Genomic DNA, 57,671 nt, shown 5'->3' on the forward strand with positions numbered 1-57,671 from the left:
TGAGAGGAATATCGTGACTTTTTTGTCTTTATTCGGACTTATTTATGCGTGTAAAAAAATGAATAGCGCTCCCCTATTACAGGGGAACGCTATGACGATTCATCTTTTTTATAGAGCCCAATAAGTATATTACGGCTACAAATGAAAAAAGTCAAGTTATACTTTCCGCGTGATTTAGCCTACACATATTTGAGATATGCTAGTATAACTCACTGGCTGCGGATTATGCTTCTTCCTCATCTTCCATATACTCATCGTTATATCCTTCATCAAATGGTTCTTCATCAATTTCAAAATCATCGTCGTCAAGCTCAAAGTCGATATCCTCTAATTCAAAGTCATCGTCTTTTACTTCGGCCCTTTTCTTTGCTTTTGGCTCGGCAACAGCTATTTCTCCTACTTGATTAATTGGGTACCATCTTTTAAGCCCCCATACATTTGAACCTAACGTTATAAAGCGCCCATCTACATTTAAATCTGTATAGAAACGTGCGATATTATCGCTTTTTGCTGACTCTGTAAATGCTTTTAAGTCGGATATTTTAGAGAATAAATCATTAAAATTCATTGCTTCCTTCGCATCCATTAATATTAAATTAGCCAGCTCAATCATGGACATTTCTTTTACATCCGCGTGGCTATAATTATCTAAGCTCACGGTCAAGCACTCCCTTTTCTCGTATTATTAAATTTTCATATGTTGCATAATTTTTTGTAGTATAAACCATCCCATACATTATAAGCAAATATCACCTTAATATGCTATAAGAAAATCGAAAAAAAGTCGATTAAAACCTACTATATTTTAAAAATCGAGAAAGAACGTGGGTTTGACCAAATTCGAGCTGCGAAAGTAAGTCGGTGCCTCATCAATAAAAACCTTCGTTTAGTTCAACTCAGAATTATTAGTTATAGATTTTTCGGTATCCTCTGCCAATGTTTGCATGAAAAATGCCGTCTGCTTTGCTATATATTGGTCGATCGTAAACTGGTGCTGCAGTGCCCATCTTCTAAAAGCCCACATTTGCCCTTGAACGAATATATTGTTTGCCAAAAGCTCAGCATCTGCTGCTCGTACTTCATGGGGCACACATGTTACAATTACCCATTTCAACATACTGACCATATCGCGCTCTTTATCTAATATATATTTTTGATCTTCTTCTTTTAGAGATTTAACTTCCTGATACATAATAATTACTTCATCTTGGATTTCATCCATTAATTTAAAATAAAGCTCAATGACTGTAGCAAGACTTTTTAAAGAGGGCTTTTTAAAATCAATTGTCTTTTCCATTCGCTCGGTAACTTGATCGTAAATAGAATCGCATACTAAAAATAAAATATCTTCCTTTGAACGAATATATTCATATAACGTACCAATACTAAATCCTGCTTCTTTAGCAATTTCTCGTGTCGTCGTTCGATGAAAACCCTTTTGTTTAAAAAGTGTAATTGCTCCCTTTATCATTTGGTTTCTGCGCTTTTCTACAAGCTCTTTATTTCTTATATTGGACATAATTTTATTTTGATCCATTTTCATTCCAGCTCCCTTCTTTATTAAAAAACGTTCCTGTACGGTTTAAAGCTTGGAGCATTCGTGCAAACTGTTCGTTTCTATATGAAGCATCCTCATGTGCTGTTCTGCTAATATGCATGGTGTTTTCTTTCTCCTTTATTATATAAACTAATCTTTGCTTTTAGCGTTCTTTCGTCAGCATTCGACCGATGACGAGTCTTTGAATTTCATTTGTTCCTTCATAGATTTGTGTAATTTTCGCATCACGCATATATCGTTCTACTGGATAATCCTTTGTATATCCATAGCCGCCAAATACTTGGACCGCTTCGACAGTAATTCGCATGGCTGCATCTCCTGCAAACAGCTTTGCCATCGAAGACGCTTTCCCATAGCTTCTATTTGTTGACTCTAGCCAGGCTGCCTTATATGTTAATAAGCGAGAGGCCTCTATTTCTGTTGCCATATCTGCTAATTTAAAAGCAATGGCTTGATTTTCAATAATTGGTTTGCCAAATTGCTCGCGGGTTTTTGCATAGTCGATTGCTGCATCTAAGGCTCCTTGCGCAATTCCTACTGCTTGTGCCGCTATTCCTGTTCTTCCTCCATCTAACGTTCTCATTGCAATCTCAAAACCTTGCCCTTCCTCACCTAAGCGATTTTCTTTCGGGATTCGACATTGTTCAAGTTGTAATTCCGTCGTTGGCGAGGAGCGGATGCCTAATTTTTTTTCCTGCTTGCCAACTGTAAAGCCTTCTGTCTCTTTTTCAACAATAAAAGCAGAAATACCTTTATGTCCAGCATCTGGATTTGTTTTTGCAAATACGATATATAAATCTGCAACGCCACCGTTTGTAATCCACGTTTTATTCCCATTTAAAATATAATCGTCGTCTACTTTTGTTGCTGTCATGCACATCGAAGCTACATCGCTTCCTGCACCTGATTCCGATAGCGCATATGCGCCTAATGCTTCTCCAGATGCTAACCGTGTTAAAAACTTCCTTTTCTGCTCTTCTGTCCCATATTTGTAAATTGGCCAGCTAGCAAGCGAGGTATGTGCGGATAATGTAACGCCCGTAGATGCACATACGCGAGATAGCTCTTCTACTGCAATTACGTAGTTTAAATAATCCGATGCAATTCCATCATACTCCTCAGGCCAAGGTATTCCAGTTAAGCCAAGTGCAGCTAGTTGATCAAAAATCCCTCTATCAAAACGTTCTTCTTCATCGCGAGCTGCTGCGGTAGGCTCGACTTCTTTTGTCGAAAAGTCACGTACCATTTTTCGAAGCATCTTATGCTCCTCGGTTAATTGGAAATCCATGGACACCTCTTCCTTTCTATATGAAAAGCGTTATGATTAACATTACGTAGTATAAAAGGTCATTTTTTTATAAATGCTTAGCGATAACGATATGTTGTATTTCATTTGTCCCTTCATAGATTTCAGTAACTTTTGCATCTCTAAAATAACGTTCTACCGGATAATCCTCTGTATATCCGTACCCTCCAAAAATTTGTACTGCTTCAATTGCCGTTTCCATTGCTGCCTTTGAGGCGTACAGCTTTGCCATCGACACTTCCTTTCTACACGGTATTCCTCGCTCAATTAGAGCTGCCGCTCGATAAGTCAGTAGCTTTGCTGCCTCTACTTTTGTAGCCATGTTTGCTAACTTGAAGGATATTGCTTGCTGTTTAGCTATTGCAACTCCGAATTGCTCACGTTCCATTGCGTACGTTCGTGCATGTGCGAGTGCTCCTTCAGCGATCCCTACCGCTTGAGCTGCGATGCCGATCCGACCGACATTTAAATTAGCCATTGCGACTTGGAAGCCTTCTCCTTCTGTACCTAACAGCTGACTTTTGGACACATAACACGAATCAAATGAAATTTCTACTGTACTTGAGCCGTGAAGACCCATCTTCTTTTCTTCTTTACCGACTGATAATCCGGGAATCGTTTTTTCAACAATGAATGCACTAATGCCTTTCGCACCTACTTCATCCCCTGTGCGGGCAAAAACGATGAAGGTATCTGCTTCTTTCCCATTTGTAATAAATGCCTTCGAACCATTCAAGATGTAGCCGTTGCCTTTCTTTGCTGCCCGCATCTTCAAGCTTGCTGCATCGGAACCGGCACCAGGCTCTGTTAACGCGAATGCACCTAAATATTGACCAGAAGCTAATTTTGGCAAGTAATACTTCTTTTGTTCTTCATTTCCATACAGAAGAATCGGATTCGTTCCAACCGACGTATGCACGGATAAAATGACACCTACTGCTGCACTTACTTTTGAAAGCTCATGAATTGCTATAATATACGATGTGTAATCCATCCCACTTCCTCCGAATTCTTCAGGGATTGGAATACCCATCAATCCAAGCGTGCCCATCTGACTTATAAGCTCCTTTGGAAAGCGTTGTTCACGCTCCATCCGCTTAACTTCTTTCGCGACCTCCTTTTTAGCAAAGGCTTGAACTGTGTCTTGCATCAATCGTTGTTCAGTCGTAAATAACAGATCCATGCGGATGCCCTCTTTTCATTAATTGATACGTACTCGATATCATGACAAAAGAATAGGTTGGATGCTACCTTTTCTAAGTTATAGGTTCAAACAATAAAATCGATCGCTACTAATGTTAGCTGCTTGCTCATACGAGCGCATTCATATGTTATCTTATTTCGTTATAGTCGTAAAAGCCTCGGCCAGATTTTTTCCCTAGCCAGCCAGCCTTTACATACTGCCTAAGTAGTGGGCAAGGACGGTATTTGCTATCACCAAATCCGTCATATAAAACTTCCATAATGTATAGACACGTATCCAGTCCGATAAAATCGGCAAGCGTTAGAGGCCCCATCGGATGATTCGCACCTAGCTTCATCACTGTATCTATATCTTCAACTGTTGCGACGCCTTCATAAACAGTGTAAATCGCCTCGTTTATCATAGGCATTAATATTCGATTAGCGACAAAACCTGGGTAGTCCTTCGATTCAACAGCTGTTTTATTTATTTTCTTTGTAATAGCTTCAATCGCTTGATGTGTCGTATCACTTGTCTGCAAGCCACGAATAATTTCTACAAGCTTCATAACTGGTACAGGATTCATAAAATGCATCCCAATAAATTGTTCTGGATGCTTTGTGACGGCCGCTATTTCTGTTATCGATAACGACGATGTGTTTGTAGCTAATATTGCATGGCTCGGTGCATAGGTAGAAAGCTCTTTAAAAATAGCCTTTTTCACTTCCAAATTTTCAACAGCCGCTTCAACTGCTAAATCACAAGAGGCGACATCCTTTATCGTATTCGTAATCGTCACGTTGTTGATCGTTGCTTGCTTATCTTGCTCTGAAATACGTTCTTTCTCGACGGATCTATCGAGAATGCGTTCCATCGAATGCAATGCTTTTGTTAATGCTTCTTCGTTTTGATCATACAAGAGGACACGAATATCTGATTGAGCAAATACTTGAGCAATCCCTGTCCCCATCTGCCCAGCACCTACGACAAATACATTTTTTATAACTGTCATAAAACCCCTCCTAATTTTTTGCGAGTATGCGAATTATAAATAAATGATTAATAAATAAAAAATTTCGGATTTTTGTATGGAAAATTAGGGAGTTTCTCCAACACGAGCGGAAATGGTAGAAAGCTTCCCATTATCCATTATTTCTCGAATACCCAAAACGAGCATCTTTCTACATCTGACTCTTAAAACAATTGAACGTTCAGTCAATTTTATATGCTAGAAACCATGGTCTAAATTGAGCGACCATCATTCTACTATTGTTACATTAGTTAGATGACTGGACGGTTAGAAGTGTTGCTTTATTAATGAACTTCAATCATTATTGCATCGCCTTGGCCACCACCGCTGCATATTGCAGCAACTCCTATTCCGCCGCCTCGACGTTTTAATTCGTGGATAAGTGTTAAAATGATGCGAGAGCCACTTGCCCCAATCGGATGTCCAAGTGCAACCGCCCCACCATTCACGTTTATTTTCCCCGGATCAATTCCAGCAATTTCTTTACTAACGAGAGAAACCGCAGCAAATGCTTCATTAATTTCATATAAATCAATTTCTTCCTTCGTTTTAGCTGTACGATCCAACAATTTATTAATAACGAGACCAGGAGTTTGTGGAAAGTCTTCGCCTTCAACAGCTACTTCTGCATGCCCAATAATTGTAGCCAATGGCTGTTTATTCAGTTCGCGAGCTTTCTCATCAGACATAACGACAAATGCACAGGCACCATCATTTACTCCCGGAGCATTTCCAGCAGTAATTGTACCTGCTGCACCAAATGCCGGTCGCAGCTTTGCTAGCTTTTCCATACTCGTATCTTTTCGGGGTGCCTCATCTGTATCTACCACGATCGCCGCCCCTTTCCGTTGTGGTACTTCTACTGCAACGATTTCTTCAGCAAATTTGCCACTTTCAATCGCACTTACTGCTCGTTGGTGGCTGCGATATGACCATTCGTCTTGTGCTTTTCTAGTTAAATTGTATTCCTCTGCCGTACTATTTCCATATGTCCCCATATGAACGCCTGTAAATGAACATGTTAACCCATCATGAATCATTAAGTCCTTCACCGTTTTATCGCCCATGCGATTGCCCCAGCGTGCGTCTGGCAAGAAATAAGGGGCATTGCTCATGCTTTCCATCCCACCTGCAATAATAGTATCTTCGTCTCCTAGTCGGATAAGCTGATCAGCTAAAGTAACACTGCGCAAGCCCGAAGCACACACTTTGTTTATTGTTTCTGTTTTTACATTCCATGAAATCCCTGCTTCTCGTGCAGCCTGTCGAGATGGTATCTGCCCTTGACCGCCTTGCAATACCGTACCCATAATAACTTCATCAATTTGACGATCATCGAGCTCAGCCCGATCAAGCGCCCCCCGAATAGCAATTCCACCTAATTGCGATGCAGTTAAATCTTTTAACGCTCCACCGAATCTCCCAAACGGCGTTCGGGCTCCCGAAACAATTACAGCTTTTCTCATCCTAACATCCTCCTACTAGTTTAATCTTTAAAACTATTTATAATGTACTCGATCGAACTGATTGATCATTCGTTCGATAATCATTAGATGAAACGGAGGCAATTGCCTCCAATCTTAATAGCGATAAATTACGAAATATGGCATTCTAGTTAGTTAGTTAAGTAACCTAAGCTGTTTCTGTTTTGTTCTGTGGAAATACGGATAAGGCTAAAATTTCTGCAACATCCATCGTACTTATATCTTCTTCTACTTCCTTCGCTTTCGTACCGTCGCTTAGCATTGTTAGGCAAAATGGACACGCACTGGAGATCATTGTCGGTTCAACAGCGAGCGCCTGCTCTGTTCGGGCTACGTTTATTCGGTTTCCAGTCGTTTCTTCCGTCCACATCAACCCACCGCCCGCACCACAGCACATACCATTCTCTCGTGTTCGGCTCATTTCTACGAGGTCGAGTCCTGGAATTGAACGTAAAATTTCACGTGGTGGATCATAAACACCATTATATCTGCCTAAATAACAGGAATCATGGTACGTCAAACGTTCATCGATGGCTTGCTTCGGCTTCAGCCGGCCTTCCATTACGAGATCATATAACAGTTGTGTATGATGATATACTTCAGCAGTAAAACCAAAATCAGGATATTCATTTTTAAAAATATTATATGCATGAGGATCAATTGTAACGATTTTTCTTACATCGTTTTTCTCAAATGCTTTAATGTTCTTCTCGGCAATTTCTTGAAATAAAAACTCATTTCCAATTCGTCTTGCCGTGTCACCGGAATTTGCTTCTCGATTGCCTAAAATCGCAAATTCAATACCAGCTTCATTCATTAGTTTGGCAAAAGCAATCGCTATCTTCTGACTGCGACTATCATACGCACCCATGGAACTAACCCAAAATAAGTATTCAAAGCTTTTATCGACCTTTTTCAATTCTTTAATTGTAGGAATCGTAACCGTTTCATCGAGCTCTCTCCATTTTATTCGGTCTTTTTTCGATAAGCCCCAAGGATTCCCTTGCCTTTCTATATTCATAACTGCTCGCTGTGCTTCGGGATCGATTTTCCCTTCCGTCATCACAAGATAGCGGCGCATATCTATAATGTGTCCAACGTGCTCATTCATCACAGGACAAGCTTCTTCACAATTACGACAAGTTGTGCAGCCGGACAGCTCCTCCTCTGTTATCACATCGCCAATCATGCTTATCGCTTCCATCGTTGCCGATGCTTCTTTATTCCCTGCTTTTGCCAATTGATTCGCACTTTTATAGGTAAACGCATAAGCTGGTACCCATGGAGATTTCCCGGTAATAGCTGCTCCTTTTTCGTTCAAATGATTGCGCAGCTTGATCATAATGTCCATTGGAGACAGCATTTTACCTGTTCCTGATGCTGGACAAACATCGGTACAACGCCCACATTCTACACAAGCATAGAAGTCTAGCATTTGTTCTTGATCAAAGTCTTCTACTTTCCCAACTCCGAAGGATATTTCATCTTCCTCTGCATCTTCATCTAATTCAAAGTCAATTGTTTTTAGCTTTCCGGGTATACGTTTGCTAATAAACACATTGATCGGTGCTGCAATTAAATGCGCATGCTTTGATTGCGGTACATATATTAAAAATACGAGAATCGTAATTGTATGAATCCACCAAGCTATAAAAAATAAAATCATCGCCGTTTCCGGGCTTAGCCAGCTAAAAGCACGAGCTATTAAACTGGCAATTGGTTCTGTCCATGTCGTGCCTGTATTGTACCAGATTTGCGCCATGCCATTTCCAATTAATACAGACAGCATCAGCGTTCCTATAAAAACAAGTACAAGACCCGCTTTAAAGCCACGCTTTAGTCGAACGAGCTTCTCCACATACCTCCGGTAAAACGCCCATACGACAGCAATAAGAATCATTACTGTTACAAGCTCTTGAAAAAATGTAAAACCTGAATAAAACGCTCCAAATGGTAAGTGCGTACCTGGAGCAAGCCCTTTCACAAACATGTCAATCGCACCGAATTGCACGAGGATAAAACCATAAAACATCATTACATGAATAATTCCTGATTTCGGATCTTTTAATAATTTTGATTGACCGAAAACAATAACGACGATTTTCCGTAACCGTTCTTTCCATGCAAGATCAAATACGGTTTTCTTTCCTAGCTTAATATATGCATAACGAGTAGCCACTGCTTTGAAAAATAAATACAGTCCATACACTGTCACCGCAATGAATGCAATGCGATTAATAAGTAGAAATAAATCCATCCGGACGCTCCTCCCTTGTAAATAGTATAACGGATAATGAAGGCGATTGCATAAAAAAATAGAACTTTTAAACATCTCTTTTAAAAAATCATTTCGTACCTATAGCGAATATAAAAAGCCAGCCCATTAAGTGAGGCGCTTTGCCTTGTACTTAATTGAACTGGCTTGCATCTAAGGCTCGCTTTACTTTTTAAGTAAAGTCTATTAGATGTGGCAGTCGAATGATTAGATTACTTATTTTATACCAATGATTTGCCACATTGTCAACTAAACTTCGATACTTTTCCCACTGACGACTCGAACGTTTTATTCCACAATGCGTAATATTATGAACCGGCTGTTGTTCTTTTATTACATTTTTTCAGGTGCAGTAACACCAATTATGTTCAACGCATTCGCAATTGTTATTCTTACGGCTTTCATCAGTGCAATCCGTGCATTTGTTAAATCTATATGATCGCCATCAAGTACTTTTTCTGCGTTATAAAAGCTGTGTAATAACGAAGCTAAATCGAATACATATTGTGTTACTCGATAAGGTGTTTTCTGCTTTGCTGCTTCTGCAATCATCTGTGGAAATTCGCCTAATTTCTTCAGTAAGTCGACTTCTTTTTCAGCAGTAAGTAAAGATGCGTCATATGCGGCATTGATGGAAAAGCCTTTTTCTTCTGCTTGCTTCAGCATAGAACAAATACGGGCATGCGCATATTGCACATAGTATACTGGATTTTCATTCGACTTCGAACGAGCTAAATCAATATCAAAATCAAGCTGTGAATCATTGGAGCGTGTAACAAAGAAATACCTCGTAGCATCTACGCCTACTTCATCCATAAGCTCTCTTAACGATACTGCTTTACCTGTCCGTTTACTCATTCGTATTTTCTCACCGTTTTCAAACAAGTTAACCATTTGAATAATTTTTACTGCAAATCTTTCTTTAGCATAGCCAAGCGCTTGAATTGCTGCGCTCATTCTGGCAATATATCCGTGATGATCGGCACCCCAAACATTTATTATCGTATGGAAGCCTCGATCTAATTTATCCTGGTGATAGGCAATGTCCGGGGTTAAGTACGTATACGTTCCGTCTTGTTTAATAAGAACACGGTCTTTGTCATCTCCAAATGCAGTTGAACGTAACCAAGTTGCTCCGTCTTTTTCATACGTATAGTTCTCTTCTTCTAGTGTTCGCAATGCTTCAATTATTTTACCGCTCTCATATAACGACGTTTCCGAAAACCAGTTGTCAAAATAAACGCGAAAATCAGCTAAATCTTTTTTTATTTTTCCTAACTCATAATCTAATCCGTACGTTCGAAAAAAATGCAACCGTTCCGATTTATCCGCCTCTACCCACTTATCGCCATGGTCGGCTGCTAGCTTTTTCCCGATTTCAATAATATCTGCACCGTGATAGCCGTCCTCGGGCATCTCGGCATCCTTTCCTAGTGCTTGCATGTAGCGGGCCTCTACAGATAGTGCTAAGTTATCAATCTGATTTCCCGCATCATTAATGTAATATTCTCGTTCTACTTCATACCCTGCAGCTGACAGCACACTGCAAAGCACGTCGCCAAAAGCTGCACCACGTGCATGCCCTAGGTGAAGTTCCCCGGTCGGATTGACGGAAACAAACTCAACCTGAACACGTTCTCCTTTACCAGCGTCCGTTTTCCCATACGTATCTCCTGCTTGTAAAATAACCGGTATGACATCGCCCAAAAAATCACTCTTCATAAAAAAATTAATAAAGCCTGGGCCAGCGATTTCTATCTTTTCGATGGATCCTTTAGATGGATCGATGCTTGCAACGATTTCTTCTGCTATATTGCGAGGCGCTTTTTTAGCAATCCGCGCTAATTGCATTGCTATATTTGTTGCAAAGTCACCGTGTGATTTATCTTTTGGCTTTTCAAGCTTAATCGGCGGTAATTCCTTTTCAGTTGCTATATTCGCTCGTACTATGCTTGCTGTAATTTCTTGCTGCAATGTATGCTCAATTGTTTCTAGCAAATTCAATGTGTTTCCTCCTCTGTAAAAATAAGCTTTAATTGATGATCGCGCTTGGCTTGACCATTTAATTTAACTTGATATGAAATAAACAGCTCTCCTTCGCTTGTTTCATCGATTGGCTTATATACAAGTGTGTGCGTGAACGTCTCCATACCCATCTTGCCATACGGGTGCTGCAATTGACTTTCTGTTTTTTTATGCAGACGAAATTGCTGGTTCATTGTGATCACGCCTGTGCGTTTTATGTTTACTTTATTTGCATGGATTGTTATTAAATTTTTTATAGTACCATTTTCCTCACTGTTTTCATCAAAGGTCAACACACTTATCGTGCCGGTTTTGTGAAAGGTTCCAGTCGCCAGCACATGATTATGTTCCTCGTTGCCTTCGTCGTTAATAATGGAATGGAGGTTTACTTTTACTTTCTTTTTTATACGCTTCATCGCTTGCACTCCTGCTAAAAAGATGCTGGCATTTTTGCTCGTTGCTATGCTGCTTTTCCTTTTATCCTTTTATATGAACGTCTACCAATAGTTTATTATAACTGTATTTCGCCTGATTTCCAATTGAAAGGAGTAGTTAGCTTGATTCGTATTTGCGGGTGGATATTTAGATTTTTGAAAAACATCCTTTTTGTATCGAGATTCTTATTATTTCCGACCCCCGTTTCACGCTCATAAACGACTCCAATTGTCCGTCACAGGGTCTTGCTTGTCTATTTTATATACACGTGTTTAATTCTTTGTTCATTTTACCATAATGAACATATATCGAACTAAAATGGAGACAGACTTATATGGTGAATAGAAAACAATCCAGTAAAAAAAGAAGCTTTCTAAAAAAAATCGTATATACGACTGTTTTGTTATTCCTTGCTCTTATTAGTGGTACGTTTATTGTAATTTTCCTTAGTGGCCCACCTAATTTAGAAAAGGAACATAACACGATATATTACAGTCATACAGGAACGGTAATTGGGAACGAACAAGGGCTGGAAAGTCGGTACGCCGTTTCACTAAATGAGATCCCTGATCAGTTGATCCAAGCTACACTCCAAGTGGAGGATCAGCATTTTTATACCCATCATGGTTTTGATTATAAACGAATTGTCCGAGCGCTTTTAAAAAACGTACAAACACGATCGCTTAAGGAAGGCGCAAGCACCCTTACACAGCAATATGCACGTAATTTATACTTAAGTCATGAGAAAACATGGGTTCGAAAGTTGAAGGAAGCTTTTTATACCCTTCGATTGGAAGCTTTTTATTCGAAGGATGAAATATTGGAAGGGTATTTGAATATCATTTATTATGGGCACGGTGCATATGGCGTTGAAGCGGCGAGTCAAACGTTTTTTGATAAGCATGTCAATGAGCTCACGTTGCCAGAAGCGGCAATGCTTGCTGGAATTCCGAAAGGTCCAACGTACTATTCGCCATTTAACGATGAAGAAAGAGCAAAGAATCGGCAAGAAAAAATATTGCGTTTATTGCGTAATAAAAAATTGATAACAGAAGCCGAGTATGTGCTCGCTAAACAGTCACCTTTGAAATATGCACCACTGAAAAACAAGCGTACATCAGAGGTTGGCCCATATTTTCAGGATATTGCATTAAACGAAGCAAGCCGGCTATTAGACATGCCGATTGATGATATAAAAACAGCAGGATTACATATATATACGACGGTAGATGTACCTATGCAAAAGCAGCTCGAAGCTCATATTGAACGTCAAATCGATTCGACGAGCGAGCTGGAGGTTGGCGCGATTGCCATGAACCCTAAGACCGGTGCAATTAAAGCTCTCGTTGGTGGCCGTTCTTATGTTAATAGCCCGTTTAATCGAGCAGTTTCAGCAAGGCGAATGACAGGATCAAGCTTTAAGCCCTTTTTATATTACACAGCATTAAATTATGGCTATACCGCTAGTACGATGTTGATTAGCAAGCCGACTGTATTTGAGATGGACAATGGAAAAGTGTATAAGCCCGCTAATTTTAATGACTATTATGCAAATAAACCAATTACACTCGCGCAAGCTTTGGCTTTATCGGACAATATTTATGCTGTGAAAACAAATGTTTTTCTTGGTCCCGATAAATTAGTTGAAACAGCAAAGCAGCTTGGAATCTCAAGCCCACTACCAGCTGTGCCTGCACTTGCGCTCGGTTCTGTTTCCGTTTCGGTCAATGAAATGGTAACCGCTTACAGTATTTTTGCCAATGGCGGGCGAACGGTTAAAAGCTATACAATTAAAGAAATAGTTGATCGCCATGGGAACACATTATACGAGCGTAAAGAATTAGTTGGAAAGCAAATGCTTGACCGTAAAAAAACGTTTATAATTACCGATTTAATGACAGGTATGTTTGACGACGGATGGAACGATTACATGCAAGTAACCGGTTCAGCCATTGCAGACCAACTCAGCCGCACCTATGCCGGAAAATCAGGTACTACAAAATTCGATAGCTGGATGATTGGTTTTAGTCCATCGCTTGCTACAGCAATATGGACAGGCTATGACGATAACCGGCCACTTACGAAGACGAGCGAAACAGCGTACGCCAAAAAGATATGGGCTGCTTTCATGGAGGCTGCCCATAAGGAAACACGACCCGAAAGCTTTCCTGTTCCAAGTGGGGTAATACGAGTTGCGATTGATCCTGCTACAGGTCACATCGCTACGCCGTACTGTCCAACGAGGCAATCTGTTTATTTCGAAGAGGAAAACAAACCAAACAGATACTGTCAGCTGCATTTTCACATAGAAGAGAGAAGTATTGAGGAACAAGAAGATGATGAACAAAGCATTATAGACCGTCTGTTAAATATACTAAGGTAACGTACTAGATGCTCAACTCAAACGAATGCAGCCAATGCCCTGAAGCAATTGTTTTTTTAACATGCTACACAATGGGTGGTGTCTAATTTGTTGTTTCTACGCAAGCAATAAAAGAAGCTGACCTATGCAGAATTCCTTCTGCTTTTTGGTCAGCTTCTTTTTTGTCCTAGCAAGCATGTGTAGCCCATGTATTTCTATATTACAAACTCCTGAACCAAAGCACAAGATTTTATTGACATATTCTTCATTTGTCACAAAGTGTTCACGATTTTGACAATGCTTGGAACAGTTCCTCGTTTGAATTGCTCCACATGTCCTCGTTAAATCCAACTAAAAAATCCCGCAACAATTGTTTCGAATGTTCATCCATATGATCGAGTATAACTTTGCCTTTCAACGACTTCTCCATATGCGTTACATGCTCAGCCATTGATTTATATGCTCGTTTATTTTGTCGATCGACTCGAAGCTCGCTCGCAGCTACTCCTGCGTAATATGGGCCGTTCTCCCCTCTCTCAACCGTAACCCAAACAATCCAGTACAATTGACCGTCTGGAACTTCTTTGCGCTCCGAGAAATATTTAACTCGTCGTTCAATATCACTGCGGGCATGCATCGCATCCATATCGACGTATGCTTTATTTTCGTTCGGATCAACGATGACCGATGACATGTTCTCTAAACTAATGGAACCAATTCCGTACCCACCATGGCCGTCGGTAGAATCATCTTTAATAATTGTAAAGCTCTTTTGTTTTTTATTTGAAGCTTGACCTTTATCCAATACCGATCCTCCTCGCATCTTTTGTATAAGCTTTCTTTTTAACTTATTACGTACTCATTTATTAAGGTATAGCATAATTAATTATCTCTGGACATATCGATACAAATTTTCAATCGTGCTTGTAATTCAATTGTAGCATCGTTTTATACTATTTTCACTTATGCTAAAGCAAACGATTGAGTCACGTATTTGTGGGTGTTATTTTAAGAAGTTAAAAAACCTCTCTTTGTATTCGTTAACTTTAGTATTGATTCCTACCGACCGCAGTAGATATACACTACGCTTTCCGAGGAGGCTGAAGCCGTGCCCGCGGAAAGCATCCACCTGCAGGGAAAATCAACGGTGTTATTCATGTGTATATCGTTCGAAGTAAAATTAATCATATATTATCTAGATTAGATTCGTGCATCTGTTCTCCCCACAAACATTTTACTCATACAAAGCAAACGATAGGTGAAACATTTATAAACAGCTATTTTAAGAAGCTTGATAGTTGTATTTGTTGTTTTCATTAACATTGGCGACTCAGCGAAACATCTCGTTATGTTCCGTTCCCTTATAAACTACGATTCGTGCGTACATCCATTCTCATAGAGTAGCGACCAGATCGCTTGCTTTAAATGTGTGTCCTCCAATTGATCAATAAAGTCCTTCGGGAAGTAGAGCTTATCATCTGTTCGAGTTTTTCCAGTGATTGCGTCAACGATGGTTGAATGCTCTGACAGCTCTTTTAATTTTTTGTCCGGCATTTGTAAATAAATAGGTACACGTTCTTCCTTCCCTTTTCTGTACACGTCGTAAGGAAGATCAGAAGATGAGTCGCTCACCAAATAATACGCTGGGTCAATGCCCGCCTTTCTAAATAAATGCTCCAATTGCGCTCTTTTTTCAATATGTTCCTCTGGTGAAAATTCAATATATTTAAATAAGCGACGATTCATAAAACGCTCGCATAAATCACGTAAAATTACGTCCTCTTCTTCCTGCCATTGTTGAAAGTAGGAATATACACTAGCCTCATCCAACTTTAGATAGTCTTTAAGACAAACGTTCCCTTTAAAAAACGAAATAAGTTGAACTGGCTTTAGGTTAAAGCGATATCCATTTAAATATAAATACTTAGCACGGTGAAATATTTTCGTTAAAATTACATCCGCACTTCGTGTAACCGGATGAAAATACACTTGCCAATACATTTGATAGCGAGACATGATGTAATCTTCGACTGCGTGCATACCTGTCGATTTAATAACTACTTGATCCTCCACAGGGCGCATTACTCGAAGGATTCTTTCCATATCAAAATGACCATAGCTTACTCCCGTGTAGTAAGCGTCTCGTTGCAAATAATCCATCCGATCAGCATCCATTTGACTAGAAATCAAACTAATGACTAGCTTATCCTTGTACGTCTTTTCAATTACAGCCGCAACTGCTTTGGGAAAGTCGTCCCCTACCTTACGTAGTACTTTGTTAACCGCTGTATCCCCTAAAATGATCTTCCGTGTATACGACTCATGGTCCAGTTGAAATACTTTTTCAAATGAGTGTGAAAAAGGGCCGTGGCCAAGGTCATGAAGTAATGCCGCGCATAAAGCGAGCAATCGTTCTTCTTTATTCCAGTTTGGATTGTTTTCAATTTTATTAACCATACGGCGGACAATTTCATATACACCGAGCGAGTGATTAAATCGACTATGCTCTGCACCATGAAACGTTAAGTACGTCGTACCAAGCTGTTTAATTCTACGTAGCCGTTGAAACTCGGGTGTTGCAATTAAATCCCAAACTACACGGTCTTTCACTCGAACGTATCGGTGAACCGGATCTTTAAATACTTTCACTTCATTCAATTGCTCATTTTTATATACCATCGTATTCAGCCCGTTTCTTTTATCCCTTTTAATTTTATTATATAATAGATACGCTCTGTAACAAAGAATTGCATGTTTAAAGGAGATAAAACGTGGGAAACTTGGAAGAAATTATATATAATAAAAAATTTCGCTATATAAATCACACAAACCTTCATACATTCTACAACAAGCCATATACAGCATTAACATCTTTCGCTATAGACGACGCATTGGCATTATCTGTTGGTGCAGGCGAGTCGGCACCTGTTATTCGGCTCTGGTCGCATCCGAAAACGGTTGTGCTCGGTATCCCTGACACCCGCCTTCCGTATATTGAAGAAGGGCTAGATTACTTAAGTGCTGCCGGCTTTCACATCGTTGTACGTAATTCTGGCGGTCTAGCTGTTCCCTTAGATGAAGGCGTATTAAACTTGTCACTCATTTTGCCAGATGTACAAAACGTATCAATCCATGATGGATATGAAGCGATGTATCGGTTCATCCAATCACTATTTATTGATTTAACCGCTCACATAAAAGCATATGAAATCGTTGGCTCTTACTGTCCAGGAGATTTTGACTTAAGTATTGATGGGATAAAATTCGCAGGAATATCTCAGCGTAGAGTAAAGCAAGGTGCTGCCATTCAAATTTACTTAGATGTTGAAGGAGATAGCTTTCAACGAGCGCACCATATTCAGTCGTTTTACACGATTAGCAAAAAGACGGCTCATACAAAATTTGCATATCCAACGGTCGATCCGACTAAAATGGGTTCTTTGTCAACACTGCTTGGAATACCAATTACCGTACAAGATGTTCAATCACGTGTTTACTCTACGATGAAAGCGTTCGGCACTCCGTTTACATCTAACACGCTCTCACTTGATGAAGAGGCGCAATTTTATAAACGGTATGACCAAATGATAAAGCGAAATAATAAAATTAGTAAACGTTAAAATAGCGAGCGCTTTTAACTAATCTGAAATGCGCTGATTACAAATTGTGATTAGCGGACATTCGTGACAGCGTGGAACAGCCGTACATATTGTTTTTGCATGTTCAACTAATAAAGCATGAAATTCATTGTACACTGTATAACTATCGGGCAGCTGGCTTTCAACCTCTGCCCGAAAAGCATCATACGATTGCGGCATATCCCAACCTAGTCGATAAAATATTTTGCGCGCATATGCGTCCACAACAAAAGCGGAATGTTGAAATACATATACGAGCATAACATCTGCCGTTTCTCTACCAATCCCAGTAATGGAGAGAAGCTCCTCTCTCAGTCGAAGGAAATTTAGTTTTTTTATCTCCGTCACGCTAAAATTATACGTTTTAAACCATGACATAAACGCTTTTATCCGCTGTGCTTTGACGTTATAAAACCCTGTTGAGCGAATTAATTGCGAAAGCTTCTCCTCTGATAGCTGATCTATTTTAGTAGGCGACATATACGGCGTCAATTGAATAAGTGCCTTTTCCACTTGCGTCCACCTTGTATTTTGTACAAGAATTGCTCCGATCATCACTTCAAAGTCCGTTTTTGCTGGCCACCAGCTTTGCGGACCATATGTAGAATACAATGTTTTATACAACGAATAAAAAGTTTTTTTCATTGCCTTGCTCCATTCGCTTTATAAAAAGTAACGCACTCTAATTAGTTAACTATTACGTTACGTGCTTTTCTACACCTGTACAAGAAACTATTTTGCTTGTGCTGCCGTTATTATTGCCAATTTATAAACATCTGCTTCATTGCAGCCACGCGATAAATCATTGACCGGCTGATTCAACCCTTGTAAAATAGGACCCACTGCTTCAAAGCCTCCTAGGCGTTGTGCAATTTTATAGCCTATATTCCCTGCATCCAAATTTGGGAAAATAAATACGTTTGCATCCCCTTTAATCGGAGAATCGGGTGCCTTCTTCGCTGCGACACTTGGTACGAAAGCCGCATCAAATTGAAATTCTCCATCTATTTTCAATTCTGGAGCAGCACCTTTCGCCAACTTTAATGCGTTTGTCACCTTTTCTGTTTCTTCCGATGAAGCTGAGCCTTTTGTTGAGAAGCTTAACATGGCAACACGAGGTTCGATTCCAAACAAACGAGCCGTTTCTGCACTAGCGATTGCGATTTCCGCCAAGTCTGCACTAGTTGGTGCAATATTTATAGCACAATCTGCAAAAATGTATTTTTCTTCTCCTCTTACCATAATAAACAAACCAGATGTTTTATTTATATGTGCTTGTGTTTTAATGATTTGCAGCGCTGGGCGCACCGTATCGGTCGTCGAGTGAACAGCACCGCTTACTAAGCCATCTGCTTCATTTAAGTACACGAGCATCGTTCCAAAATAATTTGCGTCTAACAACATACTTTCCGCTTGTTCTTTCGTTACTTTCCCTTTTCTTCGTTCTACAAAAGAGTCAATCATCCGATCCATCGCTTCGTATTTTTTTGGATCCACAATTTTACATGCTTGAATATTAATACGTAATTCTTTTGCCCTTTCGTTAATCTTATCTGCCGCTCCGATTAACATTGGCGTTAAAAGACCTTCAGAACTAAGCTTACTAGCTGCCTGTAAAATTCGTTCGTCTAATGCTTCAGGGAATACAATCCTTTTCTTTTGCTTTTGTAAAGATACCTTCAAGTTTGTGAATACGTCTGCCATGAATATACCTCCAATTCCGTACAGAGAACCTATCCTGCTGCACATCTATAATAGTCCTCATTATAGCAACATGTAGCATAGTTGTTAAGCGATGCACGTTTTTTACTACACCGTTGAAAACAACTCTTGCTTCGAGCGATACTGCTCTAGCGGCTACTAAATGCAAACAATCTTTAACTACTTTATGACATCGTCCGTATGAAAGGTTATCCTTACTCCTTTTGTGTTATATTAAGAAAAGAGCCTATTTACATTTGTTGAAGGAGAGATCGTAATGGTTGAAGCAGTAGAAACTTTTGATGGCTGGTATTGTTTACATGATATGCGAACAATAGATTGGACATCGTGGAAGCTAGCGTCTGAAGCAGAGCGTCATGCTGCACGAGTAGAATTTGAACAGCTTATTGAAAAATGGGAGAATACGGAAAAGCAAAAAGAAGGAAGCCATGCGCATTATAAGGTAGTCGGTCAAAAGGCAGATATACTATTTATGTTCCTTCGTCCAACAGTAGAAGAGCTGGTTGATTTAGAAACCGAGTTAAATAAAACGTTGTTAGCTGACTATATGGTCAAGGCACATTCATACGTATCCGTCGTAGAAATATCAAGATACCAGCCTGAAAAAGAAGGTATCGATTATGGGGCATTGCCTGAAATTCAAGAGCGTCTTTATCCAACACTGCCAAAGTGGGAGTATATTTCTTTCTATCCGATGAACCGTCGTCGAGAAGGCGAAGAGAATTGGTATACATTAGAAAAACGTGTACGCGGCAAATTATTATACGAGCATAGTAAAACAGGCCGTAAATATGCTGGGAAAATAAAACAAATCATTACAGGCTCAATTGGCTTTGATGATTGGGAATGGGGCGTCACTCTATTTGCCCATGATGTGTTGGAGTTGAAAAAAATCGTATATGAAATGCGCTTCGATGAAGTAAGCTCTCGTTACGGTGAATTTGGATACTTTTTCATCGGTAACAAGCTTGAAAAGTCAGAGCTAGCGGCATATTTATACGTTTAACGTAAACCGTAAATTTGTATTGAATTGTAAACAAACTGCACCCTATTTGCTAAAAGCAAACATAGGGTGCTTTTTTCGTTCGGTTAAAGGTCGTACCGTTCGTATCGTACCAATGTGTTATAAGCCTGCATGGTCATTTTTTCCGATTCCGCCTGCATAGCTGATCATTGACAAAAGATTTTATATTTTCCCCTTACTTTATTCGTGCTTATGCACATTCCTTCATGACATATCCGTTTGATATCCTTAGTCATATTTCACTATTTCTGTGCATATATTTGAGTAGTTAAGCCAATCCAGAAGATGGTGGATTTTCTACCAATCGCTATGTTTATCCACCTACAAAGAAAAGAGGTGTATGTATGGCTGTTGTAGCCCACACTGAAGAAGATGTAGCATTGCTAGCTCGATTAATCCGTGCGGAAGCAGAGGGGGATGGCGAGCTTGGGATGCTTATGGTCGGAAACGTTGGAGTAAATCGAATCGTCTCCAATTGTCTTGATTTTACACAACTGCGCTCCATTCCTGACATGGTATATCAAAGTCCAGGAGGGTATGAAGCAACCCAAAAAGGCTACTTTTATCAAAGAGCAAGAGAAGCGGATAAACGCTTAGCACGTCGCGTCCTTAAGGGAGAGCGTTTTCATCCGGCTACAAATTCGCTCTGGTTTTTCATGCCTGAAGGTGGTTGTCCAGCACAATGGTTCGGACAATGGAACACGGGAAGATATAAGGCCCATTGCTTTTTCTCCCCTGCACAAAGTGAGTGTCCTGCAGTTTACTAGGAAGGAAATACATATAACTATTTAGGAGGTATTACGATGAGTGAAAATCAAAATCAGCCTTATTCCGCTTCATTCCAGCAAACATATCCGTACTATTATTACCCGCAATCATCCCCAGCTTATTATCCAATGTACACTAGGCAACAGCCAATGTCCCCGACGCAAACGAGTTTTAACGTGCAAGGTATGCTGCCACCACAACAATCATATATTGAGAATATTTTACGGTTAAATAAAGGGAAACAAGCTACTGTTTACATGACATTTGCCGAAAGCAGCGAATGGAACAATCGAATTTTTAAGGGGATTATTGAAGCAGCAGGTAGAGACCACCTTATACTAAGTGATCCTGAAACAAATAAGCGGTATTTGTTGTTAATGGTTTATTTGGATTACGTCACATTTGATGAGGAAATCAATTACACGTATCCATATGGAGCCTCTGCTGATTTAGCAAATTACCCACCAAGATAGTACGCATTCATACAGAAAAAGTAATTAGAGGATGATGACTACAAAAAATTCCAATTTAGAAGGAATGTTTTGTTTCGTCATCCTCTCTCTGCTCCAAGGAGGATAACAAATGAACCATCCATATGAAAAGCTCATTCGTATTGTTATTATTTCTATTGTTTTTGCTCTTATTTCTGGCGTTATTGGTGTAATTAAAGGATACACGATCCTTATTTTTTTATCTTTGTACTTTTTAGCAATAAGTTTATTGTTTGAAGCAGTGCTGTTATTTACTACGTTTCGTCAAGCAGAGGGTGGCCTGCAATTTTTACGTGCGATTTTACTTTTGCTATTTACGTCATTTCTTTTTTTTCAATTATAAATATTTAACGATCGCATAGCCGAACAAAATCCAGCCAATTAAAAAGAAAATGCCTCCAAATGGAGTTATCATCGCCAAGCTTTTAATGCCTGTTGTGGAATACATGTACAAGCTCCCTGAAAACAGAATGATTCCGATTAAAAACATCCAACCAGCCCAATATAGATTAATTGCATCAATCTTTGAAATAACAATTCCTGTAGCAATTAATGCCATCGTATGAAACATTTGATAATGCACCGCTTTTTCCCATGTATTTAATGCCTTCTCTGTAATTTTCCCCTCAAGCCCATGTGCACCAAAGGCTCCTAAAGCAACAGCAATAAATCCATTTATAGCTCCTGCTAATAAAAATAGTTTCATCTTCTCCGATCACCTCGTAACGAACTATTTGTAGTGTTAATTTTAAGATCGCTCTGTTTTCCTTCATAAGCTCATACCTATAAAATTATTAACCCTTTTTTATACAACAACGGATGCATCACCTTCTAAACTGTCCGCAAGCTTACCGACTACTGTGAACCTCTACGTACACTCAATTTCCTATGATTCGTCCTTAAATAAGTGAGAAACATACTAGCACAAGACGTTAAAAGTCAAAGATAGAGTCTTTAGGCTCAGTATGTGCTTGCTTTACTTCACGGCTATTTTCTAACGTCCGAACGAAATGCGGTTCGTTTTGTTGGTGCTTTTGCTCAATTTTTTCATTTTTTGTTGTTGAATGAGAAGTATCGTTATCTAAGATCAATTCACACAAAACGTGTATATTTGAAACATGCCTTCGTAATTCGTTTGAATTGTCTTGTGCCTGCTTTGCTTGTGTTATTTCCTTTTGTATTTTATTCAAAATAACATTTACTGAAATAGAAATAATAATCCTCTCCTGTCGTATGACCGATCTCGATAGTAGTATAACGGTTTATTTCATTCGAGCAAAGAAATATGATAAGCTTGATTGAGTCAAGTATTTGTGGGTGTTATTTTAAGAAGTTAAAAAACTCTCTTTGTATTCGTTAATTTTAGTATTGATTCCTACCGACCGCAGTAGATATACACTACGCTTTCCGTGGGCAGTGAAAGTCAACGGTGTTATTCATGTGTATATCGTTCGAAGTAAAATTGATCACATATTATCTAGTTAGATTCGTGCCTCTGTTCCCCCACAAACATTTTACTCAAACGATAAGCTTTCCACACGTTCGTAACCAGTATAAAATAGGACGAATAAAGGTTCTTTGTCAAATGAAGGTTGTCAAATAGTTTAAGAAGATTTACGCTATATATTTATGCTAATTTTTTACGACAAAGACTTGTGTTATCGCTCCTTACTTCCACCAATACAGAAGCTTGCTTTCCGTTGGGCTGGCTCTGGCCTTGCCAACACTATTTGTTATAAACCTAAATATAGCGATACTAAAATTCTTGAAGCGAATTTTAGTATCGCTATTATTACAATCGTGCTTCCTTAACACTATGAGAAAAAAGTGCGTACCCTTGACAAAAAAACTGCATGTATAATGCTCGCAATTTTTTTAGTAAACTATCTTATAATCTAGTAATTTATACGAATTGTCGTCATACAGTTAGCCATAGCACAAGCTCATGTACAACTCTAGATTGCAAATTGTAAAGCGCAGTTATGTACTGTTCCGGTGCTTTTTAGCTAACACTCTGGCTATCCGTCTCTTGCATATGACGTATGTATACCCATTGAAGAAACTTTTTTTCCTTTTCTTCCAACGTTCTCCCCAATTTGCCTTCAAGCTCCTTATAAACTAGAAAAAGATCGTCCATACACCAATACTCCTTTAAATAAGGGTCACAACTTATTTGCTATTTTTATAGTAGTATCTATTATAACGGTAAAATTGAAAAGATTCAATTGTTAATTTATTGAATTTACAGATAATTTACGCTAATTAATGACACAAACTTGGGTTGTAAGACAAATACGGAACAATGCTGAAATTAGGGGCGCTATTCTCTTAACTATTCCTTTTTTTCATTCATATGGAAAGCGAGTCGCTGCAGTGGAAGCAACATATTAAAACGCACATTTCGGAACTCGACTTACAGTATTCGCTATATTTATGCGAAGCTCTAAAAAATCATGTTTAGCGAAAAAATTCGGGTTCTTTGTCAAATGACGCTGGTGAAGTTCCTTCACATTTCCCTACCAAAAAGTAATGTGATGCTTCTCCAACAACGTCATATATTGTACAAGCAAAATTCGACAAGATAGTCTTTCCCATCCTGTCGAATTATTTTTCTGCTTATTTTACTGCTTTAATGGATTCGTTCACGATATTAATCATATCATCCATTTGTTCTTTTGTAATTGGGAACGGTGGTGCAAAAGCTAAAGTGTCCTGTCCTTCATAAACTACTGAACGACAAATCAAGCCTTTTTTCAGTGCTTCTGCAACGATCTTAGGTCCAATTGGATCTGCGTCTGTTGCTCTTTCAATACTAATACCGCCAAGGAGACCGATACCACGTACATCAATAACATTATCGTTTTGTTCCTTAATCCACTCAAAACCTTCTAGCATTTGCTTTCCAACTGTTTGAACATGCTCAATTAGGTTTTCATTCTTAATAATTTCAAGGTTTTTCATCGCTACAGCTGCTGCCATTGGATGACCACTATACGTGTAACCGTGCCAGAAGTTTCCGTCTGTTTTCTCTGTTAACTCTTTATGCAATCTTTCAGAGATAATCATTCCACCTAGTGGGGCATAACCGCTCGTAACACCTTTTGCCATTGTGATGATGTCAGGAGTAACGCCGAAATGCTCAATACCAAAATTCTTTCCAGTACGTCCAAAACCACAAATTACTTCGTCAGAAATGAATAGAATATCGTTTTCATCACAAATCTTACGAATTTCTTGGAAATACCCTTCTGGTGGTAAGTTTACTCCACCAGAGCCTTGAATCGGCTCAGAAATGAATGCTGCAATTGTGTCCGCGCCTTCTTTTTCAATCATTTCTTTTAGTGCTTCAGGTGTACTGTCAACGTAATGAAAGTCTGGTGCAAGTGATGTCGTGAATGTACGGAATTGTTCAATTCCAGTTGCACTTGTTGCACCCATTGCTACACCATGATAAGAAAGCTTTCTTGAAATAATTTTCTTTTTCTCAGGCATTCCTTTAACTTTCCAGTAGTGACGTACTGTTTTAAATGCTGTATCGTTCGCTTCAGAACCACCGGAAGTAAAGAATGTTGCATTTAAATCACCTGGAGTCCACTTAGCAATTTCAGCAGCTAGACGAATGATCGGCTCATGACTCCATGTGTTAAATGTAGAAGTAAAAGCAAGCTTGTTAATTTGCTCCTTTGCTACTTCACCGATTTCTGTACGTCCGTGCCCGATGTTCACATTCCATAATGAAGAAAGGCTGTCAATAAGCTTTCTGCCTTCAACATCTTTTAAATAAATCCCTTCACCTTCCGTGAAAATAAACCCTGGGCCTTGTTCCTCTATTTGTTTCATGGAAGAACTTGGATGAATAAAGTGCTTCTTATCCAGCTCCACCAATTCTTCTTTTAAGCTTTTGTTTGTTACAGTTGCCATATTTTTCTCCTCCTTGAGTATTGCACAATTTATTTTGCGCAAATTTATTGTCGATTGTCGGCTAAATAGCCACTCATTTAAACAAGCATTAGCCTTCTTTGTTTTCTATGCTGCAAAACAGTACGGTTAATTGAAGGCTATGCACGTTTAGTTAAAGTACTGTTCTAGAACAATTGTACCGCTTGTTATTCGTAATTTCAATGGATTTTGACTTTTTTCACAAAATACTTTTCTCTATTTTTTTATTCCCTTTCGCACACTTTTAAATAATTCTACGCGATTTAGGAATAGCTTCGAACGTGCATTGACCCCTTTAATTAAATCGAATTTTTCTTTTTCTTCTTTAGCTATTTGATTTTAAACTTCGCATATCCGGCACACTGTTGCTGATCAATAGCATTTATTTAAGCTTAAATTGTACTACTTTTGGCTCCGTCATATCTTGAATTGCAAATTTTATTCCTTCTCGGCCAAGTCCAGATCCTTTTACGCCACCAAATGGCATGCCATCTATCCGGTAATCACTACTATCATTAACCATAATGCCACCAACATCTAAATGCTGGATTGCTGCAAAGGCATGATCTATATTTTTAGTGAAAATACCTGCTTGTAGCCCATAGTTTACATCATTTGAAAGTTCGATTGCCTCTTCTAATTCTTTTACAGTATACAACAGTACTACTGGACCAAAAATTTCTTCATGAGCAATTTGGCAATTAGACGGGACATTCGTTAAAACGGTTGGATGATAGAATGCGCCGTCGCGCTTTCCGCCAGCTAGAAGTTCAGCGCCTTTATCAATCGCTTCTTGCACCCATTCTTCGATGCGGATTGCTTCTTTTTCACTTATAAGCGGTCCAATGTCCGTTGCTTCGTCCTTTTTATCGCCAACTTTATATTGCTTTGTTTTTGCTACAAAGTTTTCCTTAAACTGTTCATATGCTGACTCTTCAATATAGACTCTTTGTACGCCTAGACAATTTTGACCTACTGCACCGAAAGCTCCAGATACACACGATTCAACCGCTTCCTCTAAATCTGCATCCTCAAGTACAATAACTGGTGAGTTTGATCCGAGCTCCATACTTATCTTCTTTAATCCCGCTTTACGAGCAATACTTTCACCGGTTTCCAGTCCACCTGTGAAAGAAACCATGCGGATTGCCGGATGTGTAACAAGCGTGTCACCTATTTCCCCTCCACTGCCTGTAATCACAGAGAGCACTTTGTCAGGTAAGCCTGCTTCTTCAAATGCTTCCGCGAGTAATAACGCACTTAGTGGTGTCATTGTTGCGGGCTTCACTATAATCGCATTTCCTGACGCAATCGCCGGTCCGACCTTATGAGCAACTAAATTCAATGGATCGTTAAACGGTGTAATTGCAGCAACAATTCCTATTGGGAATCGATAATAGTAACCGACGCGTTTTTCATGTCCTTGCATTTGATCAAATGGGATTGTTTCCCCATTAATTCTTCTTGCTTCCTCAGCCGATATTCGTAAAGTTTGCACACAACGGGAAGCTTCTCCGCGTGCTTCATTAATTGTTTTACTTCCTTCACTCGCAATCGTCTGAGCAAACTTCTCTCGATGATTTTGTACGTAGTCTGCCGCTTTATTAAGAATGTCAATTCGTTCATGAACCGGCATTTTTGCAGCAATAGCTGCTCCTTCTTTCGCCTGTTCAATCGTATAAAGCGCATCCTCGACACTCGCGCGCGGTACAGTTGTAATACGCGTACCGTCTTGTGGGTCGAAAACGTCCATCGTTTTGTCACGCTCCACCCATTTTCCTCCGATAAGCATTTTCTTACCTGTTACTTTCGTCATCAATATCATCACACGCCTTTCGTAATCATGCTTTTACCTTGTTGCGCTTGCGTATCTATCATTCCCCTTTGGTCGATGTTACTTAGCTAGTTCCACCTTGCTGTTAAAAAATAAATTTTCTTGCGTGCAGCACCATTTGTTTCCTATAAATTTTGCTTACCTTCACGACTAGCTATGAGTTTTTCAAATGCATATAAAGCGATCGCAGTATCTTGAGCACCAGTCCCTGTCAAATCAGCGATTGTAACTTCATCTTCGTTCGTTCTACCTTCATGCTTTCCAGCTGTTAGCTGACCTAGTTCTATCACAGGTTCATCGGCTGTGGCAAATCCTTGTTCTACTGCCGAGCGGAGTTCCCCAAGTGCAATACATTGTGATTTCACATCACAAACGTACAAATCTGCCTTCTTCAAAACCTCTGCCTCTAGCTCTTGCTTTTGTTTTGCATCAGAGCCCATCGCCGTTATATGAAGACCGGGATGAAGCCATTCTGTTTTAACGATCGGCTCTTTAGATGGAGTAGTTGTTATTACTAAGTCACTGTTACGAACAACACGCTCCGTATTTGCAGCGATTTCCACCGATACATCAAGCACTTCTTCCATTTCTCGCTTAAAGTCGAACACTCGCTGTTCGGTAGGACCGAATACGATAACGTGGTTGAAAAACCTCACTTTGTGCAGTGCTTTTAATTGATATCTTGCCTGTGCGCCAGCGCCGATTACACCTACTGTTTTCACGGTTTTCTTTGCCATATATTTAGCTGCAACCGCACCAGCTGCAGCAGTACGTACGTCGGTTAAATACCCATTATCCTGAAGCAGCGCTTTCGGCTGCCCTGTTTTCGCGCTAATTAAAAGCATTAGTCCACTTGCACTTGGAAGTCCTAGCTCATAATTGTTAAAGAATCCGGAAGAAACCTTTAAAGCAAACATGTCATGACCTGGTATATATGCTGTTTTGACATCTACTTCGCCGTTATTTTCAGGTATATTAACGTGTATGATCGGTGGCATTTCAACAGCTTTCGTCTCTAAGTCGGTAAATGCTCCTTCGACCACTTCGATTGCTTCTCTATTAATTGTTACATGCTTCCTTATTTCTTCTTCAGTAAATATAAGCACGTGACCGATTCACCCTTTCTACCAAATTTGTTGAGCGATATCCTGGTCTTCTTTTACGATTAACTCCCTTGGGAAATTCGTTAACACTTCAACACCTGTTTCCGTTACGCGAAACGATTCGCTAATTTCAATTCCATAATCTTCAAACCATAAACCTGGTATTAAATGAAAGGTCATATTTGGCTGAAGCACTGTTTTGTCGCCATGGCGAATGCTTGCTGTATGCTCTCCCCAATCTGGTGGGTAATTCAAGCCCATCGAATACCCGAGCCTCGACTCTTTCACAATGCCATGCTTAGCAATTACATTTCGCCAAGCTTCCTCAATATCTTCACATAACGCTCCTGGCTTCACTACATCGAGGGCAGCATTTAAACCTTCAACAACTATTTTTGATACTTCGTACGCTTTTTCACTCGGTTTACCTAACGAAACCGTTCGAGCGAGCGGCGAATGGTAACGGTTATAGCATCCTGCGATTTCAATAATCGTCATTTCACCATTCTTAAACGGCTTATCTGTCCACGTTAAATGAGGTGTGGAAGTGTTTTCTCCTGTTGGAAGCAGTGGAACAATCGAAGGATAATCTCCTCCATATTCCTTTGTACCTGCAATTAAATCGTGATATATGATTGCAGCAGCGTCGCATTGTCGTGTTCCCGCTTGAATGGCATTAGTTGCAGTAGTCATTCCCTTTTCAACAATTTTAGCTGCCTTTTTAATAAATTCGATCTCTTTATCTGACTTAATAATTCGTACGTAGTTAACTAGTAAACTAGCATCTATAAAATTCGCATTAGGCAAGCTCGATCTAAGCTTTTCATAAGCTAATGCTGTAAAATAATAAGATTCCATTTCTATCCCTATGTTTCGCTTGGTTTGTCCGATTTGGGTTAAAATATCACCAACAAACTCCATTGGATGCTTTACTTCGGATTGTACATAATCGTCTGGATAAGGGATTATATTTGTATGATCCAACCAAGTTGTTGCTTTAGCGCCATTTGCATCCTGGAATCGTCCAATCCAAAGAGGTTGCTCTTCATCTATAATTACCGCGAGCATTTGATCTACATAAAATGACCAGCCATCGTATCCTGATAAATAGTTCATGTTTGCCGGATTTGTTATGAGCAGTACATCAATACCTGCTTGCTCCATTCTTTCTTTCGTTTTTGCAAGTCTTACCTTATACTCATTTTGGCTAAATAACATGGCCATTCCTCCTCTTCCTCCTAGGGTAGAACCCTTTTTGCTTATTTCTAGATTGCGTATATTTACTTTAATGTCCTTGTTCGATGTCATTAAAATTGTCCCTATAAAGAATCAGCTTTTCTAGGAACCAACCCTTTTGCATAAGTATCCAAAGTATAAATACGCTGTCTATTAATTATAACGATCAAACTCCGCATAAAACAATTGCAACTCTGTATGAATTTTGTCTTCATTTTTTTATACAAATTGTACGAAAGCGCTTCCTTCCATTTACAAAACGTATACATTTTTATTTAGCTGGACGTTTTGTTCCTTGTAGATCAACGATTTTTCTTATAAATATAAAAAAACCAGTACGGAATGATCCATTCTGGTTATCTTATTTTGTCCCCTTATTCTTTTAATACCCCAGTAAGCCATACCTTTACACTTATATTTAACAAAAAAACATCATCCGGGTTCATTAATGATAAATTCGTTAGACTCTCAATCTTCCTTAATCGGTAGAGAAGGGACTGTCTGTGCAAATTTAACACACGTGCCGCTTGACTAACATTCCCATTCTGATTATCGTATGCAATAAATGTTTCAATCAAATCCATTTCTCGTTTTTTGTCGTATTCAATTAAAGGTGCAATCGTAGCTAACGTAATGTCGCGCACCTCGGGATTATTTGCAAGATTTAAAAGCAATCGATTTAATTGTGTATCTTCAAAATTCACTCGCAGCCCTGGACCCTTTTGCTGGCGTCCCATGTCTAGTGCAGACTTTGCCTTTTTATAGCTTTCATGAAACTGCAGGATACCATCGCCATGCTTCCCAATTCCCCAAGAAAAGCTTGCTCCCGGAATGAGTGCATTTAATCGTTTTTCCACGAGATCTAAAAAATGGTTCGCTGTTATTTGGTCCTCGTCCTTTGACTCTAAGAAAATAATTAATTGATCCTCATCAAATGTAAAAGCCGCTTGTTTTTGTACTACTCGCGCTGCATAGCGGATTTCCTCTTCAATATAATAGACGATGCTTTTTAAACCAAAATCGCTATTTTCATAACGGTCCTCCGATAACGCATCGATATTTTCAGAAAAACCGATAATGCAGACGTATGGTAAGTTTAAATCGTAGCCGAATAATTTAGCCCGTGAATAAATACTATCATCTATTGTTACATTACCATTTTTTGCCAAACTCCAAATAAACTCGTTTCGGAGTCGAATCTCCGTTTTAACGATGGCGTCCTCTCGTGATATCCATAAAGCTACTGCTGCTGAAAGATTTTCCAACGTATGGAGGACACCTTTTGTTAAACGCGCACGTTCAGGAAATAAAACAATAAAGCTCCCTTGCGCCATTTTTCCATCGCCGGCGGATATTTCCTTTTTCAGTAAATAACGTCCTTTATACTTTACTTTCTGAATATGTCGAGATAGCGACTCGTCCATATGAACTTCTTTATTTCGCTCCAATTCATTCCAAAGTGCGATCATTTCTTCTGGATTTGAATGGCCTGACTTAATTCTTCCTTTACTATCTGTAAATACAATCGTCCAACTCAACTTGTTTTCTGCATATTTTATAATGTCGGATAAATCTTCCCCTTGAATAACAAAATCAATAAGTTGCTTTTGAATCGTTCGTGACCGTTCGGAAACATCCTCTTGCCACTCATTAATCTTGTTCATTGCTTCACGCTGTATATCCGCAAAACGAAGCTCCCAAGGCAACTCAATCAAAATAAAGCCTTTTTCTTCAGCGAATGTAATTATTTCCTTCGGGAAATCAAAAATGTAGCGCCCAGTAGCAATGCCTAAAGCCGAAGCACCGGACTCATACACATCCTGTACAAAACTCAGTAGCAGGTCTGGGTTCTGGGCACATTCCATTCCTGTCGTTAAAATAAATTCGTCTTCACGTACAAAGTTTTCTACCGGACCTTCGATCGACGAAACCCATTCTACTGAAAATTGATCCAATACGTTTTTTCCTGCTTTAATCTTCGCAGTCTTAAAAATAGGAAGTTTCATTATTTCTTGGACTGTTATAGCCATTTCTTTCCCTCCCTTATTTTTTCATTTTGCTTCAGCTTTACCAGCGAATAACCGGGTTATTCAATTGTTTAGAAAGTATATCCGAAACAACGGAAGTGTTTACATTATTGCCAGTTACAATTGTCACGATATGCTTTCCTTGAAAATTACATTTATTACTTAACATAGCTGCGACACCTGTTGCTGCAGCTCCTTCAACTACGAGACGATGTTGGTCTAGAATAAAGGACATTCCTGCTGCAATTTCTTCCTCTGTGACGTAAATCATATCATCTATCAATTCCTGCACCATAGGAAAGGTATACGCATTTTGCAGACCAATGCCGCCGAGTAAACTGTCGGCTAACGTATCTGACTCCGGCATCGTTATCGGCTTTCCTGCCTTTAAGCTCTCTGCCATAACTGCCGATTCTTCCATTGAGACGCCAATTAGGCGGATTTTTGGATTGTACGCCTTTAATGCACGTCCTATACCTGCAAACAAACCGCCTCCAGACAAAGGAATAATCGCTGCATCTATTGCAGGGATATCTTCGATTAATTCAATTCCGATCGTTCCTTGCCCAGCGATGATATCGGGATCGTCAAATGGTTTAATAACGGTTAACTTTTCTGTTTTCTCTAGCTTATGACAATGCTTTTCAGCATCGTCTTGACTATCGCCTACTTTGACTACTTCTGCATCGAGTCGTTGAATGGCGTGTACTTTTGCATTTGGTACACGGTTTGATATGCAAATAACTGCACGAATACCGAGCTGTTTTGCTACATAGGCAACAGCAAGTCCATGATTTCCGGTAGAAAAAGTTGTAACACCGTGTGCTTTTTCTTCGTTCGAGAGCGTCATCATTTTATTCGCAGCTCCTCTAACTTTAAAAGCACCAATTTCATGCATATTTTCTAATTTTAAATAGATGGATGCGTTCATTTTCTCGCTTAGCAATGGAGATTGGATAAGAGGTGTTTTATTCACAATTGATTTAATTCGACCTTTTGCTTCCCATACATCTTGCATTGTAACTCGATGGTTTTCCGTTCCCGTATTCATGGACACAGCTCCTTTTTATAGTATATTTTTCAAGAAATAGATGATACGCACTACGATCAATAATCCTATTGTTACGTGCTTATACGATCTGTTTCAAAAAGAAGGAAACGCTACTCTTTGAAGTCCATTGTAATCATCTTTCGTTCACATTGAGTAGCGTGCTGTTTTTTCCCATCCTTATAGATACTTGCTCATTTATATTTTATTTTTATGCGTACAACGAATTAATTAACTCTATTTTAGCAATGATGAACCGTTGTTAAAAGGATATTCACGATTTATTTTAATACAAGCTCTCCGGCAATCCCTGGATGGGTCATTTCAAACGGATCAAGAATTCGTTGTAATTCTGCTTCCGATAATACATTTTTGCTCAGACAAATTTCTCGTACAGATTTTCCTGTTTCAACTGCTTCTTTGGCTATTTGTGTCGCTGCTTCATAGCCAATATGAGGGTTCAATGCTGTAATAATACCGATGCTATTTTCGACTTTGTTTTTACAAACTTCCACATTTGCAGTAATTCCTTCAATACAAAATGTACGAAACGATGTTAATACACGATCCATCATTCGTAACGATTGCAGCAAGTTATATATAAGTACAGGCTCCATCACATTCAATTCAAATTGTCCGGCCTCCGAAGCCATAGCAATCGTTTGGTCATTACCAACCACTTGGAAGGCAACCTGGTTTACAACTTCACACATGACTGGATTTACTTTACCTGGCATTATCGAAGAACCAGGCTGGCGAGCTGGTAAGCTAATTTCTGAAAAGCCTGCTCGTGGCCCAGATGCCATTAATCGCAAATCGTTTGCTACTTTTGACATATTAATCATACATATTTTAAGCGCGGCAGACACTTCCGTATATGCGTCTGTATTTTGTGTCGCATCTACAAGATGACTTGCATTACGTAACGGTATACCCGTTACATCACGCAGCTTTTCTACTACTTTTTCCATATAAACAGGATCGGCATTTAATCCTGTTCCGACTGCTGTTGCACCTAAATTAATATCATAAAGATTTTCGTGTACATGACTGATTCTTTTACGATCTCTCGCCAAGACACGTGCATACGCTTCGAATTCTTGTCCAAGACGAATCGGTACGGCATCCTGTAAGTGCGTACGTCCCATTTTAATAACTGCGTCAAACTCTTCCGCTTTTTCATGAAAAGCGTTTTCTAATTTTTCCAACGTTTTGTCTAGCTGCTCTAACAAGACAATGGTCGCAATATGTATCGCTGTCGGGAACGCGTCATTCGTCGATTGAGCCATATTTACATGATTGTTCGGACTTAGTAGATGATAATCACCCTTTTCATGCCCTAGAATTTCAAGTGCTCGGTTCGCAATTACTTCATTTGCATTCATGTTTATGGAGGTTCCCGCTCCCCCTTGAATAGGGTCGACAATGAATTGATCGTGTAGCTTTCCTTCTATTATTTCAGTCGCAGCTGCAACAATGGCATTCCCTAACGATTGATCCAGTCGATCAATTGCCATATTAGCAAATGCCGCCGCTTTCTTTACAAAGGCAATTCCAACAATTAACTCTTTATCAATTGTATTTCCAGTTATTGAAAAGTTTTCCTTCGCTCTCGAAGTTTGTATCCCATAGTACGCGTCTTTTGGTACATACTTGATGCCAAGTAAATCGGTTTCTACCCTATTGTTAAAATTCGCCATCGCCAACGCTTCCTCCTAATTTTTCGCACAACATAAGAGTCCTTCAATAAGGACTCCATTGGTTCAGTTGTGTCAATATCATTTTGCATGCTCCACAAACCGTCGTATTTACTTTCTTCATTACGCTAGAAAGGCTACTACACTATTAGTGTATCATTTCTCAATTATAAATCGGGACTAAAAGATTATTTTTTGAAAAGTCAATTTAAATTATATATTTTTTATACTAAAAGTCAACGGATCGCTTTCTCTAGATTGCGTCACGTATTTGTGGGTGTTATTTTAAGAAATTAAAAAACCTCTCTTTGTATTCGTTAATTTTAGTATTGATTCCTACCGACCGCAGTACATATACACTACGCTTTCCGTGCCCGCGGAAAGCATCCACCTGCAGTGAAAATCAACGGTGTTATTCATGTATATATCGTTCGAAGTAAAATTGATCACATATTATCTAGTTAGATTCGTGCATCTGTTCCCCAACAAACATTTTACTCATACCTTTCTCTCGTCATTAGCAGACCGGTTGTTGCCCTTTAGTTTCGTTTCATTTTATCAATGGTAATTAAATCAGAGTAAAAAGGGTACAACATATCATGTGTAACGCTTGGTTTATTAGCTGCCGTCTGACTCATTAAATGAGACATATCGTATTTGCATATTAAAAAGACGTAGAAGAATAATAAATGAACATTCCTTTTTTGTACTAACAATAATTGGTATTCGGAGAATATGTAGAGCGAATCGCTTTCTAACATTACCTCTCATGGAGAAAACACGCTTTCCACGGGCGAGTGGAGGTCTAATCGTGCTGGAGACTGGCATCCTCCATTTGCTCGGAGCGGCTTCCGGACTTTCCACAAGCCAATCCGAAAACAAGGAGCGTATTTCATGTATTGTCTTATGGGTCGATTGGATTAGAAAATATTAGAAATTAAGCGATACGAATAGGTTAAAGCTAGTTCTAGAGCTGGATTGTACGATATAATATGATTAGCATCCGGTTTTTTTTACCAAATGCGGAATACTTTTCATTAGACAAATGGCTGTTTTTCTAAAATAATAATAAATGTACAAATTATACACCAAGGAGGCGCACATGAGAAAGAATGACATGAAGCACTATTCATTTAAAGATCAATTCACTTTTATTATTCCGTCGCTAATCGGAGTATTCTTCTTTATGATGCCGATACGAACGGACGAAGGCTTTACTATCCCGATTGCCGTAATGGCGAATTGGGTGCAAGATAAGTTAGCAAATCAACTTTCTCTTATTATGATGTTGATCATTATTGTAACCGCTGTCGTTACTGTTCTTTTCCGTATCCGAGGGCGAGATGCATTTTCTCACACGCCTTTCCTTCAAAATTTATTTCATGTTAGTATATTTTGGACGTGCACTAGAGTGCTTGCAGCAATATTTGCTGTAATGGTTTACTTTCAGCTCGGTCCTGAAGCAATTTACGGCGAAAACACAGGACAATTACTTTTAGATGGATTGTTACACACGTTGTTTGCGGTATTTTTGTTTGCTGGTCTACTACTTCCCTTATTAATGGATTTTGGCTTACTGGAGTTCTTTGGTACATTAATGACAAAGATTATGCGTCCATTATTCCGATTACCTGGTCGCTCGTCCATCGACTCCTTAGCGTCGTGGGTCGGAGATGGGACGATCGGTGTTTTGCTAACGAGTAAGCAATATGAAGAAGGGTTTTATACAAAGAGAGAAGCTGTTGTAATTGGAACGACCTTTTCCGTTGTTTCGATAACTTTTACGATCGTTGTTATTTCGGAAGTTGGATTGGGTCATTTATTCGTACCTTTTTATTTCACTGTAATTACTTCAGGTATTATTGCGGCCCTTATTATGCCGAGAATTCCACCGCTATCTCGGATTGAAAATACGTACTTTCACGGCTCTGCCAAAGAAGAAGAATCAATCCCTAATACCGAAAATGTGTTCACTTTTGGATACAAAAAAGCTTTAGAGCGTGCAAAAGGAGTTAAAAATGGGAGTAGCATCATTAAGTCAAGTGTTCAAAATGTACTTGACATGTGGATGGGTGTTGCCCCAGTAGTCATGAGCTTTGGCTTGATCGCTTTAATTCTAGCTGAATATACACCTTTATTCCAAATTCTTGGCTTACCTTTTGTGCCATTACTTGAACTGATGCAAGTGCCTAACGCAAAAGAAGCCTCTGAAACTGTCTTAATTGGATTTGCAGATATGTTTTTACCAGCAATTATTGGCGCATCCATTGAAGCTGAGATTACGCGCTTCATTATTGCTGCCTTATCCGTTACCCAATTAATCTATATGTCTGAAGTTGGTGGTGTTTTATTAGGCTCCAAAGTGCCTGTAACCTTTAAAGACTTATTAGTTATCTTTTTGTTACGTACAATCATTACGCTACCGATTATTACACTTATAGCGCATATCATTTTTTAGATTCACTACTTTACAATCGTTTATCCAATCCATTTACTCGCCCGTCGCATTTGTCCGGCGAGTAATATATTGATTTCTCGGAAAAAGAACACTTCCTGCAGAGTCTCAAGACTCATGCTTTTCCCGCAGGAGTCTTTGTAGGTTTCTTCCGCTAATAGTAGGGCCTATCACAACTTTGTATCGCTCTCAGGTTCGAGTTCAATTGCTCCGATACAGTTGTAGTAGATTTTAATTCGTTGCTCTTGCAGTATAGAAACGAATTACTTTAGCTTGTGTAGCTGACGCGTCAGATTTGCATCCAGCGAAAAAGCAGCTATATGCGATTTTATTAAAGAACGATTAATAAAAAGTCACGTGGAAATTACTTCGTAATCCTCCCGTGACTTTTCCCGCTCAAAGCGTGCATTCCGCTATTTTATTTTTATCCCTACGAGCAGCAATGTAAAGCCCCATTACGACCGTCCTTTTATTTTCCTTGTTCAATGGGTATTTTTAATGAAATGTTCTTTGGCAACTTATGATCTGGTTCCTCCTGTTCCGATGCTTTTATAATTTGACCAGGCTCGTAACCGAGCATTATCGCCATCGCTCTCATAAAGTCATAAAAGCTCTTGCCTTCCTTTTCGCCGACATGGAAAAGTCCCGTTTTCTTATTTTCTACGAGATCAATAATAGTATCTGTAAGAGTTTCTATCGGAGTAAATGTGCGAATTAAATCATCCCGATAAGATACGGTTTTCCCTTCATTTCCATCTGTTATAAAAGCGTTAAGCAAATGATCCCAATTCCCAGCCTTATTTCTTCCATAGACGGGTCCTGTTCGAATAATGGCATAATTGGTTAATTCATTCCGAATGATTCGCTCTGCTTTAACCTTCGCGTTAGCATATTTACCTAAAAAGTGATCATCTGGAAAAGTTGAAGTTGGATCTTCCGGTTTATAAGGCCCTTTTCCTTCTGCAAAAACAAGATCTGTTGAAATATAAATTAACTTTGTTTCCGGTGTTAAATGAGTGATTACGTGCATTAAACCCTGATCCGTTAATTGATGTTCCTCTGGTCCACTCATTACAGACCAAATAACGACATCTGGATTTTCTTTTTTATAAAAGTCGGAAAACGATTCTGGTTCATTTATATCTAGCAATGTCAGGTGTTCACTTTTCATTTCACCTTCTCTTTCCAAGAAGGTTCCTACTGTTTCAATAGATGACGCATCCTTTAAACGCTCAAATACAGACTCTCCGATATATCCACTTGCACCAAAAATACATACTTTCATTTATTGTCCTCTCCTTTCACCGAACGAAAATGTTCGATTAAACAGCTTTCTTATCTTGTGTCCACGTTTTTCTTATCATGGATGCTTTGCCCTCAATAACAGGCTGCCAAATCCCGATAATGAACTTACTTGATAAGATGAGCAAGATGACTGCCGAAATGATAGATAACCCTACGAGATCAATAAAGCGACTCACTTCGAAAAATTCATTTTGACGAAAGTACTGGATAAAAAAACCATGAAGCAAATAGACATAGAGCGTCCGCTTACCAAGCTTAGTAAAAGCTAACTTCCTTCTTGGTATCCAAGATAGAATGCACATTGTCATTAAAGCAGAAGTAGTATATACGAGCATTCGAGCCGGTGCACCGAGCGTCTGTAATCCTAAGTCTATATAAGATTTTGATCCGAGCAACCAGTTTGTATTAATTTCTGGTGCAAAGTAAATTAAGGTAAAAACTCCAACTAGAAAGAATGCTGCTATTAATTGAAAAACCTTTCTTTTCAATTTCATTAGCTCCTTTTGGTTTAACCAATATCCGAGTAGAAAAAATGGGAAAAACACAAACGTTCGCGATAAACTAAACGTATGTCCTACTTCTCCTATATATCCAATTAAAAGCCCGATTGCTACAGCGATAGACATACCTACTGCTGCAGGTATCTTTTTAAATATAATGAGTAGTATGTGCCAGCAAAACAGGCTCATTAAAAACCATAATGACCAATGTGGGTAAAACATACTCGCAAACCAAGATTCCTTACCAATATAAAAGTAATAAACGGTATATACGAGTTGGAAAATCGCATATGGAATGAGCAACTTTTTAGCAAGTTTCCATATATATTGCCCATTCCCGATTCCCTTTGCAAAAAAACCTGAAATCAAAATGAAAGCCGGCATATGAAATGTATAAACCCAAATATAGAGCGTATGAATTGCTCGTGAGCCGTCAATAAACGGCTGGATAATATGACCAAAAACAACTAAAAAAATTAAAATCACTTTTGCATTATCAAAATACGCTTCCCTTTCCACGAAAAGCCCACCTTTTTCATATTTTCATCGAACAGTTGTGCAATACATGCTCGGTTTCCCACTTAATCGTATGCTCCATATACCCGCTTTTAAACATTATTTACCTTGTTTTAAATCAATTTAATCGAAACGTAAATGAACTGTAAATGACGTAAAAAAATTGAGATGCTCTAGAAAAAAAGACAATAAATAATACCCCTTCGGAGAAGAACCGAAAAGGTACATGTCAAAACAAGCATTAATTCTAGAGAATTTACAAAAGAATAAATGATACTTACGATCCGTAAAATCGCTTATTATTTAGCTATACGTTTCCGTTTCGTTGTACTGGCCGTTGCATTTCCTTTCGCTTTCGGTTTATCTTTCTTTGCTTTATCTAAAGAGGCTTGTAACGCATCCATTAAGTTTGTTACATTATCCGGCTTTGCTGTCGATTTATTAGATATAGTCTGCTCCTTGCTTTTCTTTTCTTCGATTAATTCAAGTAATGCCGTTCGATAGTCGTCTGTATATTTATCCGGCTCAAAAGCTGTTGTCAACTGATCAATTAAGAGCTTAGCTGTATCCAGTTCTTTTTTTACGATATCCACTTGCTTCGGGATATTTGGCACGTCTTGAACAGCTCGAACCTCATCTGGATAGTGAATCGTTTCTACGACTAGTACATTTTTATAAATTCGGATAACAGCAAGCTGTTCCTTTGATCGAATCATCATTTTTGCAATACCAATTTTCCCCGTTTCACTTAAAGCAGCATGTAGTAAGCTGTATGCTTTCCCGCCACCTTCATTTGGAGATAAATAATAACTTTTTTCAAAAAATATTGGATCAATCTCCTCTAATTGAACAAAATCGATGATTTCGACAGCCTTATCTTCCTGCTCTTTCTTCAATGCAGCAATTTCTTCTTCGTCCAATACAACAAATTTGTTTTTTGCATACTCGTACGCTTTAACGATTTCTTCCTCTTTGATATCGCGATCACAGACAGGACATGTCTTCTCATATTTAATAGGAGATTGACACTCTTTGTGCAGCTGACGTAGACGCACATCTTTACTTTCAGTAGCAGCATGCATCTTAACTGGTATATTTACGAGCCCAAAGCTGATCGTCCCTTTCCACATCGTGTGCATGTATAACACTCCTTAGTACTAATTTCACTGTTATTATTCCGGCTATTGTTCAAACGCATTCAAATGATACTATTTAGTTTGACTCATTGGAAAACTTTTATCCGTTCGGTGTATTTTTTCTTGTTTGTGCCACTTTAATAAGTGGGAGGATGAAAAATGTGAAGACAATGCAGCCGATTCGCCTAACGAAACTACCAGACAGTGTCGATTTTTTTTATGAAATTAAGTATGATGGTTTTCGGGCAATCTTATACATTAATCAATCAAACGTTCAATTAATTAGTAGAAATGCCATTGATTTATCGAAGCAATTCCCTGAAATTATTACCGCTGGAGAAACGTTACGAAAGGAAATTCGATCTATATGCCCAGTTCAATTAGATGGAGAAATCGTCATTTTAAACAGTTCTTATCAAAGCAACTTTTCCCTTTTGCAAAAGCGCGGACGATCAAAAAATAACACTACTATTTTAAATGCAGCGAAAAAAAGACCGGCATCTTTTATGGCTTTTGATCTTCTCCTTTACAATGGAGAAAGCATAAGAAACCAACCTTATATTGATCGAAAGCAAAAACTAGCAAGTCTTTTAATGCCGACGGAGCTTCATAATAATCCAATAAAATATGTAAAACCTTATAAAGATTTAGCTCCTGTATGGAGAGTTATTTCAGACGAAAAGGGGGAAGGGATCGTTGCAAAGCGCACCGATAGTACTTATACGCCGGGGAAGTCCCACAATGCTTGGTTTAAACAAAAAAATTGGCGAACTGTATACTGCTTTCTAGTTGCATACGACACGTACAGCAACTATTTTACCGTAGCGATTTATAACGAAGGGAAAGTTTCCCGTATAGGAAAATGTAAGCACGGGCTTGATAATGAAAATGCTCACATTTTAAAACAACTGTTTAAAACAGAAGGAACAAAATCTGGGAATATATATACACTCCCACCAGCAATTTGTGCAGAATTACATACGCTCGGGTTGTATTCAGGGGAACTGCGAGAACCAGAGTTCTCTCAATTGCTTCCGAATGAAAATCCTGAAAACTGCACGCTAAAAAGGCTTCTATGGAACGTAGCAATGCTTCCGAAATCCGTCACAATTTCAAATAAAGAAAAAGTATTTTGGCCAAAAACAGGAACGACAAAAGGGGAGCTGCTCGTTTATATGCGAAACATTGCTTGTTACATGTTGCCCTTTCTTAAAAATCGCGTCTTAACCGTAATTCGCGCTCCTGATGGCATTACGGGACCATCTTTTTATCAAAAAAGCTTGCCGTCTTATGCTCCAAATTATATACATAGCATATCGGAAAATAAAAAGCGTCTCATTGTATGTGATTCATTGGAAGCACTCATTTGGCTTGCGAATCACGGGGCAATTGAATATCATGTTCCATTTCAGAGTGCACATCTTGTTCATCCGAATGAGATTGTCTTTGATCTTGATCCACCAGACCGAGACCACTTTCAGCTTGCTGTGGAAGCCGGTTTATTAATCAAACGTTTGCTTGATGATTTAGCGCTCGTTTCTTTTGTAAAAACGTCTGGGAATAAAGGGTTGCAAATACATATTCCGATTCGTAACGGAAGTATGACGTATAACGAAACTGCCTTACTAACTGAAGCAATTGCAAAAACTATTGAGGCGGAGAATCCATTGCATTTTACGACAGAACGGCTAAAGAAAAACAGAGGCGGTCGATTATATATCGACTACGTTCAGCATGGAAAGGATAAAACAATTATTGCTCCTTATTCTCCTCGATTAACCGAATCAGCGACGATTGCAACACCGTTGTTTTGGGATGAATTAAATTCTGACTTGTCCCCTACGATGTTTTCGGTTAATAATATAACTCATCGTATCCAAACCGTAGGCTGTCCATTTGCCAACTATTTCGCTTCTGGAGAAAAGCAACAAATGGAAAATATATTACGTCTCGTTTAATCGTTTCATAAACAAAAAAATGTAGAAATACCCAAGCAACTAAAAATTAAAAACTTATTCGTGACTCGTACGCACACGAAGCATCATAGCCCTTCAAAAGAAAAAAAGCAGCGGTGACACCTCGGAAGAGCATTCGCTCTAATGAGGATCACCAGCCGCCTGAGGCTAAGCAGACATTGTAAATGCAACGCATAAACGGATGAAAACGTAGTATATTTTCTTCTACAGCAGAAAAACCTGTTCTAAATATATAATTGTTCGGTTTTTATTCGACGTAATACTTCTGTTTCAGCCCCAATAGATTCAAAACATACATCTAAGTGAAAACTTTTTCTAAAGGCCGCTACTTTTTTCAATTGCAGCTTGATCGTTAAATGTTTTTAAGTTTAACTTCTTCATTATTCGTGCAGTTAACGTTCCAGATAACATACTGTCGTTTACGTTAAGTGCTGTGCGCCCCATATCTATTAATGCTTCTACCGAGATAAGAACACCTGCTAAAGCAACCGGTAGCCCCATCGATGATAGAACAATTAAGGCTGCAAACGTAGCACCGCCACCTACTCCTGCTACACCAAATGAGCTAATTCCAATAATTAGAACGAGCTGAATAATAAAGCCTGGCGATAACGGATCAATCCCAACCGATGGTGCAATCATAACCGCAAGCATCGCAGGGTAAATTCCCGCACATCCGTTTTGGCCAATTGTCGCTCCAAAGGAAGCAGACATGTTGGCAATGCCTGAATCGACGCCTAATGCGTTTTTTTGCGCTTGGATATTTAATGGAATTGTTCCTGCACTCGAACGCGAAGTAAAGGCAAATCCAAGCACCGGCAATACTTTTTTCAAATATGTGAACGGATTTAAGCCGAATAAGCCGATCAATATTAAGTGAATGATAAACATAACAAATAATGCGACGTAAGATGCTACTACGAATTTTCCTAGTTCTACTATTCCAGACCATTCAGTATTTGCAACGGTTACTGCAATAAGTGCAAGTATTCCAAACGGTGTAAGACGAAGCACCAATGTTACAATTCGCATGACAACCGCATATACAGCATTTACAATTTTAGTAAACATATCTGCTTGCTCTGGATTTTTCCTCCGTAAACCAAGTACAGCAATTCCAACGATTATTGAAAAAATTACAACCGCTATAACGGACGTTGGCCGCTCACCAGTCATATCCAAAAATATATTTGAAGGAATAAAATTAAGAATTTTAGCTGGAGTTGATAAGCCGTCAATCTCCCCAAGTCTGGTTTCTAAAATATCGCCTCGCTCGGCTTCAGCTTCACCGATGTCAATATGCTCAGCATTTAAATCAAAAATTGCCGCACTCCCAATTCCAATTAGAGCGGCGACCATTGCCGTTGAAACTAAAAAGCCAATGATCCATCCAGACATTTTACCTAGCTCTGAAGTTTTTTCTAAGTTAATGATGGACTGGATAATAGATACCATTACAAGCGGTATAACAATCATCATAAGCAGGCGAATATATCCTCTACCAACTATATTGTACCACTCTGTTGTTTCATTCAATACATCGGATCCTGCCCCATATACTATTTGTAATACAGAACCTAACAATATACCTAGTCCTAAGCCTGTAAATACGCGCTTGCTAAAAGATATATGCTTCGTTTGCATATACACTAACAATCCAATAATTAAAAGTAAAACAACAACATTTATAAATACATACATTGGACGTATCCCTTTCCTTTCTCCCTATTCTTAAAGTTAATTTATATAATTCATATAAATTTACTATGAATTATAATATTAGCTTGAAGACCAAAAGGTGTCAAGAGGAAAAACCTCTCAAGATTGCGTCACGTATTTGTGGATGTTATTTTAAGAAGTTAAAAAACCGCTCTTTGTATTCGTTAATTTTAGTATTGATTCCTACCGACCGCAGTAGATATACACTACGCTTTCCGAGGAGGCTGAAGCCGTGCCCGCGGAAAGCATCCACCTGCAGTGAAAATCAACGGTGTTATTCATGTGTATATCGTTCGAAGTAAAATTGATCACATATTATCTACTTAGATTCGTGCATCTGTTCCCCCACAAACATTTTACTCATACACCTCTCAATTGTTCCTTTCTAAAAAAATGGTTCATTATCGGCAGCACAAAAATAGGGCTGTCCATATTATTGCCGGAGAACCCTAATATAATTTAATTTATTCAGTTGCTAAAATCAGTATATATACATGCGTAATAGATTAATTATGTTCATATAAACGTTTTGTATATTTTCACAAATATAAAGCGTATAAAAAGTATTCTTTCCACTTTACCGATTCTGTCTATTCAAGCATTACGTACCAACTTTTTCATCATTAAACGTACGTAAAAAGAGTTTCGTCCTATCTTTTTTAGGATACTTAAAAATTTCCTCAGATGAGCCTTTCTCCACTACAACACCTTGATCCATAAAAACAACTTTATCAGCTACTTCCTTAGCAAAGGACATTTCATGCGTTACAACAACCATTGTCATCCCTTCTTTTGCTAAGTCTTTCATTACTTGAAGTACTTCTCGAACGAGTTCAGGATCTAAAGCGGAGGTCGGTTCATCATAGAGCATTACAATAGGTTCCATTGAAAGCGCACGAGCAATCGCAACTCTTTGTTGCTGACCTCCAGATAATTGATTGGGATAGTGATCCATTCTATCTTCCAACCCTACCTTTTTAAGCAATGAGATTGCATTTTTCTTTGCTTTTTCGCGCTCCATTTTTTTAATAACAATGGGCCCTTCCATCACATTTTCAATTGCTGTTTTATGAGGGAACAAATTGAATTGTTGAAACACAAACCCTGTGTTTTGTCTGAGACATTTAATTAAATTCGCCCTTTTTTTATTTTTTGGCAGTGTAGTATTTACTGTTAAGTCGCCTAACTGCACCTCGCCTCCATCCGGTTCTTCTAAAAAAGTGATACAACGAAGAAGGGTAGACTTGCCCGAACCACTTGGCCCCATTATAACTACGACTTCGCTTTTTTTTACAGATAAAGTAATATCTTTAAGAACCTCATTTTCTCCAAAGTGCTTTTTTATATTTTGCAAACGAATTACTTCCATTTGTTAGCTCCTTTCCCAGAATTGCTTATAATTTAGCCATTACGCTACATGTCTTGAAGCCCTCTTCTCTACCCTGTCCAAAATAATCGTAAAAAAAGTAATTGCTAACCAGTAAAAAACTGCTGCCAATAAATATATGGTTAACGGTTCAAAGGTTTTGGCTATTATTAAGGTGGACATTTGAAGCAATTCTGTAACCGTAATAACGGAGACTAATGACGTATCTTTAATTAATATAATGTATGTATTCGACAGGGTAGGTATAGCTATTCGGATACTTTGTGGTAAGATGATTCTTCGCATTGCCTGACCATATGTCATGCCCATTGAGACCGCGGCCTCCATTTGTCCTTTATCAACAGCTAAGATGGAAGCGCGAAATGATTCTGATAGATACGATCCAGCATTTAAGCTAAATGCTAGAATGCCTGACGGTATAGGATCTAATTCAATACCAACTTGTGGTAATCCATAATAAATCACAAAAATTTGGACTAATAACGGCGTACCACGAAACATCGATACATATATAGTTGCTATTATACGTAGCGGCTTCACCTTGGAAATTCGAGCCAATGCTGTGAAAAATCCAAGCACTAAAGCAATTATAATAGAAACAACCGCTAACATAACTGTCATCAATGTTGCATTTAATAGCGGAGGAATTGCATCCATTATTATAGAAAAATTCATATGTCCTCCCCCTCGTATAGTTTGTTTAAGTGTTATTTTTTCGCCTATTGTTCCTTCCCTGTTTTCCAATAGAACAAGCATCTATTTCGCAAAAACAACACTGTGTTACATGCGTTGCTTTGCACTATGAGCGGACGCTGCGGGCTTGGATTAGCGTATCTTTACTCTTAGAAAACGCTCGCTGTGGAGTCTCAAGACACATGCTTTTCCCGCAGGATGCCGCCTTTCATTTCAAGCAAACTGCTACCTGCTTATTTTATTAATTGATATGTCAAATGTTGTAGACGTTCCGTAATGTTCCTAGATAATGTTCTTAGGATCATTTGGGACAATTCTTATCCCCTTTTCATCTTCTTTATTCATTTATGAATTTATTAAGCTAAAAGAGGACTAATGAACAATACCGTCTATTACTCCAATTATTTACAAAGGTAGATTTTACAGCGTACTATTTACTACTTATTCATTTACATAACACGTAATAGTGTTCCACATCCGCTGTCGTGCGATGTTAGCAATCAAATAATTAGTGCCTTTACTTTAAAATAGGATTAGCATCAAACCATTTTCGATAAATTTCCTCGTACGTGCCGTCTTCAATAATATTATTTAATTCTTCGTTTAGCTTCTTAATAAGTCCCCCGTTCCCTTTTTTAACAGCCATAGCAATTTCATCTTCATTAAGCACATCGCTCACAATTTTTACTGGTATTTTCTCTTCCTTGATGTTATAACTCATGAGCAATTGATCATTAATGATTACATCTAGCCTTTCATTCAATAAATCCTGAAGATATTCATTTACCGTTTTATATAAAGTGACATTAGCTCCTTCAACACTTTCAGCTACTTCAGCAAATGTTGTACCAGTACCTGTCCCAACCTTTTTCCCACTAATATCCTCTAATTTATTAATCCCTTCCGTATCTTCACGAGTGATCAATACAGAACCCGTTACAACATACGGATCTGTAAAATCTACACTTTGCTTCCTTTCCTCCGTCACTGTCATCTGAGCTATAATGACATCAAATTTGTCAGCTTTAACTCCGCCGATAAGACTATCCCATGATGTTGCAATAAACTCAGCTTTCACACCCATTCTTTCAGCAATTTCATTCGCAATATCAACATCGAAACCCGTATACTCGTTTTCATCATTCAAAAAGTTAAATGGACGATATGTTCCCTCAAACCCTACACGAATAACCTCTGAATCGATTATTTTTTGCAACGCTTCATCTTCTGCACTTTCTTCTGAATCATTACTCTGACTAGTATTTACATCCTGTCCGCATCCAAATAATAATAAAGCAAATAATAGCAACATACCAAACAGTGACTTTTTTACCTTTTTCATTTCGAAAAGCCTCCTAATTTAGTATTTATGAGTATGTGATAAGTAGTTGTAATTACAGCCCATTTATCGTTCATTTGCTTTTTGAGCTCCTCCACTTATTCAGATTCCCATAATTAAACCGCTTACATTTTTTCATTGTTCAACCAAAATGTAGTACAATTAAGTACAGTTTACATCTAAATATTATGAATTGTCAATATTTTGTTAATTTATTCATTAGAAACTTAAAAAGGCCACAACTAACCAACAAAATAACTCGTATTTAAAAGCGTGGCAACAAAGCTTCCACCAATGCAAATAGCGCATTATACAAAATACACCTCGGTAAAAAGGGCATTTACTATAATGCGCTAAAAATATACTGTAACTAAAATAGTATTTAAAAAGAATTGTTAACATTACTTTTTATGCGTGGAAGGTTTGCTTGGACCTCCACTTCCACATTCCCCCGAATCGCCCGGGAGATCATACAGCTTTTGTCTGCTGCCTTCACAAGCTTTTCCAAAGTTACGAACTGCTCGTCTGTAGCTTCTTCTTTCAAAATAACAGTTGGCTGATGTATGATTCTTTCATAAGTGAATACGCCGTTATGAACTTCAACAATCCCTACCGATTCAAGGAGCATTTCCTCTAAAGGTAAATTTCTTCGCTCTATCATTGCTGCTAATGTAATAAGATAACAGGTCGATGCGGCACCTAGTAACATTTCATCCGGGTTAGTCCCTACGCCTGGACCGTCCATCGCATCTGGAATTGAAATAACCGACTGTAAATTACCTGCTTCAATATACCCTTCACTATTTCTCCCACCTGGCCATTGCGCTTTTAAATGAAAATGGTGCTTTGCCATCTATACGCCTCCTCTACTCGATTTAACTAACTTGCAGCGGACACCTTCACAATACTTCTATTCAAATTAGGACAATCAATTGTCCTAACGTAACACCTATTACAACAATAAGCCACGCAGGAAGCTTCCATATTTGAAGCAATACGAATAATAGAGTGGCGTGCGCGAAATCTAGATTGCTATGAATCGAGCTTGTAAAAACAGGATCATATAAAGCTGCAAACAAAATGCCTACAACACTCGCATTCACACTATTAAGCATTCCTTGAAATCGCATATTCTGTCGCAGCTCCTGTAAATAAGGTAATGTACCAACGACAAGCAAAAAAGCAGGGAGAAAGATTGCGACTGTAGCAATTACTGCCCCTGTCATTCCATTAACCAACGTTCCTAAATAACTAGCGAATGTAAACAAAGGACCCGGAACTGCTTGAGCCATACCGTAACCAGCTAAAAAATCACCTGACGTTACTAATCCTGTCGGCACCATTTCTCTTTCAAGCAATGGTAATACGACGTGTCCGCCTCCAAACACAAGTGCACCTACTCGAAAAAAAACATTAAATAATTGCAAATGAATTAGCGAGAACATTTGGGCTAAAAAAGGGATTCCAATTAAGAGTAAAGCGAGCAAAGCTAACGAAAAAGCCCCTTGTTTTTTTGTAATGGGAATAGAAAAGGATTGAATTGTTGGCTCATGTTGCTTCGTAAACATAAAAAAGCCAAATAATGCAGCAATAACTATAATTGCTAGTTGAGCAAATGCAGTCGGAAAGGCGAGCACTGCTGCTGCACTAAATAAAGCAATTGCTATCCGAATCCGATCAGGTGCAAGTTTATTTCGAAGATTAAATACTGCATGCGCCACTACTGCAACTGCGACAATCTTTAAGCTAGAAATCCAGACAGCGTCCTCCCACGTATACGATTGATATAGATTAGCAAACAATACGAGTATGATTACTGAAGGTATCGTAAAGCCAAACCAAGATACCATTCCTCCCAACAAGCCACCTCTGATCATACCAATTGCCATTCCTACCTGACTGCTAGCAGGACCTGGTAAAAATTGCGTTAAGGCAATAATATCGGCATAAGATTTATCATCAAGCCACTTGCGTTTGTCTACATACTCATTTTTAAAATATCCGAGATGTGCAACCGGACCACCAAAGGACGTCAATCCTAATTTTAGTGATGTTCGTAATATTTCAAACAGAGAATTTTTTTGCATTTTGTCCTCCTAAACCATCAATACAACTATACCATACGGTCAACAGAGGACATTTTCTACCTTTCGTCGTAAAAGTTTACAATAAATTTACATAACGCATTATTTTAACTTACAGTTGGCGTTTTATTTTAAACATTCACATGATCAATAATTTCTTTTAATACTTTCGCCTGATTATTTTTTTCGTCCTTTGCAGCAAACAGCAACGTTACATTTTTTTTGTGTTTTTTAGTAATCGATTTTAATTCGTCTAATGCTTCTTTCTGTCCACCCGTTTTTAGTTCCTCCTTATATTTCCTTTTAAACGTATCGTATTTATCCGGATCATGGTCAAACCATTTACGAAGCTCATTTGTAGGCCCGATTTCTTTTAACCAGTAATCCAATTTTGCCTCGTCTTTAGCTACTCCTCGTGGCCAAACGCGATCGACCAATACACGAACACCATCCTTTTTATCGTAGGATTCATAAATACGTTTTGTTTGTACTGGCATTGGAAAGCCTCCTTTTGAAATATATTATTATATGCATACCCGTTGTCCTTTTTATACAAACTGATTTGCTTTCATCGCACGGATAACAAAAAAAACAGCTGAAGCGCCTGCAGGCAGTTATCAGCTGTGTTCGGACGTTCAGCTTGTCCGAAGCTATGGTACGTATACGTACGAATTGTTTATTCAAAAATTTTGGCTTTGAGCAATTAGATTCGGTCAGATCGCTACTCTTGAATTGAATGTTGATTTGTCTCTTTTTGACCCGATAAAAACCAACCACCTGCCGCTATACCAACTAATACAGTATAGAAAATTACCTTCCATGTCGTTGAGTGCGGAAATGCATGGGGGATAAGTAAAATATCTTGATGCGCTAGTACAAGAATGGATAGTTTTATCCCTACCCAACCAACGATCATAAAGGCGGCCACTTCAAGCCCTGGACGTTGGTATAATAGCTTAACAAATACATTGGCAGCAAAACGCATTAAAATTACACCAATCATCCCACCAGCGAATATTACGAGAAACTGTCCTCCATCAAGGCTACCGACTGTAAACAAACCAGTTGGTGTAAGTGCTACAGCAAGGGCAACGGCTGCTAAAATTGAATCAATTGCAAAAGCAAGGTCAGCAATTTCTACCTTTAATACGGTCATCCAAAAACCGCTTTCCTTTGCTTTAGGCTTTTTCTTCGACTCTTTATGTCTAAAATGATCATACAAATGTTTAATTGAAATATACAATAAATATAAAGCGCCTAGTGCTTGTACTTGCCAAATATCAACGAGAAAAGAAATAACAAACAAAGAGCCGAAACGTAAAACAAACGCTCCTGCCAATCCATAAAACAGAGCCTTGCGTCGTTGCTTTTCGGGTAAATGCTTCACCATAATCGCTAAAACTAAAGCATTATCCGCTGCAAGCAGGCCTTCCAGTCCAATTAAGATAACGAGAACCCATAAATATTCCAATAGTAATTGTGCGTCCATACTGTCTCTCCTTTAAATAAAAAATGATCCCCACCAGTAGGCAGGAATCATACAAATTCGACAGAAAAGACCCTTACCTACGATGGTAAAGGTCTCGCTAACAACGTTTGTTGCCAATTAAGCCGGAGGACGAATCCTCGTGTAATGACGACTTCAATTGTGCAGCTACTCCCCTTTAGGAATATGCAATTTACTTAATTAAACCATGCTGCTTAGCTGAATGTCAATTATTTTGTCGAAGGGCCTCTACCATAGTCATAGAGTACCCGATTCCCTAAGCATTAAACGAGCTTTTCTATCTTTTCATCTTACCTTCTATTTTATCGCCTGCTGCATTACTTGCTCAATTGCTTCTTCCAAAGCAGCGAGTTGAACACGACTCGCTTCCTTGCTCGACGTACAAACACCGTAATAGCATTTAATTTTAGGCTCTGTACCAGAAGGCCTTAAACAAACCCAGCTTTTGTTTTCCAGCACATATTTAACTACGTTTTCCTTTGGAAGGTCAAGCATTTCCGTCTTATTGCCTTCTATCATAACACGTTTGCTTGCCGCATAATCCTCAATAGCTATCGTTTGCAGCCCGGCAATTTCATCAAGTGGATTTTTTCGTACATAATCCATAATATTGTTGATTTTTTCTGTACCTTCTTTCCCTTTTAACGTTAATGAAACTATGCCTTCTAGATAATATCCGTGCTGTTCATATAACGCTTCAAGAGCATCTAATAACGATTTTCCTTTATTTCTCCAATATTGAGCCATTTCTGCAGCCATAACAGCAGCCTGTACTGCGTCTTTATCACGTGCAAACGTACTAATTAAATAGCCATAGCTTTCTTCAAAGCCAAAAACAAACGTTTCGCCTGTCGCATCGTATTCATTTATTTTTTCACCAATATATTTAAAACCTGTTAACGTGTCGATCGTCTTCACTCCATAAGCAAGCGCAATAGATCGTCCTAACTCTGTCGTCACAATCGTCTTCAGCATGCGTGCATTGCTTCGTAAAACCGCATCGTCACTATGTCTTAATAAATAGTCGAGCAAAAGCGAACCAAGCTGATTACCAGTTAACACTTGATAGTGCCCATTATCATCTCTTACAGCTACACCTAACCGATCGGCATCAGGATCTGTACCCAACAAGATATCAGCATCCTTCTCTTTACCTAACTCCATTGCGAGCGTAAATGCTTGGTGTTCCTCAGGATTAGGTGATTCAACAGTAGAAAACTCAGGATCTGGAATCGTCTGCTCCTGAACAAGATAAACGTTTTCAAAATGTAATTGTTTTAACCCATCATGTACAAGCTTCTCTGCGGTTCCGTGCAATGGAGTAAAGACGATTTTCAAGTCCTTCGGTTCGTTTAACATCGTTTCATTCATTTTTGTAATTTGCAGTAACTGCTCCAAGTAAGCATGATCGACTTCACCATTCACCCAATGGATGAGTTTATTTTCCTCTAGTTCTCTTTCTGCCATTATTGGAACTGTTAATTCATTCTCCACTTGTTTAATATGAGAAATAATCGCATTTGCTTCTTCTTGCGTTATTTGACTGCCTTCTTCGTTGTACACCTTAAACCCGTTATATTCGGGTGGATTATGGCTTGCAGTAATCATAATTCCGGACACTGCACCAAAATAACGAACAGCAAATGAGAGCAGAGGTGTTGGACGCAACGATTCAAACACATACGCCTTTATTCCGAAGGTGCCTAGAACTTTTGCAGCCTCTAATGCAAACGATTGCGACAAATATCTTGAATCATAAGCAATTACAACTCCACGATCTCTAACATTCACCCGATGCTCAAGCAAGTAACAGGAAAGGCCATGTACGGCCTTGCGTACTGTATATATGTTCATTCGATTTGAACCGGGCCCAATAATTCCGCGTATGCCACCCGTTCCAAATGTCAATTCTTTATAAAATGCATCTTCCAATGCCGCATCATCATTTGATATGTCATTCAATTGTTTACGGAGCGTTGCTGCTAGTGATTCATAATTGCTCCATTTCTCGTATACTCTCTTCCACTTATTCACTAACTTGTTCCCCCTGAACCGTTGTTTGTTCAAATAGTAGCATACTTTGCTAAATTATTCTATTACTCTTTTCATTCTCATTCTAGAATGCATCACGTATTTGTAGGTGAATATATAAATTCTAGAAAAACACCCTTTTTGTATTATCAATTATTCTGTTCTTTTGGCAATACCGACACTGCTATCATATCCTTCGCTTGCAGTGCTTGCTGATTTTACCATCCATTAAGCGATGATACGATTAAATTTAGTACTACCTTCTTTTTCTTAATCGAACGCAATCACTCAATCACAATAAATAACTCGTAAGATCTCACATAGTCATTTTATGCATACTTTCATTCTATTGTTTAAAGCACGGCGCTTTCGGTCAAACTACTCGTAAGGATTGGATTTCACTTTCTTATCCGAATTGAAAAAGGTATGATAGATACAAATTAGTAAATCTACTAAAGGAAGTTGTGATGTGATGCTGAAAAATCGCTGGTTTCAATCGTTAATCATATTTATTCTCATCTTTCTATTAATCTTTTTAATGTCAAAAACGAGTTTTGTTTTTACCCCTGTACTGCAATACGTCGGTGCAGTGGCCGTACCAATAATAGGCGCAGGCATTTTATATTACATTACAAAACCGATTATGCATTTATTTGAAAAACTGAAAATAAATCGGATTGTTTCTATCCTGCTCGTGTTTTTGTTGTTATTATTAATTGGCTTTCTATTCGTCATTTATATCTTTCCAATCGCACAACAACAATTTTACAATTTAATGGATAATGTTCCTAAGATGGTAAATTCGGCACAACGTTTTATTGCGTCTTTTCAGTCTGGACAAATCGTTATACCAGAACAGGTAAATGATGCAATTAATAATTTCACAGATAACATTCAAACATACTTAGAAGATATTATGAGCAGTTTATTCGGGTTTATCGGCTATATTATTACATTTGTAGCTTCTCTCGTCCTCATTCCATTTTTCTTATTTTTCATGCTGAAGGACGGAGACAAACTCATTCCATTTATTACGCAAATTTTTGAAAAGAAAAAGGCAGAAAACATCCGAAATTTGTTAAGTAAAATTGACGAAGCACTGACTGCATTTATCCAAGGCCAGCTAATCGTTAGCTTTTGTGTAGGCGTTTTACTATTTATCGGTTACGTTATTTTAGGTTTGAAATATTCCTTAACACTCGCTTTATTTGCGATGATTATGAACGTAATTCCATTTCTCGGGCCTTTTATTGCTGTAATTCCAGCCGTTATCGTCGGTGCTTTCCAATCACCCATGATGATCGTCTGGGTTATTATCGTAACAATTATTGCCCAGCAAATTGAAAGTAATTTAATTTCACCGAATGTAATGGGGCGTGTCCTTGATTTACATCCACTTACGGTCATTACGGTAATTTTAGCGGCTGGCAGTATTGCTGGTTTTCTAGGAATATTGTTTGCAGTTCCATTTTATGCCGTTATTAAAACGATCGTAACGCACTTTTATCGAACGTATGAGCAATCAAAGGATTCAAAGGAAGATGCATTACTCTAGTCGATTCTCCGCTATAAAGCTTGATCGACTCTAGTAAACTACTATAAAGAGGGGTTTTTATGTTGAATGAAAAACAGTTAAAAGAAAAACTAGCAGAGCTCAAATCCGATTATGTCCGGATACAAGGCGATATGGATAAACTTGAATTTGTCGGAGGACGAGTATCGTCTGCAGAGGAGCAGCTCATTCGACTTGAGGACGAAATTGCTGCAATTAACAAACGAATAGAAGCAATCGAAAATAAGTAAATAAACGAAAAAGCTTGCATTTGCTCCTACAAAGCAAATAGCAAGCTTTTTTCAGTTTGTGCAATACATGACGTTGGTGAGGAAAATCACATTACTTTTTTGGTAGGGAAATGCGAAGTCACGAACGTCATTTTTATTTTCTTATAGAAAATATTATCTCCATCAAGCGAAAGCCTGTAGAAACAAAATACAATACAAAACATAAAGAAACACACGCCAATTTAAATGAAACAGCATTAAAGTGTGTGCACTAAGGCTGTTAGCCCTTTTTAAGCTGACTGGAGCGGAAGTCGACGGACACCTGGGGAAATAGCACGCGTCCGAAGATTACTGTAGCGACTCCGATAGAGGAGCTACAGAAGCTGAGGCAGTAACCGCGGAAAGCCTATCGGCTGTAGTGCAAGTCAGCGAAATCAGAGCGCAAGCTTCCATAATTTTCGTTCTACTACATTAGTACGTATTCCTCAACTTAACATACATCGCCAACGTCATTTGCAAAGAACCTTTTTTATATTGACCGAGTCTCAACTTTTATACGATCTGTAACATAGTTGCAGCATTCCCTAGAGGATAATTCGTATACTCTATTTATTTACATCGTCCCGTAAACTGCATTTCAACTACGAAAGCAAAACGATTATTAATTATTATTTCGCTGACTCTCCAATTTTTCTTTAATCTTTTTTATTTCTTTATTAGGAGGTGTGAGACTTACGATAATGTCCCCAGCACTTGGTGTTGTTCGCATGTCCTCTGTATAAAAATTAACTTGTCCGGAGGATTTAAGCGCGTATAAAAACACAGTAGAGTCCGCCTTATCCTTTCGATATTGCTCATAGCTATATTGAGGTGTTAATGTCGTTTGTCTGAAAATATAGCCTTGCATAATTTTATTAATTAAATCTTCCATCGATATTTCATTTGTAAAGAGAACACGGCCACCAACTTTATCGACAATGTTTTCAGAGCTATTGTGCTCTTCCAAATACGGATTTACTTTAAAAACGTTTGTGCGCCCGTATTCTGGCATAAATGTCGTACAAACGAGTGCATTATACGAGTCAAAATCAGTAGCGGCGATTAAATAATCGTAAGGAATCGTATCTAAGTTATACTCGGTTTGTTCCGACAAAATCTCTCCATGATAGAAAGGTACGCCTTCATTACGAGCATATCGTAAATTTTCCCAAGATGTGTCAAGAATTATGACTGGAACCCGAGCCTTTTCAAGTGATTTTGCCAAACCGACGGTGAAACGATTACAACCGACAATAATTGTTCCGGGCTTTCCTTCTAAGGAAAGGTGTAGCTTCTTCGCAAGCCAGCCAATTGAAAAGCCATGTGCAACAACGGTAAAAAACACAAGTCCGAACGTAAGTGTCGTTAAGATCGATGCGTCTTCATAGCCGTACTCTGTTAAAACAGAAGCGAAATAACTTGATACTGTCAATGCTACAATACCACGCGGTGCAATCCATCCAACAAGTGCCTTCTCGTTCACTGTCAGGCCGGAACCGATTGTAGAAAGAAAGATAGACAATGGACGAACTAAAAACATCATTAATAAAACGTACCCAATAATATGCGGATTAAAAATGTGCAAAATTGTCTCCATTTTTAATGATGCAGCAAGCATAATAAAAATTCCCGAAATTAATAAAATAGATACATTTTCCTTAAAGTGACGCATATCGCTTATTGAGCTAATACCCATATTCGCTAACGTCATCCCCATTGCCGTAACAGCAAGTAAGCCAGGTCCATGCATCAATTCATCTGATATCGTAAAGCACAAAATAACAGAAGCAAAGATTGAAGGCGATTTTAGAAATTCTGGTATATGCCCTGTCTCAAACATCCATCCGATAAACCGACCACAAATGATCCCGAACACCGCAGCAAAGATTGAAACGAGAAAAAACAGGAGCAGCGTTGTTCCATTTGTACCGCTAGCAGTAAGAAATGCGATAATTTCAAAAGCAAAAACAGCAAGCAATACACCAATTGGATCAACGATAATCCCTTCCCACTTTAAAATTTTAGCTGGGCGAGGTTTTAATTTTGATTGTCGAAGCAATGGCAAAATAACCGTAGGTCCAGTAACAATAAATAGACCACCAATTACAAATGCAACTGCCCATGATAAACCTGCAACGTAATGAGCCGTAAGCGATCCAAGTATCCACGCAATAAATGCTCCAACCGTCGAAATGCGAAATACTGGCTTTCCTAGTCCGCGAAGCTCTTTCACATTCAAGTTTAAACTTCCTTCAAATAAAATAATAGCAACTGCGGCCGATATGATAGGACTGTATAAATCTCCAAAGCTTTCCTCCGGGTTCATCAAGCCAAGCACAGGCCCAGCCATTAATCCTGCAATAGACATAACAACAATTGCCGGCAAGCTATATCGCCATGCTAACCATTGAGACCCTATTCCCAATAAGCCAATTAGCATGATTTCAAATAAAAGGGATAGTTCCATACAAGTCCTCCTATGCCACGCGTATATTTAAATATAAAGAACATTGTAATGCTGAATTCATAGAAAGTAAACTGTTATTGCGATTATTTTTATTTTTAAAAGGTTAGGGGGATCGCATTCGCTTGTGTGAACTTTCAACGTTAAATAGTCGCCTTAATTAATCGATGCTATAAAACGAAGCATATGATAGCAGCTGAATTTTTATCCGAATTCACAATTTCATGTTACGATATGAGTTGTAAAGGGGGAGCACACGAATGAAAATAGAAGAAGTCTTGCAAACATACTTTGGTTATAGCGAATTCCGAGCCGGACAAAAAGAAACGATCACACAAATTTTACATAAAAGCAACACACTTGCAGTAATGCCGACTGGAAGTGGAAAATCACTGTGCTATCAAATCCCTGGCCTAACAATGAGCGGAACAGCAATTATTATTTCTCCATTAATTTCCCTAATGAAAGATCAGGTCGATGCATTACAAGCAAATGGGATTAAAGCAACCTATATTAACAGCTCACTTTCTTCCTCTGAGCAACAAGATAGACT

The 57,671-nt window shown here is 38.7% G+C and carries 48 protein-coding genes (1 of these 48 only partly in view); 11 read left to right on the plus strand and 37 right to left on the minus strand.

Annotated features, from left to right (window positions below; translation table 11 throughout):
- Window positions 1–223 precede the first annotated feature (223 nt).
- The 10 genes from rpoE to ACLIBH_RS01490 all read right to left on the minus strand — a co-directional run bounded on the left by rpoE (window position 224) and on the right by ACLIBH_RS01490 (window position 11,277).
- Complete coding sequence (rpoE, locus tag ACLIBH_RS01445; protein ID WP_439314895.1) at window positions 224–658, minus strand: DNA-directed RNA polymerase subunit delta; 435 nt, start codon at window positions 656–658, stop codon at window positions 224–226.
- 228 nt (window positions 659–886) lie between these two features.
- Window positions 887–1,537: a TetR/AcrR family transcriptional regulator gene (locus ACLIBH_RS01450; RefSeq protein ID WP_439315022.1), complete on the minus strand. Its 651-nt coding sequence runs from the start codon at window positions 1,535–1,537 to the stop codon at window positions 887–889.
- Window positions 1,524–1,658 (minus strand): hypothetical protein, encoded by a 135-nt coding sequence (locus ACLIBH_RS01455; protein ID WP_439314896.1) that lies wholly within the window; start codon window positions 1,656–1,658, stop codon window positions 1,524–1,526. Before ACLIBH_RS01455 ends, ACLIBH_RS01450 begins: the two co-directional genes overlap by 14 nt.
- A 42-nt stretch (window positions 1,659–1,700) precedes the next feature.
- Window positions 1,701–2,846 carry an acyl-CoA dehydrogenase gene (locus ACLIBH_RS01460; RefSeq protein ID WP_439314897.1) on the minus strand — a complete coding sequence of 382 codons (1,146 nt, stop codon included), beginning with the start codon at window positions 2,844–2,846 and terminating at the stop codon, window positions 1,701–1,703.
- A gap of 67 nt (window positions 2,847–2,913) precedes the next feature.
- Window positions 2,914–4,047 carry an acyl-CoA dehydrogenase gene (locus ACLIBH_RS01465; protein WP_439314898.1) on the minus strand — a complete coding sequence of 378 codons (1,134 nt, stop codon included), beginning with the start codon at window positions 4,045–4,047 and terminating at the stop codon, window positions 2,914–2,916.
- Window positions 4,048–4,195: 148 nt separating this feature from the next.
- Window positions 4,196–5,059 (minus strand): 3-hydroxybutyryl-CoA dehydrogenase, encoded by an 864-nt coding sequence (locus ACLIBH_RS01470; RefSeq protein ID WP_439314899.1) that lies wholly within the window; start codon window positions 5,057–5,059, stop codon window positions 4,196–4,198.
- Between the two features lie 302 nt (window positions 5,060–5,361).
- A complete protein-coding gene (locus ACLIBH_RS01475; RefSeq protein ID WP_439314900.1) occupies window positions 5,362–6,543 on the minus strand; it encodes an acetyl-CoA C-acetyltransferase in 1,182 nt (393 codons plus the stop codon).
- A gap of 166 nt (window positions 6,544–6,709) precedes the next feature.
- Complete coding sequence (locus ACLIBH_RS01480; protein ID WP_439315023.1) at window positions 6,710–7,996, minus strand: (Fe-S)-binding protein; 1,287 nt, start codon at window positions 7,994–7,996, stop codon at window positions 6,710–6,712.
- A gap of 1,173 nt (window positions 7,997–9,169) precedes the next feature.
- Entirely contained in the window at window positions 9,170–10,840 is a 1,671-nt protein-coding gene (gene argS, locus ACLIBH_RS01485; protein ID WP_439314901.1) for an arginine--tRNA ligase, read from the minus strand.
- Window positions 10,837–11,277, minus strand: coding sequence for a DUF1934 domain-containing protein (locus ACLIBH_RS01490; protein WP_439314902.1), 441 nt, complete (start codon window positions 11,275–11,277; stop codon window positions 10,837–10,839). The genes argS and ACLIBH_RS01490 overlap by 4 nt, the downstream gene beginning before the upstream one ends.
- A gap of 353 nt (window positions 11,278–11,630) precedes the next feature.
- On the opposite strand from ACLIBH_RS01490, the gene ACLIBH_RS01495 reads away from it, so the two are divergent.
- Window positions 11,631–13,679: a transglycosylase domain-containing protein gene (locus tag ACLIBH_RS01495; RefSeq protein ID WP_439314903.1), complete on the plus strand. Its 2,049-nt coding sequence runs from the start codon at window positions 11,631–11,633 to the stop codon at window positions 13,677–13,679.
- 262 nt (window positions 13,680–13,941) lie between these two features.
- Here ACLIBH_RS01495 and ACLIBH_RS01500 read toward each other — a convergent pair whose 3' ends face one another.
- Window positions 13,942–14,463 (minus strand): YwhD family protein, encoded by a 522-nt coding sequence (locus ACLIBH_RS01500; RefSeq protein WP_439314904.1) that lies wholly within the window; start codon window positions 14,461–14,463, stop codon window positions 13,942–13,944.
- 563 nt (window positions 14,464–15,026) lie between these two features.
- Window positions 15,027–16,337 (minus strand): HD domain-containing protein, encoded by a 1,311-nt coding sequence (locus ACLIBH_RS01505; protein WP_439314905.1) that lies wholly within the window; start codon window positions 16,335–16,337, stop codon window positions 15,027–15,029.
- A gap of 92 nt (window positions 16,338–16,429) precedes the next feature.
- Here ACLIBH_RS01505 and ACLIBH_RS01510 point away from each other — a divergent pair, with 92 nt between their 5' ends.
- Window positions 16,430–17,278 carry a lipoate--protein ligase family protein gene (locus tag ACLIBH_RS01510; protein WP_439314906.1) on the plus strand — a complete coding sequence of 283 codons (849 nt, stop codon included), beginning with the start codon at window positions 16,430–16,432 and terminating at the stop codon, window positions 17,276–17,278.
- Between the two features lie 18 nt (window positions 17,279–17,296).
- Here ACLIBH_RS01510 and ACLIBH_RS01515 read toward each other — a convergent pair whose 3' ends face one another.
- Window positions 17,297–17,941 carry an endonuclease III domain-containing protein gene (locus ACLIBH_RS01515; protein ID WP_439314907.1) on the minus strand — a complete coding sequence of 215 codons (645 nt, stop codon included), beginning with the start codon at window positions 17,939–17,941 and terminating at the stop codon, window positions 17,297–17,299.
- 87 nt (window positions 17,942–18,028) lie between these two features.
- Window positions 18,029–19,000, minus strand: coding sequence for a phosphate acetyltransferase (gene pta / locus ACLIBH_RS01520; RefSeq protein WP_439314908.1), 972 nt, complete (start codon window positions 18,998–19,000; stop codon window positions 18,029–18,031).
- 274 nt (window positions 19,001–19,274) lie between these two features.
- On the opposite strand from pta, the gene hemQ reads away from it, so the two are divergent.
- From hemQ to ACLIBH_RS01540, 4 genes are all read left to right on the plus strand, one after another.
- Complete coding sequence (hemQ, locus tag ACLIBH_RS01525) at window positions 19,275–20,024, plus strand: hydrogen peroxide-dependent heme synthase (RefSeq protein WP_439314909.1); 750 nt, start codon at window positions 19,275–19,277, stop codon at window positions 20,022–20,024.
- Window positions 20,025–20,386: 362 nt separating this feature from the next.
- The gene (locus ACLIBH_RS01530; RefSeq protein WP_439314910.1) at window positions 20,387–20,809 is read left to right on the plus strand and encodes a cell wall hydrolase; all 423 of its coding nucleotides are present in this window, start codon (window positions 20,387–20,389) and stop codon (window positions 20,807–20,809) included.
- A 36-nt stretch (window positions 20,810–20,845) separates the two neighbouring features.
- Window positions 20,846–21,283, plus strand: a complete 438-nt coding sequence (gene gerQ / locus ACLIBH_RS01535; protein ID WP_439314911.1) for a spore coat protein GerQ — start codon at window positions 20,846–20,848, stop codon at window positions 21,281–21,283.
- A 109-nt stretch (window positions 21,284–21,392) separates the two neighbouring features.
- Complete coding sequence (locus tag ACLIBH_RS01540; protein WP_439314912.1) at window positions 21,393–21,644, plus strand: hypothetical protein; 252 nt, start codon at window positions 21,393–21,395, stop codon at window positions 21,642–21,644.
- Here ACLIBH_RS01540 and ACLIBH_RS01545 read toward each other — a convergent pair.
- From ACLIBH_RS01545 to aspA, 10 genes are all read right to left on the minus strand, one after another.
- Window positions 21,639–22,007, minus strand: a complete 369-nt coding sequence (locus ACLIBH_RS01545) for a DUF423 domain-containing protein (RefSeq protein ID WP_439314913.1) — start codon at window positions 22,005–22,007, stop codon at window positions 21,639–21,641. The two genes, ACLIBH_RS01540 and ACLIBH_RS01545, sit on opposite strands and share 6 nt — an antisense overlap.
- Before the next feature lie 226 nt (window positions 22,008–22,233).
- Window positions 22,234–22,557 (minus strand): DUF5327 family protein, encoded by a 324-nt coding sequence (locus tag ACLIBH_RS01550; protein ID WP_439315024.1) that lies wholly within the window; start codon window positions 22,555–22,557, stop codon window positions 22,234–22,236.
- Window positions 22,558–23,303: 746 nt separating this feature from the next.
- Window positions 23,304–23,438 carry a hypothetical protein gene (locus tag ACLIBH_RS01555; protein WP_439314914.1) on the minus strand — a complete coding sequence of 45 codons (135 nt, stop codon included), beginning with the start codon at window positions 23,436–23,438 and terminating at the stop codon, window positions 23,304–23,306.
- Between the two features lie 479 nt (window positions 23,439–23,917).
- Window positions 23,918–25,222, minus strand: a complete 1,305-nt coding sequence (locus ACLIBH_RS01560) for an aminotransferase family protein (RefSeq protein ID WP_439314915.1) — start codon at window positions 25,220–25,222, stop codon at window positions 23,918–23,920.
- Between the two features lie 400 nt (window positions 25,223–25,622).
- A complete protein-coding gene (locus ACLIBH_RS01565; RefSeq protein WP_439314916.1) occupies window positions 25,623–27,065 on the minus strand; it encodes an aldehyde dehydrogenase family protein in 1,443 nt (480 codons plus the stop codon).
- A 134-nt stretch (window positions 27,066–27,199) separates the two neighbouring features.
- Entirely contained in the window at window positions 27,200–28,180 is a 981-nt protein-coding gene (locus ACLIBH_RS01570) for a cyclodeaminase (protein WP_439314917.1), read from the minus strand.
- An 18-nt stretch (window positions 28,181–28,198) separates the two neighbouring features.
- Entirely contained in the window at window positions 28,199–29,395 is a 1,197-nt protein-coding gene (locus ACLIBH_RS01575; RefSeq protein WP_439315025.1) for a M24 family metallopeptidase, read from the minus strand.
- Between the two features lie 392 nt (window positions 29,396–29,787).
- The gene (locus ACLIBH_RS01580; RefSeq protein WP_439314918.1) at window positions 29,788–31,443 is read right to left on the minus strand and encodes a PucR family transcriptional regulator; all 1,656 of its coding nucleotides are present in this window, start codon (window positions 31,441–31,443) and stop codon (window positions 29,788–29,790) included.
- 37 nt (window positions 31,444–31,480) lie between these two features.
- A complete protein-coding gene (gene eutB / locus ACLIBH_RS01585; RefSeq protein WP_439314919.1) occupies window positions 31,481–32,491 on the minus strand; it encodes a hydroxyectoine utilization dehydratase EutB in 1,011 nt (336 codons plus the stop codon).
- A 278-nt stretch (window positions 32,492–32,769) separates the two neighbouring features.
- Window positions 32,770–34,188, minus strand: a complete 1,419-nt coding sequence (gene aspA, locus ACLIBH_RS01590; protein WP_439314920.1) for an aspartate ammonia-lyase — start codon at window positions 34,186–34,188, stop codon at window positions 32,770–32,772.
- Between the two features lie 1,114 nt (window positions 34,189–35,302).
- Here aspA and ACLIBH_RS01595 point away from each other — a divergent pair.
- Entirely contained in the window at window positions 35,303–36,643 is a 1,341-nt protein-coding gene (locus tag ACLIBH_RS01595; RefSeq protein WP_439315026.1) for a YjiH family protein, read from the plus strand.
- A gap of 466 nt (window positions 36,644–37,109) precedes the next feature.
- On the opposite strand, the gene ACLIBH_RS01600 is transcribed toward ACLIBH_RS01595, so the two are convergent.
- The 3 genes from ACLIBH_RS01600 to ACLIBH_RS01610 form a co-directional block, all read right to left on the minus strand.
- Complete coding sequence (locus ACLIBH_RS01600) at window positions 37,110–37,925, minus strand: sugar nucleotide-binding protein (RefSeq protein ID WP_439314921.1); 816 nt, start codon at window positions 37,923–37,925, stop codon at window positions 37,110–37,112.
- A 37-nt stretch (window positions 37,926–37,962) separates the two neighbouring features.
- Window positions 37,963–38,964: an acyltransferase family protein gene (locus tag ACLIBH_RS01605; RefSeq protein ID WP_439314922.1), complete on the minus strand. Its 1,002-nt coding sequence runs from the start codon at window positions 38,962–38,964 to the stop codon at window positions 37,963–37,965.
- A 296-nt stretch (window positions 38,965–39,260) separates the two neighbouring features.
- Complete coding sequence (locus tag ACLIBH_RS01610) at window positions 39,261–40,100, minus strand: non-homologous end joining protein Ku (RefSeq protein WP_439314923.1); 840 nt, start codon at window positions 40,098–40,100, stop codon at window positions 39,261–39,263.
- Between the two features lie 167 nt (window positions 40,101–40,267).
- On the opposite strand from ACLIBH_RS01610, the gene ligD reads away from it, so the two are divergent.
- Entirely contained in the window at window positions 40,268–42,055 is a 1,788-nt protein-coding gene (gene ligD, locus ACLIBH_RS01615) for a DNA ligase D (RefSeq protein ID WP_439315027.1), read from the plus strand.
- 333 nt (window positions 42,056–42,388) lie between these two features.
- Here the strand turns inward: ligD and ACLIBH_RS01620 are convergent, their stop codons facing one another.
- From ACLIBH_RS01620 to ACLIBH_RS01660, 9 genes are all read right to left on the minus strand, one after another.
- Entirely contained in the window at window positions 42,389–43,774 is a 1,386-nt protein-coding gene (locus ACLIBH_RS01620; protein ID WP_439314924.1) for an L-cystine transporter, read from the minus strand.
- 619 nt (window positions 43,775–44,393) lie between these two features.
- Window positions 44,394–45,161 (minus strand): amino acid ABC transporter ATP-binding protein, encoded by a 768-nt coding sequence (locus tag ACLIBH_RS01625; RefSeq protein ID WP_439314925.1) that lies wholly within the window; start codon window positions 45,159–45,161, stop codon window positions 44,394–44,396.
- A gap of 39 nt (window positions 45,162–45,200) precedes the next feature.
- Window positions 45,201–45,854: an amino acid ABC transporter permease gene (locus ACLIBH_RS01630; protein ID WP_439314926.1), complete on the minus strand. Its 654-nt coding sequence runs from the start codon at window positions 45,852–45,854 to the stop codon at window positions 45,201–45,203.
- A 535-nt stretch (window positions 45,855–46,389) separates the two neighbouring features.
- On the minus strand, window positions 46,390–47,214 hold the full coding sequence (locus ACLIBH_RS01635; protein WP_439314927.1) for a transporter substrate-binding domain-containing protein: 825 nt from the start codon (window positions 47,212–47,214) through the stop codon (window positions 46,390–46,392).
- A 379-nt stretch (window positions 47,215–47,593) separates the two neighbouring features.
- Window positions 47,594–48,064 (minus strand): OsmC family protein, encoded by a 471-nt coding sequence (locus ACLIBH_RS01640; RefSeq protein WP_439314928.1) that lies wholly within the window; start codon window positions 48,062–48,064, stop codon window positions 47,594–47,596.
- A gap of 61 nt (window positions 48,065–48,125) precedes the next feature.
- Complete coding sequence (gene chrA, locus ACLIBH_RS01645) at window positions 48,126–49,298, minus strand: chromate efflux transporter (RefSeq protein ID WP_439314929.1); 1,173 nt, start codon at window positions 49,296–49,298, stop codon at window positions 48,126–48,128.
- A 128-nt stretch (window positions 49,299–49,426) separates the two neighbouring features.
- Window positions 49,427–49,792, minus strand: a complete 366-nt coding sequence (locus tag ACLIBH_RS01650) for a DUF488 domain-containing protein (protein WP_439314930.1) — start codon at window positions 49,790–49,792, stop codon at window positions 49,427–49,429.
- A gap of 224 nt (window positions 49,793–50,016) precedes the next feature.
- Window positions 50,017–50,784 carry a TerC family protein gene (locus tag ACLIBH_RS01655; RefSeq protein ID WP_439314931.1) on the minus strand — a complete coding sequence of 256 codons (768 nt, stop codon included), beginning with the start codon at window positions 50,782–50,784 and terminating at the stop codon, window positions 50,017–50,019.
- Window positions 50,785–51,099: 315 nt separating this feature from the next.
- Complete coding sequence (locus tag ACLIBH_RS01660; RefSeq protein WP_439314932.1) at window positions 51,100–52,836, minus strand: phospho-sugar mutase; 1,737 nt, start codon at window positions 52,834–52,836, stop codon at window positions 51,100–51,102.
- A gap of 469 nt (window positions 52,837–53,305) precedes the next feature.
- Between ACLIBH_RS01660 and ACLIBH_RS01665 the strand changes: the two genes are divergently transcribed.
- Together ACLIBH_RS01665 and ACLIBH_RS01670 are read left to right on the plus strand one after the other, a co-directional pair.
- Window positions 53,306–54,388, plus strand: a complete 1,083-nt coding sequence (locus tag ACLIBH_RS01665; protein WP_439315028.1) for an AI-2E family transporter — start codon at window positions 53,306–53,308, stop codon at window positions 54,386–54,388.
- A gap of 59 nt (window positions 54,389–54,447) precedes the next feature.
- A complete protein-coding gene (locus tag ACLIBH_RS01670) occupies window positions 54,448–54,636 on the plus strand; it encodes an SE1832 family protein (protein WP_439314933.1) in 189 nt (62 codons plus the stop codon).
- A gap of 640 nt (window positions 54,637–55,276) precedes the next feature.
- On the opposite strand, the gene ACLIBH_RS01675 is transcribed toward ACLIBH_RS01670, so the two are convergent.
- Window positions 55,277–57,121 (minus strand): cation:proton antiporter, encoded by a 1,845-nt coding sequence (locus ACLIBH_RS01675; RefSeq protein WP_439314934.1) that lies wholly within the window; start codon window positions 57,119–57,121, stop codon window positions 55,277–55,279.
- A 257-nt stretch (window positions 57,122–57,378) separates the two neighbouring features.
- On the opposite strand from ACLIBH_RS01675, the gene recQ reads away from it, so the two are divergent.
- Window positions 57,379–57,671 carry the beginning of a DNA helicase RecQ gene (recQ, locus tag ACLIBH_RS01680; RefSeq protein ID WP_439314935.1) on the plus strand. The gene runs 1,843 nt beyond the window's last position, so only the first 293 of its 2,136 coding nucleotides appear in the window; it begins with the start codon at window positions 57,379–57,381; its stop codon lies off the right edge, out of view.

The organism is Virgibacillus sp. W0430 (assembly GCF_051846935.1).
Lineage (GTDB): Bacteria > Bacillota > Bacilli > Bacillales > Amphibacillaceae > JBPYCR01.

Bases quoted from the DNA above. Each gene is read 5' to 3' on its own strand.
- ACLIBH_RS01495 (WP_439314903.1), top strand. From the start codon at position 11,631: ATGGTGAATAGAAAACAATCCAGTAAAAAAAGAAGCTTTCTAAAAAAA.
- ACLIBH_RS01490 (WP_439314902.1), bottom strand. From the start codon at position 11,277: ATGAAGCGTATAAAAAAGAAAGTAAAAGTAAACCTCCATTCCATTATT.
- ACLIBH_RS01675 (WP_439314934.1), bottom strand. From the start codon at position 57,121: ATGGAACTATCCCTTTTATTTGAAATCATGCTAATTGGCTTATTGGGA.
- ACLIBH_RS01515 (WP_439314907.1), bottom strand. From the start codon at position 17,941: ATGAAAAAAACTTTTTATTCGTTGTATAAAACATTGTATTCTACATAT.
- eutB (WP_439314919.1), bottom strand. From the start codon at position 32,491: ATGAATACGGGAACGGAAAACCATCGAGTTACAATGCAAGATGTATGG.
- ACLIBH_RS01595 (WP_439315026.1), top strand. From the start codon at position 35,303: ATGAAGCACTATTCATTTAAAGATCAATTCACTTTTATTATTCCGTCG.
- ACLIBH_RS01580 (WP_439314918.1), bottom strand. From the start codon at position 31,443: ATGGCTATAACAGTCCAAGAAATAATGAAACTTCCTATTTTTAAGACT.
- chrA (WP_439314929.1), bottom strand. From the start codon at position 49,298: ATGCAAAAAAATTCTCTGTTTGAAATATTACGAACATCACTAAAATTA.
- hemQ (WP_439314909.1), top strand. From the start codon at position 19,275: ATGGTTGAAGCAGTAGAAACTTTTGATGGCTGGTATTGTTTACATGAT.
- ACLIBH_RS01455 (WP_439314896.1), bottom strand. From the start codon at position 1,658: ATGCATATTAGCAGAACAGCACATGAGGATGCTTCATATAGAAACGAA.
- ACLIBH_RS01630 (WP_439314926.1), bottom strand. From the start codon at position 45,854: ATGAATTTTTCTATAATAATGGATGCAATTCCTCCGCTATTAAATGCA.
- ACLIBH_RS01540 (WP_439314912.1), top strand. From the start codon at position 21,393: ATGAACCATCCATATGAAAAGCTCATTCGTATTGTTATTATTTCTATT.
- ACLIBH_RS01610 (WP_439314923.1), bottom strand. From the start codon at position 40,100: ATGCACACGATGTGGAAAGGGACGATCAGCTTTGGGCTCGTAAATATA.
- ACLIBH_RS01465 (WP_439314898.1), bottom strand. From the start codon at position 4,047: ATGGATCTGTTATTTACGACTGAACAACGATTGATGCAAGACACAGTT.
- ACLIBH_RS01620 (WP_439314924.1), bottom strand. From the start codon at position 43,774: ATGTATGTATTTATAAATGTTGTTGTTTTACTTTTAATTATTGGATTG.
- gerQ (WP_439314911.1), top strand. From the start codon at position 20,846: ATGAGTGAAAATCAAAATCAGCCTTATTCCGCTTCATTCCAGCAAACA.
- ACLIBH_RS01460 (WP_439314897.1), bottom strand. From the start codon at position 2,846: ATGGATTTCCAATTAACCGAGGAGCATAAGATGCTTCGAAAAATGGTA.
- ACLIBH_RS01470 (WP_439314899.1), bottom strand. From the start codon at position 5,059: ATGACAGTTATAAAAAATGTATTTGTCGTAGGTGCTGGGCAGATGGGG.
- ACLIBH_RS01640 (WP_439314928.1), bottom strand. From the start codon at position 48,064: ATGGCAAAGCACCATTTTCATTTAAAAGCGCAATGGCCAGGTGGGAGA.
- aspA (WP_439314920.1), bottom strand. From the start codon at position 34,188: ATGGCGAATTTTAACAATAGGGTAGAAACCGATTTACTTGGCATCAAG.
- ACLIBH_RS01480 (WP_439315023.1), bottom strand. From the start codon at position 7,996: ATGCTAGACTTCTATGCTTGTGTAGAATGTGGGCGTTGTACCGATGTT.
- ACLIBH_RS01545 (WP_439314913.1), bottom strand. From the start codon at position 22,007: ATGAAACTATTTTTATTAGCAGGAGCTATAAATGGATTTATTGCTGTT.
- ACLIBH_RS01665 (WP_439315028.1), top strand. From the start codon at position 53,306: ATGCTGAAAAATCGCTGGTTTCAATCGTTAATCATATTTATTCTCATC.
- ACLIBH_RS01575 (WP_439315025.1), bottom strand. From the start codon at position 29,395: ATGTTATTTAGCCAAAATGAGTATAAGGTAAGACTTGCAAAAACGAAA.
- ACLIBH_RS01655 (WP_439314931.1), bottom strand. From the start codon at position 50,784: ATGGACGCACAATTACTATTGGAATATTTATGGGTTCTCGTTATCTTA.
- ACLIBH_RS01475 (WP_439314900.1), bottom strand. From the start codon at position 6,543: ATGAGAAAAGCTGTAATTGTTTCGGGAGCCCGAACGCCGTTTGGGAGA.
- ACLIBH_RS01450 (WP_439315022.1), bottom strand. From the start codon at position 1,537: ATGGATCAAAATAAAATTATGTCCAATATAAGAAATAAAGAGCTTGTA.
- pta (WP_439314908.1), bottom strand. From the start codon at position 19,000: ATGGCAGACGTATTCACAAACTTGAAGGTATCTTTACAAAAGCAAAAG.
- ACLIBH_RS01650 (WP_439314930.1), bottom strand. From the start codon at position 49,792: ATGCCAGTACAAACAAAACGTATTTATGAATCCTACGATAAAAAGGAT.
- ACLIBH_RS01530 (WP_439314910.1), top strand. From the start codon at position 20,387: ATGGCTGTTGTAGCCCACACTGAAGAAGATGTAGCATTGCTAGCTCGA.
- ACLIBH_RS01560 (WP_439314915.1), bottom strand. From the start codon at position 25,222: ATGGCAACTGTAACAAACAAAAGCTTAAAAGAAGAATTGGTGGAGCTG.
- ACLIBH_RS01635 (WP_439314927.1), bottom strand. From the start codon at position 47,214: ATGAAAAAGGTAAAAAAGTCACTGTTTGGTATGTTGCTATTATTTGCT.
- ligD (WP_439315027.1), top strand. From the start codon at position 40,268: ATGCAGCCGATTCGCCTAACGAAACTACCAGACAGTGTCGATTTTTTT.
- ACLIBH_RS01505 (WP_439314905.1), bottom strand. From the start codon at position 16,337: ATGGTATATAAAAATGAGCAATTGAATGAAGTGAAAGTATTTAAAGAT.
- ACLIBH_RS01670 (WP_439314933.1), top strand. From the start codon at position 54,448: ATGTTGAATGAAAAACAGTTAAAAGAAAAACTAGCAGAGCTCAAATCC.
- ACLIBH_RS01555 (WP_439314914.1), bottom strand. From the start codon at position 23,438: ATGGACGATCTTTTTCTAGTTTATAAGGAGCTTGAAGGCAAATTGGGG.
- ACLIBH_RS01565 (WP_439314916.1), bottom strand. From the start codon at position 27,065: ATGATATTGATGACGAAAGTAACAGGTAAGAAAATGCTTATCGGAGGA.
- ACLIBH_RS01625 (WP_439314925.1), bottom strand. From the start codon at position 45,161: ATGGAAGTAATTCGTTTGCAAAATATAAAAAAGCACTTTGGAGAAAAT.
- ACLIBH_RS01600 (WP_439314921.1), bottom strand. From the start codon at position 37,925: ATGAAAGTATGTATTTTTGGTGCAAGTGGATATATCGGAGAGTCTGTA.